The organism is Massilia aquatica (assembly GCF_011682045.1).
Lineage (GTDB): Bacteria > Pseudomonadota > Gammaproteobacteria > Burkholderiales > Burkholderiaceae_D > Telluria_A > Telluria_A aquatica.
This window is the reverse complement of the sequence record NZ_VVIW01000002.1, coordinates 56,457-112,635: the sequence shown is the minus strand read 5'-3', so window position 1 is coordinate 112,635 and position 56,179 is coordinate 56,457. Positions and strand designations below refer to the sequence as shown.

Below are 56,179 nucleotides of genomic sequence, written 5' to 3'. Positions count from 1 at the left end.
CCCACTGGCCGAACATGCCTTCCGAAACCTTGTCCACCAGCGACGGCGCCAGCTTGCCCAGCCAGGAACTGCCGGTCGGGCCGAACTCGATCCCGACCAGCAGCCCGCGTCCGCGTACCTCCTTGACCAGCGGGTGGCCGCGCAGGCGTGCGCGCAGGCCGTCCAGCAGGCGCGCGCCTTGCCGCGCACTACGGGCAACCAGGTCTTCTTCGTCGATCAGCTCCAGGGTCCTGAGGGCGGCGGCGCAAGCGAACGCGTTGCCCTGGTAGGTGGAGCTGTGCAGGTCGAAGCGCCCGGCGCCGCCGTACGCCTTGTCGAACAGGGCGCGCGAGGTCACCGCCACCGACATGGCGGCCAGTCCGCCGGACAATGCCTTGGCGAGGCACAGCACATCGGGCACGAAACCCTCTGCCTCATGCGCGAACAGCGTTCCGGTGCGGCCAAGGCCGGTCTGGATTTCGTCGAGCACCAGCAGCGTGCCGCGCGCACGGCACAGCTCCTGCGCCGCACGCAGGTAGCCGGGCGGCGGCAGGATGACACCACCTTCGGCTTGCAGCGGCTCGACCAGAAAGGCGGCCGGCTTGTGGGCCTTGAGAGCGCGGTCGAGCGCATCGAGGTCGCCGAAGGGAACGCGATGGCATCCGGCCAGCAGCGGCTCGAATGGCTGGCGCAGGCGTTCGGCGCCCATCACCGACAAAGTGCCCAAGGTGGTGCCGTGAAAGCCGCCGTCGCACGACACAAAGTCGCTGCGGCCGGTGGCGGCGCGCGCCAGCTTGAGGCCCGCCTCCACCGCTTCGGCCCCGCTGCTGGCGAACAGGCTCATTTCCAGCGGGGCGGCCAGCCGCTTGGCCAGCGCCTCGGCCAGCGCCGCCGCCCCGGCGGCCGGCCCGGTGTGGCAAAAGTGCAGCACCTGTTCGTCAAGCAGCTGGTGCAGGCGGGCGATCAGGGCCGGATGATTGTGGCCCAGGTTGACCGAACCGAAACCGGCCAGGCAATCGAGGTAGCGCCGTCCTTCGCTGTCCCACAGCCACACATCGCTGGCGCGCACGAACACGCGTCCGTAGCCGAGCACCCCAAGCAACTGGATGAACGAGGGATTGATGTACTTCGCGTAGGTTTGCGAGACCGGGTGTTCGCTTTGCTTCATGCGGCTCCCAGTCCGAGTTCGGCGCGCAGGCGCGCATCCGACGATGGCCGCCAGATTTTCTGGTCGAGCCAGAAGTGGTGGCAGAACAGGCCCCAGTACAGCGCCAGGAACACCTGGGCGGACGCAGATCCGGGCGCAGCGCCGACTGGCGCCCCGCCACGCGCTACGTTCAGGGCCACATACAGCAGCGACGCCGCCAGCATGAGGGCATACGCCAGCAGCGGCCCGGCCGCCCGCGCCGGTTTGACGCGGCGGCGTTCGGTGGCGATGACGATGCCGATGTACTGCAAGCCGTGCAGGGTGCCGCCGACAATGGTCGCCGCCATGAACACCTGCTCGGTGGTGAGCGGATTGACCAGCAGCGGTTCGCGCATGCCGACCGCGAACAGCGAGAACAGGGTCGTGCCCACCGCAACCACCAGGCCGAACACGCCGGGCCTGACCGGGCCGCCCCGGCGCCAGCGCCGCACCAGCAGTGCGGCCCACAGCAGCATCGCCGCTGCCAGCAGCGCGCCCACCGCAGCGATGGCATGCGCGCCCCATGCTGCGCGTCCCGCCAGGTCCAGGTTGGCGGGATGCGCCAGCGCGAGCAGCCCAAAGGCGACCCACAAGATGCTGTGCAGGAGGCGCGTATCGGCCTTGCGCGCGCCGGCATCGGCCTCGCCCAGGCGCTGGTAGACCGACAAAATGCCGTGATGCTGGCGCACCGCATGATGAAAGGACCACAGCGCCACAAAGCCGAGGAACAGCAGGAACGGTTCCGGACGGCCGCTGATCCACGTCGCACCCAAAAGGATAGGACCGGGCAGCAGCCAGGCAAGGCTGGTCCACAGCAGGCGGCCGCGCTCGCGCCTGAAACCGGCGTCGAGGTAGGTGCGCTGCCAGGTGGCGCACAGGTGCGGGCCTTCCACCAGCCAGATCCAGGCGAACCACAGGGGTAGTACGGTGCCTGGCGCGGCCAGCATCAGCAGGCCGGCCGCCAGCGCGACGACGCCGCTTCCGAAAAAGAAGCAGGCGTCGAACAGCGGGCCGCCGATCCAGCGTGTCATGGCGTCAGGCGACGTTGCTGGTGCGCTGCGCGAGTTTGCCGACGACCAGGTGCACGAAGGTCTGCACCGTGAACAGGCTGAGAATCTGGCCCGGATGCAGGCCCGGCTTGATCTGGTCGGCCACTTCGGGCATCAGCTCGCGCAGGCGCGCCAGGCCGGCGTCCGACATCACGCCGCCGGGGGCGAATTCGTCGTCGGACATGTCGCCGCGCGCGGCGCGTTCCAGCTCGCCGCGCGTTACCTGGATGCCGTAGGTGCGTTCGAGCTTGAACACGATATCGAGAAAGTCGAGCGACTCGGCGCCCAGTTCCCCGATCAGGCTGACCGTGGGCGGCACGTCGCCGGCGGGAATGGCCAGCGATTCGGCCACGATGGCGCGCACGGTGTCTTCGATTTCCTGGGGCGTGGTGGTAATCATTTATTGCGTATCCTCGTCGGTATGTTCATCTTCAAACCAGCGGGCCACGCGGCCCAGCGGTTTGCGCGGTTTTTGTTCGGGTGCGGGACCCGCCGGGTAGCCCAGCGCGATTGCGCCCACCATTTGCCACGGCGCGGCAATCCCGAGCAGCGCGCAGATGCGGTCGCGCGCGATCATCGGGCCCGCCATCCAGCATCCGCCAATGCCACTGGCGTGCGCCTGCAGCAGCAGGTTCATGACGGCGGCGCTGGTGGAACAGAGTTCGGCCTGCATGGCGCCGGCGGTGTGGTACGCCGCCGGATCGGCGCCACCCGAGGCGAGCAGGTTGGCGATCAGGTCGGGAAATTCGCGGTACTGCGGGATGATGATGACGGCGGCAGTCATCAAAGGCTCGTGGAAAAAATCGCCGTAGCTGCCGTAATCGTCGGCGTGGTGACCGCGCGCGATAATGGCCTTCATCTCGTCGGCGCGCTCGCGCACCGCGTCAACGATGGCCGCGCGCAGGCTGCGCGAGCGCACCACGGCGAACTGCCAGGGCTGGCGGTTGCTGGCCGAGGGCGCGCTGGTGGCGGCCAGCAGCAGTCGCTCGATCGTCTCTCGCGCGACCGGGCGGTCGGTAAATTGGCGCGTGCTGCGGCGCGAGAGGAACCAGTCCAGGGTGGTCTGTTCGTTCATTCTGCCTTGAATCCTCCATCCACATTCCATACCTGCGCGGTGACGTAGCTGGCCTCGTCGCTGCACAGGAAGGCGACGACGGCGGCGACTTCCTGCGCGCTGCCGACGCGCTTGAGCAGGATGCGCTTGTTCAGTTCTTCTTGAGCCAGCGCCCGGATATCGCGCGTCATGTCGGTCTCGATCACGCCCGGCGCCACCGCGTTGACGCGAATGCCGCGCGGGGCCAGTTCGACCGCAAGCGCTTTGGTGAACGCTTCGACGGCGCCTTTGGACGCGGCGTAATTGCTCTGGCCCCGACCCGGACGCGTGGCCGCCACCGACGACATGTTGACGATCACCCCGCACCGGCGCGACACCATGCGGCGCGAGGCCTGGCGGCAGCAATTGACCACGCCCGAGATGTTCACCGAGAAGACATCGTCGAAATCAGCCGGCTCGCTGGCGCCGAGCAGCGTGTCGCGCAGCACGCCGGCGTTGCAGACGAGGGCATCGAGCTGGCCGAAGCGGCTGTCGATATCGGCGAACAGCGCGTCGACCTGCGCCACGTCGGACACGTCGGCGCGTGCGAGATGACATTCGCCGCCGATAGCCGCCACCTGTTCGGCCACCCTGGCGGCGGCCGCTTCGTCGCTGCGGTAGTTGAGAATGACGGTAAAGCCCTTGCCCGCCAGTGCGAGCACAATGGCGGCGCCGATGCCGCGCGAGCCACCGGTAACGAGTGCGGTTTTCATGGCAGCTCCACGCGGACAATGCCGGCGAGGCCGGGCGCGCTGGCGGCCAGGCCAATGGCCGAACGGTGATTGGATGCTTCGGCCCGCAGAATCGGGCGCAAGGGGCCGGGCGCGGCGGCGCGCAAGAGCGCCACGGGTGGCAATTGCTGGCGTTGCAGCAGCTCTGCCAGCGCGATGGCTTGAACAACTGAGGTGGCGGCGCCGATTTGTCCCATGGCGCTCATGATACAACACAGGGGCGCGCCGGCGCCGGTGATCCGGGCCACCACCTCGCGCTCGGCCGCGTCGAAGCCGGGCAGCGCCAGGCCGCAGCCATCGACCGCGTCGCCGTGGCGCGCGAGCATGCGCACAAGGCGCGCCAGCAGCGCCGCTTGCGGCTCGCCCTTGTCGCCATCGGCGCCGTCAAGTGCTTCGATAAAGGCACGCGCAGGGCCGCTTCGCTGCAAAACGAGGGCGGCGGCGGCTTCGCCGGGCACGAAGCCCTGCGCGTCGATATCGTACGGCGCCGCCAGCCCAGTCGATACGCAGGAACCGCGCGCGGCCAGTTCGACCAGCGTTTCCGGCTCGACCAGGCTGTCGTAGCCCACCACCAGCGCCACGTCGACGGCGCCAGCTGCCAGCGCGCGGATCGCACCGGCCAGCGCCTGCGCGCCCGCATTGGCGCCGCCGTAAGTCGCGCCTTCGCCGCGCGCGCCCAGTTCCTGCGCGGCGATGGCGTGCGCATTGTTCGACAGGTGCTGCAAGATCCAGAACGGGTGCAGCAGCGAGAGGCCGCGTTCCCACGCTCCTTCACCATCGGCCTGTTGATGCTCGAATGCGGGCATCAGGTCGTCCCAGTGCGCGCGCAGGCCGCCGTAGCCGAAGAACAGCCCTACCCTGTCGCCGCCGGTCACGCCGGCATCAACCATCGCCTCGGCCGCCACTTCCACCGCGTACAGGCCCATACGGCGCAGAAAGCGCGCATGGCGCGACGGCGCCGGCGGCGTGGCGATGGTGGCGGCCAGCGTACAGGCGTAGCTGCGCGCATCGAAGCGCGCGTTGGGCTGCGCCGCGCATTCGCCGGCAAGCAGGCGCTCGATGACTTCGTCGATGCCCGAACCGAGCGGCGTGCGCCATGCGCGGCCTGTCAGTGCCGCCTTCATGCGGACCTGCCGAGAATCAGGGACACGTTCTGGCCGCCGAAGCCGAATGAATTACTCAGCACCGCGTCGACCTTGGCCGCACGCGGCGCCTTGATGACATCCACCTCGCATTGCGGGTCCGGGTCGCGGTGGTTGGCCGTTCCCGGCAGCAGATTACGCTCGAATGCGAGCAGGCACGCGGCCGCTTCGATCGCTCCCGATGCCGCCATCAGATGTCCGATGGCGCCCTTGACAGAGCTCACTGGCACCGCGCCGGCGCCGAAGACGGCGGCAATCGCGCGCGCTTCGGCCACGTCGTTGAGCGGCGTGCCGGTGCCGTGCGCGTTGAGGTAGCCGACGCCGGCGGGCGCCAGCCGCGCGCGCAGCAATGCCAGCTCCATTGCCCGCTTCGCGGCCGCGCCATCCGGACGCGGCGCCGTGACGCGGTAGGCGTCCTGGGTGCTGCCATATCCGAGCACGCGTGCCAGCACGCGGGCGCCACGGCGGGCGGCCCGCTGCTCGGATTCGATCACGAACATGGCGGCGCCCTCGCCGATCACCAGCCCGTCGCGCCGCAGGTCGAACGGGCGGCAGGCGTCGGGCTCGTTGCGCGGCGACGGTGCGCCGAGGCGCGACATGCCGCCAAGGCCGAACGGATTGACCATGGAATCGGCGCCGCCGCACAACACGATGGACGCGGCGCCGCGCTCGATCAGCGATGCCGCATGGGCAATCGCCAGGCCACCGGCGGCGCAGGCCGAGGCGTTGACGATCATTTGGCCGTGCAGGCCGAACACGTCGCCGACCAGGCGCGCACCCAGGTCGACGTCGGAGCGCAAGCGAATGCCCTCGTGCCCGCCGGCCGCCCAGTCGATCGCCTGGCCGCTGAACATGGGGCCGAAGTCGTCGAGGAACGCCTGTTCGAGTCCAAGCGCCATTACCAGCGCCGCCTCGTCGTCGCCCTGCCCGCAACCCGCCATGCGCCACGCTTCGACGGCGGCCAGCAGGGCGAACATGCATTTGCGGTCGCGCCATGCGCCGGCGCGCTCATACTCGTCCAGCACCGCTTCGGCGTGCCCAGGGCTGCCGAGATGGGCGCGCAGCCAGTCACGCCCGATGCCGGCGCCGGCCACTTCGCAGGCCACGCGGGTATCGAAGGCCGACGCATCGAAGGAACGGACCGGGGCGATGCGAGAGCGTCCGCCGGCCAGGCCATCGAACAAGGCAGGCACACCGACGCCGAATGCGCTGACCGCGCCAACACCTGTGATCACGGCGCGCTTCATAGCAGGCTCCCGACATGGACGACACCGAGGCCGCCGTCGATACCGGCGCTCAAGACGATCACGCGCCGGCAGCGGCCCTGGCGTATCAGGTCAAGCGCCATGCACCAGGCCAGCGCGGGCGCGGCCGCCAGCGCATCGCCGAGGCGCAGGCTGGCGTCGAGCGCATCCGGGTTGCCAAGGCGATTGCGCACCCCGGCGCCCCACGGCGCAAGCACGACCAGGGTGTCATCGCGCGTTTCATTGATGGTCAGGTCCGGATTGCGCTGCCAGGCGCGCGCGCTGTGGAAGCTGACCGCGTCCAGCGTCGCCAGCGCGCCATCGGCCGATGCGGACAAGGCGAGCAGGCCAGCGCCTTCCGCCGGAACGAAGCCGCGCGCGGGGTAGCCGGCAGCGTCGAGTTGCGTCCATGTGACCGGATGGAGGGCCGAGTCGGCGCCGCCGGCCAGCGCCGACGCGCATTCGCCCGAGGCGACCAGCCAGTGCGCCTCGCTTAACGCCGCCACCGTGCCCGTGCCGCGCGAGTAAAACGCGCCGTTGGGGCCACCGGTGCCATTGAGGATCGCGCCGTGGCAGAGCGTGAAGTTGTTCATCAGCTGGAAGGCGAACAAGGGATTGCAGGCCGCCAGACCGGCGCCGCCGAAGCTCTCCAGCGAAAATGCATGATCGACGATGCTGGCGGCCAGCATGCGCGTCAGTTCATCCATGGCGCAGCCGGAAGCGCCCACGCCGAGGTACAGGGCCGCCTGCTCGCGCTGCTGCGCCGTCCAGCGCGCGTCTTCCAGCGCCAGGCGCAGGGCCACTGCGGCCAACCGCGCCGGATGCGCCATCAGCTTGCGGGCACGCGCATCGACATCGATAGCAGCAGGGATCAACGGCACTTCGGCCGCCGGCACGCTGCCATGGGTCGCAAGAAGCTGGCGGCTGGGGGCAAACCCCTCGAAGCAGGCCAGTGTGCGCCAGTCGAAACCGAATGCCCCGACGGCCGCCGCACCGGATATATATACCTGCCTCACGCGCAGCGCCCCGCCACCAGGCTGCAATTGGCGCCGCCGAAGGCGAACGCGTTGACCAGGGCCGCATTGACGTTTGCGCGGACTGCTTCGCCGATCACATGCGGGAGCGCGCAGGCCGGATCGGGTTGAACAAGGTTCGCGGTCGGCAGCACAATGCCCTGCACCAGCGCCGCGTGCGCGCACAGAAAACCCAGCGCGCCCGCCCCGGCGATCCAGTGACCAAGCGCCCCTTTGACCGAGCTGACATGGGCAGCGTCCAGGCTTGCACCGAGCACGCGCCGCAGCGCCATTGATTCAACGGCGTCGTTGAGCGGCGTCGAGGTGCCGTGCGCCTGGATGTAATCGACCGCATCGAGTCCAGCGGCGGCAAGCGCGGTGCGCATGGCACGGATGGCGCCATCCCCCTGCGGGTCCGGTGCTGTGAGGTGGTGCGCATCCAGGCTGCGGCCTTCGCCGGCCAGTTCTACCGTCGCACTCCCGCGCTCAAGCGACAGCACCACCATGGCGGCGCCCTCGCCCACCACAAAACCGTCGCGCCGCACATCGAACGGACACGACACGCCGCGCGCGCTCAATGCGCCGACGCGGCCGAAACCGGCCAGCATCATCGGATCGACATCGGCGCCCACGCCACCGCACAGGGCGACATCGCACACGCCGAGCCGGATCGCCCGCGCCGCTTCCGCAATCGCGCTCGCGCCCGAGGCGCAGGCCAGCGAAATCGTCACCGCCGGGCCATGCGCGCCGTATTCGAGCGCGAGCGCCGAGGTGACGGCGGCCGGCGAGATGATGGACGCGTCGAATTCGGCCACCAGCGCCGCCGCCTCGACGCCGAACCGCGCATGGTCGAAGCGCGCCCCGCCGCCGGCGCCGCGGGTGAGCCCATGCAAGGTGGAAAATGGCGCGCGGCCCGATTCCGCGCCGAGGAAGATACCGAGGCGTTCAGGCGCGACATCGATGCCGGCGCCCTGCCACGCCTCGCGCGCAGCGACCCGTGACAGAGCAAGGCGACGGTCGCCGGTGTGGGTAAAGCCGTCGATTTCAGCGCCCGCCGTGGATGGAAAACCGGTCACGTCGAAGCCGCGTACAGAGCCGATGGCGCTGCGCCCGGCGGCCAGCGCCGCCAGCGAGGCGGGCCAGTTGGCGCCCAAGGCCGTGATGGCGCCGACGCCACGTACGAACACCCTTGGCTGCGTCATGGCTCCTCGGCCGAGCCGGTGAGCCAGATATTGAGCACCTCGCGGCGCCGCGCCAGCAACTTGGGATTGGTCACGCGGGCAAAGGCGAAAGCCAGTTCGGCCTCGGCGACCAGTTTGCCGTCCACGCGCGCCATGGCGCGTACCTGGCCGCCATCTTCGTGCACCACGATGCCGTGGCATTCGAGTTCCATCTTGTCGCCGGCGCGCACCTGGTGGCGGAATTTGGCGCGGTCCACCGTGACCAGCAACGCGTGCAGGTCGTGCCGGCCCTGTTCGCGCATGCTCGCTTCGACCAGCACGCCGCCGAGCTGCGCCATCGATTCGATGATCATCGCGCCGGGCATGATGGGATGACCCGGAAAATGGTCGGCAAAAATATCGTCCGACAGCGACACGCACTTGACTCCCGACGCCAGTTGCGGCGGCTGGAGCGCCGTAATTTTATCGAGAAGTATGTATCGCATCCGCGCTGCCCTTTGTGCATATCGATTGCCGCCCGTAGCTCTCAACGGCCACTCAACACATGCAATTCAGGTTAGCATATCCTAAAGCTAACACCCAACACCAGTAGATCATCGTTGAAAGGTTCACATGGAATGTACCAGCTGCGACACGAGCACCGTGCGCAAGGATCGCGAGCACACTTTCTTCATGCACGAAATGGCCATTTGCGGCGGCTGCACCGCGCCGATCGAAGCGCGCGTGGTGCTGCGCGACGATGGCGTGGTGCGCCTGATCCACTGCAACCAGTGCGGACCTTCCGAACAGGTGGTGTCCGATGACGCCAAGGGCTGGATGGCGGGATTCCTGGCGCGCGGCCAGGTGGACCCGGCAAAAGAAGGCGACCACTATTTCAAGCACACGACATCGACCTGTCCGGGGTGTCTGGCGCTGCTGCCGGCCGACGTGGTAATCCGTGACGGAAAAGTCTATTTCGTGAAGAACTGCGAAAAATGCGGCCCCTCCGAGGCGCTGGTGTCGGAAGACGCGGCCTACTACGTGGACGCCTACTCGTACGCGCGCGCCGGCACCGAGCCGCTGGTGTTCGCCACCGAGGTGGACAAAGGCTGCCCGACCGACTGCGGCACCTGCGGCGACCACGAACAGCATACCTGCCTGCCGATCATCGAGATCACCGACTACTGCAACCTCGAATGCCCAGTCTGCATCGTCAACAATACCAACGCCTACCACCTCTCGAACGAGGCGTTCACGCGCATGATCGACACGCTGGTGCGCAACGAGGGCCAGGTGGAGTCGATTGCGCTGTCCGGCGGCGAGCCGACCAGCCACCCGCGCCTGATGGAACTGATCGCCATCGCCACGCGCGAGGAAATCGGCCGCATCGTCATCATCACCAACGGCTTGCGGCTTGGCCGCGACCGCGCCTTTGCCGAGAAAATCAAGGCCAGCGGCGCCTACATCGCCCTGCAGTTCGACGGTTTTACGGCCGACACACACGAAAAAATTCGCGGGCGCGACCTGTGCGACGAGAAAAGCGCCGCCCTCAAGATGCTCAAGGACCTCAACATCCCGACGCAGCTCATTTTCGTGGCCGCGCGCGGCGTCAACGAGCACCAGATCGGCCAGGTGGTGGAGATGTTTCTGTCCGAAGACCACTTCCTGTCGCTGAACTTCCAGCCGGTCGCCTTTACCGGCGCCGGTGGCGGGCAGTTCGCGCACGACCCGATGGACCGGCTGACGATTCCGGGCGTGATCAAGGCCATCGAGGAGCAAACCAACGGCAAGCTCAAAGTGAGCGATTTCGCGCCCCTGCCCTGCTCCCACCCGCAGTGCGTCTCGCTCAGCTACCTGCTGCGCATGAACGACGGCAGCCACATTCCGTTCGGGCGCTTTGTCGATTTCCGCACCCACGGCACCTTGCTGCGTTCGTCGGCCACCCTGGGCGCCTCGCCCGAGATTCACGATGCGATGAGCGACGTGGTGCACGATGTATTCGCGCGCCAGGATGAAATCGAGCGCTCGGCCGACATCCTGGCCGCCCTGCGCCGCACCATCGACGTGATGTTCCCGAACCGGCCGGTCAGCGCCAAGGAAGCGATCCACCTCGGCGAGCAGCAGGCCAAGTCAATCTTTTTGCACCACTACATGGACCGCCACGACTTCGACCTGGAACGGCTGCGCAAGTGCTGCCACCATTATCCGCAGGTGGACGGGCGCATCATGCCGGCCTGCGGCTTCAATATGTTCCACCGGGGCGCGGCCAAAGGGCCGGAAACCGAACTGGCGGCATGGGGCAAGAAGCCATGGACCACGGATGCACCGGTGCAGATCGTGCAATTCCACCGCACCGACACGCGCCAGGCGCTGACCGGGATCGGGGTCGACGAGACGCCGGCGCGCGCGCCGCATTCGATCGGCCTTGGCGGCGGCAAACCAGTGGTGCTCAAATAATGGGGATGCTCGACGGACGGACCGCATTGGTCACCGGCGGCTCGCGCGGCCTCGGGCGCGCCCTGTGCATGGCGCTGGCGCGCGAAGGCGCCAACGTGGCGTTCAACTACACGCGTTCGGTGTCGGAGGCCGAGGCGGTCCTGGCGGCGCTCAAGGAACTGGGCGTGAAGGCGTGGGCGTTCCAGGTGTCGGTGCTGGACAAGGCGGGCTTGCAGGGCATGGTGCGCGCCATCGAGCAGGATGCTGGGGCGATCGACATTTTGATCAATAACGCCGGCATCGGCCAGGTGGTGCCGCTCGCGCTGATGGAGGAAGAAGACTGGGACCGCATGATGAACACCAACGTCAAGGGCGCCTTTTTGACCACCCAGGCGGTGCTGCGCGGGATGATCCACCAGAAGCGCGGGCGGATTCTGAATATCAGCTCGCTGGCGGGCGTGAAGATGATGCAGGCGCCGGTGCACTACAGCGCGGCCAAGGCGGCGCTCAAGGGCATGACCGAGGCGCTGGCGAAGGAAGTGGGCCGCTATGGCATTACCGTCAACTGCCTGGCGCCGGGCGTGCTCGATGAAGGCGTGAGCGGCAATGTGCCGGCGGCGAAGATGACGGAATACGTGCGCCATTGCGCCCTCGGCCGACTGGGGACCGTGGACGAAGTGGCGCAAGCGGCGGCGTTTTTCGTCTCGGACAAGAACAGTTATATGAGCGGAGCGACGGTGGTTATCGACGGTGCGGTTTGAGGGCGCTGGCTTTGCTCGTGCCTGCATTGACGGCCGGCGTGGCGCATGGCCAGCCTGCGGTGGTGGAAGTGAACGCCAGCCGCGAAAGCTACGACGCGCGGCGCGACGACACGGCGGGCAAGATCGTGGTCAGCCGCGACGACATGGTGCGCTATGGCGACGCCAGCGTGCTCGATACGCTCAAGCGCGTTCCCGGCGTGACCGTCAGCGGCGGCAATGCGCAGATGCGCGGCCTGGGCGCCGGCTACACGCAGATCCTGCTCAATGGCGAACGCGCGCCGTCCGGGTTTTCGCTCGATTCGGTCTCGCCGGAATCGGTGGAGCGCATCGAGGTGGTGCGCGCGGCCACCGCCGACAACAGCACGCGCGCCATTGCCGGCACCATCAACGTGATCCTCAAGCGCGCCGTCTCGAAGGCGCAGCGCGACTGGAAGGCAGGCGCCGGTGCGTCGAGCGGCATGGCCGAGGGCAAGGCGAGCCTGAACCTCTCGGACCGCGCCGGTGCGTTTTCGTACTCGCTCGCGGCCAGCGCGTCGCGCAACACCTTCCGGCGGCCGGTAACGACAGTCGAAACGGGTGGCGATGCCCAAGGCCGCCCGCTGTACGAGCACGTGCTGCGCGGCGACGATGTGGGCAATTTCAATACGTTCAACCTGGCCCCGCGCCTGAACTGGGCGCTGGGGAACGGCGATACCGTGAGCTGGCAGTCGTTCGTGTACGCGAACCGCCTGCATGTCGATACGCGCCACCTCACCACCTATGTTGTTGGCGCGCCGCGTGTCGATCCGGCGAGCGGCAGCGTCACCGCGTCCACCCGGCGCACGCTGCGCAGCGATGTGGTGTGGACCCGCAAGCTGGGCGAGAGCGCGAAACTGGAATCGAAGCTGGGCATCGACGCGGGCAACTATGCGACCGAACTGGCGCAGCAATCGCAGGCGGCGTCCGGCTGGCTGACGCTGGACCGCGTTGCAGACGGCCTGGCGCGCGACCGCGCCCTGCGTGGCAGCGGCAAGTACAGCGGCCGCTCCGGCGGCGCGCACACCATCGGCGCGGGCTGGGAAGGCAGCGTGGCGCGCAATACGAGCGACCGGCAACAGTCCGACTTCGGCAGCGCCGCCGCGCCGGAACGGTATCGGGCCACCCTGCGTTCGCTGGCGCTGTACACGCAGGATGAATGGAGCGTGACGCCGCAATGGTCGGTGTACCTGGGCGCGCGCTGGGAAGGCATCGGCACGCGCAGCGGCGGCAGTGGATTGACCGAGGCGCGCAACGACAGCAGCGTGTTGAGCCCCATTTTGCACACGCTGTACAAGCTGCCCGGCGCCGGCGGCGACCAGGTGCGCATGGCGCTCACCCGCACCTACAAGGCGCCAGATGCGGCCCGCCTGATCGCGCGCCCGATCCTGACCATCAATAACAGCGCGTCGAACCCCGACAGCACGGGCAATCCGAACCTGCGTCCGGAGCTGGCGCTCGGCATCGACGCAGCCTACGAGCACCACTGGGCCAAGGGCGCGCTGTTTTCGGTGGCCGCGGCGGCGCGCCGCATCGACGACTGCACCGTGCAGGCGCTCAACCTGGCCGGCGGGCGCTGGCTGCTGCGGCCGGAAAACGGCGGGCAGTGCGATGTGCGCACGCTGGACGTGGAAACGCGCTTTCCGCTGCAATCGCTGGCACCTTCCGCTCCCGCGCTGGACCTGCGCCTGTCGGTCAGCCGCAACTGGTCGAGCGTGGACCTGGTGCCGGGGCCGGACAACCGACTGGCCGAGCAAGTGCCCTTGTCGGCCACCGCCGGCGTCGATTACAAGGTGGGCGCGCTGACCACGGGCGCCTCGTTCGTGTACAGCAGCGGCGGCCACGTGCGGCTGTCGCAGGATGAATTTACGTACGCGTCGGCCCGGCGCGATCTGGAAATGTATGGATTGTGGAAACTGGACAGCAAGCTCCAGCTGCGCGTGAGCGTTACCAATGCGCTGCGGCATGACTGGATCAGCAACCGCAGCTACGCGGGCGCGGCGGGCAGCTACGGCACGCGTTCCACGCAGCCGGGCAAGACCTGGGTGCGGGCGATGCTGGAGGCGCGCTTCTGACGGTGCGTGCCCTGGCGCAAGGTGGCTTGGCTTTACGCTGAATCAAGCGGGCGTCCCGTCCGGACGGGTTTGCCGGCGCGGGGATGTGCTTATCATTTCTTGACACAGAACGCGGCCGCCAACCTGCCGGCTGCGCAGCTGTGCTTCAAGAAAGAGGCATATCATGACCCGTCCCCTAACTCTGCTGTCGCCGGTCCTTCCCGGCACAAGTGCCGCCACGGTCGTTGCCAGGCTTGCCGTCCTGCTGCCGAAAATCAATGTGGCGCTGGAATCGATCGGCACTGTCCACTTTGCCCGTCTGATCCTGCTGGACCGGTCAAAAGCCAATCTGCGGCCAGACCTGCTGTCGATTCTGCCGTCAAACAACCTGGTAATTGGAATCATCACGTCGTTCGATGGTGACTTCAAGACCTATATCCATGACTTTGTCGCCCAGCTGAGCGACGAGTTCGACGCGCTGCTGTCGCTGACCGTCGGCGGGGCAGCGTTGACGCCGGTGGTCGATCATGTGGCCGAGTTCGAAGCGTTTATCGGGCGCAACAATGTCTCGGAACATGTTCCGAACACCTACTTTTATGCCGCCTATGAGCACAGCGTGCAGGAAATCCTGGCCGCGATCTGATCTGCCGCGCGCACCAGGAGGGGTTCATCCCGGTGCGCTTTTCAACCGCGTGTGCGACGGGAGAAGCCAATGAGCGATTCTGCGATCGACCTGGACGACGTACAGGGCATCATCGTGCGCGGCTACCGCGTCAGGCTGGCGCGGCATTTCGTGCTCACGATCACGGATGCGGCGGCGACCGGCAAGCTGATCGAGGCGCTGGTGCGGGGCCGCGCTGGTGTTCCCATGATCACGAGCGCCAGGCTGATCGAACCGAAGCCTGCGTCGTTCGTCAATATCGGTTTCAGTGCCGCTGGCCTGGCTGCGCTCGGCGTTACCGGCGCGCAACTGGCCAGCTTCGATCCGGCATTCCAGCGCGGCGCGACCGATCCTGTGACGGCCGCCACGGTGGGCGACGCGGGCGCGAGTGCGCCGGAGCGCTGGATTGGCGGCCTGGACAATGCCGCCCAGGTGCATATCGTGTTGAGCTTGTGGGTCGTCAGTTCGGCCGAGGTGATGGCGACCGTGTCGGCGCAGCTGCGCGCCGCTTTTGTGGGCGGCGTAAGCGAGCTGACTGTGCAGGATGGCGGCGAATTTCCGGACAACACCGTGCATTTCGGCTATCGCCATGGCATCGCGCAACCGACCATCATCGGCATGCCGCCGCGCAAGCGGGATGCGCCCGATGCCCAGCCGCCCGTGCCCGCAGGTGAATTCTTGCTCGGCCACCTGAATGCGGCGGGCGGCACCTACCGCGTCTTGCCGGAACAATTGTCGAGCAACAGCAGCTATGGGGTGTTTCGTATCCTGGAACAGGATGTGGCCGGGTTCGAGGCGATGCTGGCGCGCTATGCGGCAGAGACCGGTATCGATACGGGGATGCTGGCGGCGAAGCTCATGGGGCGCTGGCGCAATGGCAATCCGCTGGCATTGGCGCCAACGGCGCAAGGCGCGCCCCTGCCGGACGGGGAGATGAATAATTTCGACTTCGTCAGCACCGATGCCGCCACGGACGATACGCTGGGCCTGACATGCCCGATCGGCGCGCATATCCGGCGCAACAATCCGCGCGATGCCGCCGTGATCGGCACCGACAGCACGCATCACCGCCTTCTACGGCGCTCGATGCCGTACGGCCCGCAGTATGATCCCGCCGTGCCCGACACGCAGGCACGCGGGCTGATCGGCTTTTTTATCAATGCGAGCATCCGCAACCAGTTCGAATTCCTGAGCAGCGAATGGAACCGGAGGGATGATTTCGTGAAATCGGCCACCGGCCCCGAGGGCGCGGCCGCCGGCAATACCGTCTACAACATCAGCGGCGAGGATTTTCTTGCAGGTGTGAACGATCCGGCGACCAGTTCGTTCACCTTGCCCGGCAAAGGTCCGAAAGGCAGCGCCAACCGGACCCTGGACGGCTTTGCGCGGCTGGTGACCACGCGCGGCGCGGTGTACTGCTTTTTTCCGAGCATCAAGGGCTTGCTGTATCTGGCCGCCTTGCCGGCAGCCGCGTAACTCAGGGCGTGTGCTTTTCGAAGCGGACGTCGCCGCCGTCCAACGCGGCTACGGGAAGCCAGCCGAGCTTGCGATAGAATCCACTGGCGCGGCTATTGCCATCGGTGACCAGCCAGATGGTGCGATGGGTGGCGAACAGATACGCCTCGGCCTTGGCCATGAGCATGCGGCCCAGTCCACGCCCTTCCAGGCCGGGGCGAACGAAGGCGGCGAAGACACAAGCGTCGTCGGCGTCGGCCATCGCAAAAGCGGCAGGCTGGCCGTCCACTTCGGCAATCCAGAGGCACGGCGCTGCGGCAATGGCCTGGCTGATCGCCGCAGGCGTCACGCCCAGGTCCGCCAATTGCTCAAGCGAGAGGTGATTTTCACGGACGCTGGTGCGGATATCGAAAATCGCGCCAATGTCGGCTTCGGTAGCTGGTCTGACGCAGATATTCATTGACGGTCTCGCTTCGATTGCAGGGTTGTAAGGCGGCGCGGATGCTTGCGGCGTGACGATCTTAGCAGAGCATCGCGCCGCACGCCTCCGCGCTTACCAGCGATAGCTGGCCGTGACGATCACCTTGCGCGGCTCGCCATAGAAACAGCCATAGGTGCAACTGCCGATATACGTCTTGTCGGCCAGGTTGGTGACGTTGAGCGCGAGTTTCCACGGCCCGGTGCTGTAGCTGGCCATGGCGTCGATCAGCGCGACGGACGGCACGATCACCGGCGTGCCGTGCGCGGCGCCACGCGTACTGCCCACGTAGCGCGCACCCGCGCCGAAGCGCAAACCGGGCAAGCCGGCGGCACCGAAGCCTTCGTCGCCCCAGATCGAGAACTGGTTGTACGGCACGCTGTCGACGCGCTGGCCTTCGCGTTCGGGATACAGGGGGCTCGCCTTGGTGGTGCGGGCATCGGTGTAGGCGTAGGCGGCGATCAGGTTGGCGCTTTTGCCGATGCGGGTGCGCGCTTCGAGCTCCAGGCCGCGCGAACGCACTTCGCCTGCCTGCATGGCAAAGTTGGCGTTCTGCGGGTCTTCCACCTGCACGTTCTGCCGGGTCAGTTGATATACCGCAGCCGACAGCAGCACGTCGGCGCCCTTGGGCTGGTAGCGCAGCCCGGCTTCGAACTGCTTGCCTTCGGACGGCTTGAAGCGCGCGCCGGTGCGGTCGACGCCGGTGGTCGGCTCGAACGATGTGCTGTAGCTGGCAAACGGCGCCAGGCCGTTATCGGCCAGGTACACCAGCCCCGCCCTGCCGGTGAAGGCATGGCTTTTCTCATTGTTGGCCCGCACACCGCCGAAAAAGCCGGTTTCGTTGTAGCGCAGCATGTCGTAGCGGCCGCCCAGCGAGGCTACCCATTTCTCACCCACCTTGATCTGGTCCTGAGCGTAGACGCCGATGCGCTTGCCGTCGGCCTTGTAGGCGAAGGTATTCGGCGCCCGCCCGGCACCCACGGCGCTGCCGTAGACCGGCGCGAACAGGTCGAGATTGGCCAGCGAGCGCGTGTAGCGTTCGGTTTCTTCGCGCCCGCGCGAGTAATCCAGGCCCGCCAACATAGTCTGCCTGACGGCGCCCTCGCCCAGCTGATATTGCAGCGAGGTGTCGGACACCAGCGACGACGAACGGTCGGCGCGATCGGTGGCCCAGCGCATGGCGGTAACGCGCTCAGTAGCATCGACGCCGCCCCAGACCTCCACGTAATCGAAGGCATTGCTCGCGTGCGCATAACGCAGGCTGTTCTTGAGCTTGAGCCGATCGCTGAAGGCATGCTCGAACAGGTATCCGGCGGAATATCGTTCCAGCGCGAACTGATCGAAGCCCGGCTCACCCACGAAGCGCTGGCGCGCAATCCGGCCATTGGCGTTGGGCAGCACCGTCCCTTCGGCGGGCAGGCCGTAGACATTGACTGTGCGGTCTTTTTGATAGTCTCCCAATAAAGTCAGTGAGGTGGCCGCGTTCGGCTTCCAGGTGAGCGCGGGCGCGACGAAACGGCGGTTGTCGGGTACGTGGTCAATAAACGTGTCGCTGTCGCGCCAGAGCGCGCTGAGGCGGTACGACCAGACGCCATCGTCCGTCAGCGGGCCACCCAGATCGGCCGATATTTGCTTGCGCTTGAATGAACCTCCTTCCACATTGACTTCGTGCACCGGGTCTGCGGTGGGACGCTTGCTGACCGTGTTGATGATGCCGCCGGGGCCGCCCGCGCCGAACAGCACCGAGGCGGCACCCTTGATGACTTCGACCCGTTCCAGTCCATAAAGTTCCTGGCGTCCGTCGTAGCGGGTGACGCCGTAGCGGGTGCCGTCGCGATAGTGGTTGCCGAGGTCCGAGGTGGCCTGGAAGCCGCGCAGAAAGAACTGGTCGGTGGTGCGGTCGGCCGCTTCGTTGCGGGCCACGCCGGCCACGTAGGCAAGCACGTCTTGCAGGCTTTGCGACTTGAGCGTGTCGATTTCTTCCGCTCCGACCACGCTCAGGGACTGGGGCGTCTCCAGGATGGGCGTGTCGGTTTTGGTGGCCGTGGCGCTGCGCCGGGCCACGTAACCGCGGATGGGACCGCTTGCGGTGTCGGGCTCGGCATTGTCAAGCACGGTGATCATCGGCAGCACGGCGGCGGCGGGACCGGCTGCCGGACGGGCGTCCCCACGGGCGGCCGGGCGTTCGGCCAGCCGGGCCAGGGTGTAGCTGCCGTTGGCCTGGCGCAGCGCTTGCAGGCCGTGGCCGCGCAGGACTTCGTCAAAGCCGGCCTGCACGGTGGTGGTGGCGTTCAGGCCGGCGCTGGTCTTGCCGTTCAGTAGCGTTGCATCGGCGGACAGTTCGATGCCGGCGGCGCTGGCGAAGCTGGTCAGGGTGCGGTCCAGCGGGCCCGGGGCGATCTGGTAGCTGCGCGTCGGCGCGCCCTGTGCCCGGGCCGGCGTTGCCACACCCAGCGCCAGCGAGGCCAGCAGGACGGCGCGCACGGCGGCCGCACCGCAGTTGAGCGCAAAAGCCGGTTGACGCGCCGACGGCGTGAGGGAGGAATGTGGGTGCTGATGCGTCATGGTCTGGTCCTGGAGTCCGGAAGATTGCGGGAGTGCTTACCTGTATCCCGAACGAGAACCGGAAACCCTCAAGCGCATTCCATGATTTCCGTAAAAAACTTTACATCGCCTTGTCAGCGGGCACGCACGGTGACCCAGTAGCGGGTGCGATAGGCCACGGCGACCGGCAGGGCCAGCGCCAGGTTGCGCAGCGCGCGGTCAGTGTCGCGCAGCGAAAACACGCCGGTGACACGCATCCCGGCAATGCCCGGGTCGCAGCGCAGCAGGCCCGGCCGGTAACGCGCCAGTTCGGCGACAAAGTCGGCGACGCGCATGTCTTCGGCCACCAGCAAGCCGTCGGCCCAGGCGGCGGCGCTGGCCTGGACCGGCCCGTACGGCGCGATGCGTTCCCGGGAGAGCGCCGCGCCCTGCCCGGCGCCGATGCGGAGCGCATCGTGCGGATGGGTGCGCGCACGCAGCTCGACAGCGCCTTGCAGCACGCCGACGCGCGTCTCATCGTCATGCTGGCGCACCAGAAAGCGGGTACCGATGGCCTGTACCGTGCCGTCGCGCGTGCGCACCAGGAACGGGCGCTGCGCGGCCAGCGGGTCGGGCGCGGTGGCGACCAGGATTTCGCCGGCGCGCACGATGACAAGGCGCTCGCGGCTGGTAAAGCGCAGGTCGATCGCCGAGGCGCTTGCCAGCACCACGTGGGTACCGTCCGGCAAGGTGACTGCCCGCGTGGCGCCGGTGCCGGTGCTGTGATCGGACGCGACGGCCTCCCAGGCCTGGGTGCCGCGCATCGACCAGACCGTCCCTGCCGTCACGCCCAGGCCCAGCACTTGCAGGGCGCGCCGGCGCGTGACCCAGGCACTAGCGGCCGGCTCGCGCAGGGCGTGCTGGGCGATTGCGGGGGGAACGCTCATCAGCTTGTCTTCGACGGCTTGCAGGCGGCGCCAGGCGCGTTCGTGGTCCGGGTGGGCCGCGCGCCACGCGCCGCAGGCTGCGTGGTCGGCCGCGCTGGCGTCGCCCGACCACAGGCGGGCCATCCAGGCGGCGGCCTGGCTGACGGTGGCGGGGTCGAGCGGGACCGGAAGCGGGGTGCGCGTCGACATGCCGGGCCGTACCTTACGGCGCCGGCGCGTGCAGTGCGCCGGCGCACGCCTGCAAGGCCGTGGCGATGTATTTTTCCACCGACGAGACCGACACTTGCAGGCGCTCGGCGATGTCGCGATAACTCATGCCTTCGAGCTTGCACAGCAGCAGCGCCGTGCGGGCCTTGGCCGGGACGCAGTGCAGCAGCGCATCGATCTCGACCAGCGCTTCGAGGGTGATGGCGCGCGCTTCTTCGGACGGAACGTGGGCCGGCGGCAGCAGCGCGATGGCCTCCAGATAGGCCAGTTCGATCTGGCGGCGCCGGTACAGGTCTACCACGAGGCCGTTGGCGATCTGGGTCAGGTGGCGGCGCGACTGTTCGGGGGGCGGCACGCGGCCGCTGGTGATGATGCGCAGATAGGTGTCGTGCGCCAGGTCGGCCGCATCGCACGCGTTGCCCAGCCGTTTGCGCAGCCAGCCGCGCAACCAGCCGTGATGGTCGGTGTACAGCGTTTCAAGCGCGAGTGGAGGTGGGGAACTGGACATGCAAGCGGTCGCTTAAGAATGAGAATTATTCTCAATTGTAATGCTTGCTGGGTGAGCGGGCAATTTAATTGCGCCAACAACTTTAGTCTTCCACGTAAACCTTGTCGCGGATGAACTTCAGATGGGCTTTGAAGGCGGCGTTTTCTTTCAGCAGAAGCGCGGGGTCGAAGGCCATGTCGCCGCCGTAGTGCGCCTCCATCCTGCTGTTGCGCAAGGTGGTGCCGCGCAGCGCCAGCTTTTGCGCACCCTGGCGCAGGATCACTTTCAAGGTGTTGGCATCAATACCGCCGCCGCACGACATGTTGTAGGGTACGGTAACTTCGGCGATGCCGTTCTTGTCCAGGTCGGTCACGGTGATGTACTTGGAAAAGAACTCGGCGCCCGAATCGAGGCCCGGGCAGTCCACCTTGTCCTGGATGATCCATGCCTGCGGCCAGGCATTGTCCTTGCGCGTGTAGAGCGCAGCAAACAGATCGATGCGCTCGGTGGCGCCGGGCGTCGCCCTGGGAGCGCTTGAGGGGCCGGCCAGCCGCGAGACCACCAGCAAGTGCTCGCCGGCCCGGTCGACGATGCGCCGCGCCATGACCAGCGCGCCTTTGACGCCGATCTGTTCGGATGCCAGCAAAGCGGCATCGACCGGGATGGTTTTCGGCATATCGTCTGCCGCGTCGGCGGCGCCGCCCAGCGCCAGCATCGCGCACATGGCGGCGTTTGCCGCACGTCGTTTGAATTTCATCTGCTTTGCCCGCCTTTAATCGGGGCGCGAAAAGCGCGCCACCCAGCTGGTCGCGCCGCTGCCGTCGAGCACGCTGTCGATCTGCTGCGTCACCTGCAGCACCGAACCGTCGCGGTGGCGCTGCCATACCTCGCCGCGCCAGCTGCCATGCAGGGCGAGCGCGCGCGACATGTCGTCGTCCAGCCCGGGCGAGCGGCTGTCGCAGCGCAGCAGGCGCTGATGCTGGCCGACCAACTCGGCCGGTGCATAGCCGCTGACCGCGCTCAAGGCCTCGTTCACGTCTGAGATAACGCCGCTCTGGTCGCTGATGAACATTGCCTGCGGCGCCAGGGTGAACACCTGCGCCAGCCGCCGTGCCTGGTGCTCCGCGGCGCAGCGTTCGCTCACGTCGATCACCACGGCGCGGCAGGTCTCGCCATTGTTCGACAGCGTGGTGCGCACTTCCACCGTACGCCGGGTGCCATCGCGGGCCACCAGCACCACCTCGCAATGCGCATCGGACTGGGTCGAAAACAGCGACTTGAGGCAGGCCGCGAGGCGCGACCGGTCGGGCTCCGCCACAAACACGGCGAAGCGCTTGTCGATCACGCGGGCGCGCTCGGTACCGAGCAGGCGCGCGCCGGCCAGGTTGAGCTCGGTAATCGTCCCGCTGCGGTTGAGCGTGAAGTAAGGCACCGGCGCGAAATCGAACAATTCGGTATAGCTGGCCAGGGCCGCCTCGATCCAGGCGCGCGCCGCTTCCAGTTGCTCGTTCTGCAATTCCAGTTCGACCTGATGCACCTGCAATTCGTGCAGCAAGCGCTGCGGGTTGTCGATGTGGCGCGTGCTGGCCGCCAGTGCCCGCCCCTGTTCATGCAGGCGTTCCTGGGCGCGCAGGCGCAGTTCGGCGTCGGCTGGCGCCGCCCCTGGCAATCTGTGTTGTTGGTTCATGTCAGCTTTCCTGATGAATGCGGCGCTCCAGCAAGGCCTGCGCCTCTTGCACGATCTGCTGCAAGGCCGCGCCGGAAGCGCTGCCTTGCTTCAATACCGCCAGCGTCTGGCGCAAGGTGTCGGCCAGTTGCCTGCGCTCGGTAACATCTTCCTTGACGGAGATGAAATAGCCCGGCTCGGGCGAATACAGTTCGCAGCTGATCCATTGCGCACCATCATTGCAGGCGACGTCCAGGCGCTCCGGCTTGCCGGTGGTCGCCACCCGCGCGCAGGCGGCGAACAGGTCCGCACTGAAGGGATGGATCGCGCTGTCCAGTTCCGACTGGCGCTTGCCGGCCGCATCTTGCAGCCCGGTCAGTTCCCTGAACTTTGGATTGACTTCGAGTACCAGGAAATCGCGCGCCACGCCGTCGTCCAGGATCAGCTGGTGGCAGGCAACCGCATTCAGCGAATGTTCCAGCAGTTGCCGGAAACGCGATTCGGAGCGTTTTTGCTCGGTGATTTCCCAGGCCATGCCGGAGACGCCGATAATTGCCCCCGCCTGGTCGCGCGCCGGCTCGGCAAAAAAGTCGTAGTAGCGGGTCGTGCCGTGCAAGTGCGCGGTCGTTTCGGTGTGCACGCTGACGCCTTGCTCGAGCGCCTGGCGTTTGAGCGCGGTCAGGCGCGCGGCGTCTTCCGGCGGCAACAGGTCGGCGTCGGTCTTGCCGATGGCGTCGCCGGCGCGCAGTTGCGGCTGCAGGTTATGGACCCAGGTGTAGCGCAGCTCGCGGTCCTGGCTGAACACGGTCAGCGGCGCATGTTCGATGGCGATGCGAAAGCGCTCGTCGCTCAGCCGCAAGGCGCGTTCCAGCGTTTTCGAGGCACTGATGTCGATGAAGGTGATGACTACGCCATCGATGCGGTTGTCTTGCGTACGGTAAGGCATGATGCGCACGGTGAACCAGCGCCCGTCGAGCGCGCTGACCTGGACTTCGCGGAATACCAGCGAACGCAGCACTTCGCGGGCATCCTCGGCCAGCGAGGGATAGTCGAGCGTGCTGACCAGGTCGGTGACCGGACGGCCGGCATCGCTGGGAATGAGCTTGATGATGCCGGTGATGCGATTGGTAAAGCGCCGGATGCGCATGTCTTCATCGAGAAACAAGGTGGCGATGTCGGTGCTGTTGAGCAGGTTTTTCATGTCGTCGCTGGCCTGCGACAATTCGTCGACCTTGGCCGACAGTTCATGATTAACCGTCTGCAACTCTTCATTCATCGACTGCATCTCTTCCTTGGAGGTGGTCAATTCCTCGTTGGTGCTTTGCAATTCCTCGTTGGTACTTTGCAGCTCTTCATTGGTCGACTTCAGCTCTTCCTGCGAGGTCTGCATTTCTTCGCGGGCGCGTTGCAGCTCCTCGCGCGACTGGGCGATTTCTTGCGTCATTGCATCCATGCGCTCGGCCTCGGCGCCGGCCAACTGACCCTTGCGCGGTGTTTTGACGCGCGCGGCCGGCTGGTCGGAGAACACGATCAAGACCATGCCGCGCAGCGGCGCCGGCTCTTGCAGGCTGTGCACTTCCACATTGACCAGCAGCGCGCCGTCGTTGCTCCCCACGCGTAAACCCCTGAGCACCTGGCTGCCCTGCTCGCGCACGACGCGGGCAAAGACTTCGTTCAAGGCGCCGGCCAGCCCTTCACGCGCCATGGCGAAAATGTTCAAGTTGGCCTTGCCGGCGGCCGGCTCCAGGTATTTGCCGGTCTTGCCGCTGATGTAGATCAGGTCGCCCTTGTCGGTGGTTAGCACCGCAGCCGGCGAAAACCGTTGTTGCAGAAGCGAGTCGATCAGCGTTTGCACGCTGGAGCCGCCCGGCTGGGCCAGGGTGGCGGGCGGCGGCGGATCGACCAGCCCTTTGCGGGCGCGGCCGTAAATCGAGGCCGGGAAATCGACCGGCTCGGTGCGCGGGCTGCTTTCGCGGCGCTGGTAAATGCGGGTCTTCCCCGGCCAGGCCGTAAACAGGTCGCTGGCCGCGCCCACCGTTTCGGCGCTGCCCAGCACCAGGATGCCGCCCGGGCGCAGGCTGTAGTGAAACAGGGGCAGCAGCTTTTTCTGCAGGTCCGCTTCCAGGTAGATCAGCAGGTTGCGGCAGGTCAGCAGGTCGAGCTTGGTGAACGGCGGGTCCATCACCAGGTTTTGCGGTGCGAAGGTGACCATTTCACGGATTTCCTTGCAGACGCGGTAGCCGCCGTCGCGCTCGACGAAGTAGCGGCGCAGGCGCGCCTGGCTGACGTCGGCGGCGATGCTGTCGGGGAACTCGCCGGCGCGCGCGCGGTCGATCGCATCGCTGTCGAGGTCGGGGGCGAAGATTTGCAGGGTGAAGCGCCCTTCCGGCTTGATACGCTCGAGCGTATCGCGAAACGCCATGGCCAGCGAATACGCTTCTTCGCCGGTGGAACAGGCCGGGGTCCAGGCGCGCAGGGTGGCGCCTTGCGGATGAGCGGCCAGCAGCGCGGGAATGGCCTCGTTTTCGATCTGCTCCCACACCGCCGCATCGCGGAAGAAACTGGTCACGCCGATCAGCAATTCCTTGAACAGCAGCTGGGCTTCGTGCGCGTTCTCGCGCACATAGCGCACATAGTCGGCGATGCTGCCCAGCTGATGCATGCTCATGCGGCGTTCGATGCGGCGGTAAATGGTGCTTTTCTTGTAGAACGAGAAATCATGGCCGCTCTGGGCGCGCAGCAGCACCACGATTTTTTCGAGCGCGCTGCCGTCGGCATCGGAAAAGCTCAGTTCGGGCGGGGCCACCTGCAAGGGCGCCTGGCGGCGGTAGTCGAGGATGCGGGCGGCCAGTTCTTCCGCGGGCGCCACCACGTCGGCCAGGCCGCCGTCGATGGCGCTGCGCGGCATGCCGTCGAACTTGGCCGAGTCCGGATCCTGGACGAACACCGCGCCCGCGTTTTCCTTGATCGCCCGCAAGCCCAGCGAGCCATCCGCACCCATGCCGGAAAGAATGACAGCGATCCCGTTGGCTTGTTGGTCGGCAGCAAGCGAGCGCAGGAAGAAGTCGATCGGCAAGCGCAGCCCGCGCGGCGCGGCCGGTTCGAGCAGGTGCAGCACGCCGTGCAGGATCGACAGGTCGCGGTCGGGCGCGATGATGTAGAGGTGATCCGGTTCGACCCGCAGGCGGTCCGTGACCTCCACCACGGGCATGGCGGTACTGCGCTGGAGCAGCTCGACCATGATGCTTTTGTGCACCGGATCGAGGTGCTGCACGACCACGAACGCCAGGCCGCTGCCGGCCGGCACGCCGGAGAGAAACAATTCGAGCGCTTCCAGGCCGCCGGCCGAGGCGCCGATGCCGACGATGGCACGCGGCATGCCGCTCGCATCGACGGCCTCGGCATCAGGCACGCCAGCGGGCAGCGTGGTGGACGGGAACGGCGGCGTGCTGGTTTTTCTCATGGCGGGCTGATGGTACATCGTAGGAGTTGAACCGCGTCGCTGGCGGCGGCAGGCACCGGACCGTACTATAACATTCAGGCCTGCGCGCCAGTGCCGTCGCTTGTGGCGGCATGGGCCCGGGCAGGCACATTTTTGTACCTACTTCACAGCATCCGGCATCGCCGATACGATGGGCCCACTTCGACACTCCTGCATCGGCATCCATGAAAAAGCTCATTATCGCGACCCATCCGGACCTTGCTGCGTCCACCGTCAACAAGCGCTGGCTGCAAGAAGCGCAGCAACGGGACAGCGAATTCACCGTGCACCAGCTGTATCAGCGCTATGGCGCGGGCAAAGCGCTCGACGTGGCGCTGGAACAGGCGCTATTGCTGGAACACGAGGCCGTGATCTTCCAGTTTCCCTTCTACTGGTTCAGCACACCTCCCCTGTTGAAACAATGGCTCGATGAGGTGCTGCTGCCCGGATTTGCCTACGGGCGCCAACCGGAACATCGCAAGCTGGAGGGCAAGCGCATCGGATTTGCGATTTCGGCCGGCATACGGCAAAAAGATTACCAGCGCGAGGGGCGTTATCGCCATACGGTGGAAGAATTGATCGCACCGCTGACGGCGACGTTTTCATATGTTCATGCGACAAGTGTGCCGCCATTCGTATTTTACGGAGCGGAATACGACCCGACCAATCCGGACATTCCCGATATCCGGCCGGCGCTTGAACACAGCGCGCAGGGTTATCTGGCGTATCTGCGCAGCGTCTGAGCGGGACGTGGCGGAAGGCGGATCGAGCCCACGCGGGGACTATGGCTGCGGTGGCGGCATCGGTGGATTGACGCCACGCGTTGCCAGGTAATCCTGGCCCCAATTGCACATCGCGTCAATAATCGGCGCAAGCGTGGCGCCAAGGGGCGTGACCGCATATTCCACCATGGGGACCTTGCCGGGGGTGGAGCGTTTCGCGATCAGGCCATCGGCTTCCAGGTCCCTGAGTTGCTCGGTCAGCACTTTCTGCGTGATGCCGAACATCATGCGGCGTAGCTCGCCCGAGCGCGTCGTGCCTTCCATCAGATGGCACAGGATGGCGCATTTCCATTTGCCGCCGATGAGCATGACAGTCGCATCAATCGGGAAGTTGATCGTTCGTTTTGCCAGTGTGTTTTTCATCGCCGCGTGACAGAAGCGCAAAGGCGCGTTGATCGATTATATCGGCCCAGCGGAACAATCGCATTTGCACTATCGGTATGCCATTGCACAGACGCATCTGCGAAGACCGTGCAACATGCACTTCTGCAAACCCACATGGAACTGACATGCAAACGACTCCCGGCCTGGCCATCACGCCACTGCGCTACGACCCAGCCTTTGAAATCGAGGAAGAAGGCGAGGCCGACACCACGAAAGGCATGCTGGACAGCCTCAAGCACATTTCTTCCACCACCTACGAGCACAGCGGACACGCGACGCGCAGCGTGCATGCCAAATCCCACGGTTTGCTGCTGGGTACACTGAGCGTGGCCGAAGGGTTGCCAGCCGTCTATGCCCAGGGACTGTTTGCCGCGCCCGGCACCTGGCAAGTGGCCATGCGGCTGTCGACCACCCCCGGCGACGTGCTGGATGACAAGGTATCGACGCCACGCGGCATCGGCATGAAAGTCGTCGGCGTGCCTGGCGCGCGGGTCGCGGGCAGCGAAGGCGACGCGACGCAGGACTTCGTGCTGGTCAATGGCCCGGTTTTCCTGGCCCCGAGCGCCAAGAAATTCGCCGGCAGCCTCAAGCCCCTGGCGGCCACGACCGACAAGGTGCCGAACCTGAAGCTTGCCTTCTCCGCCGTGCTGCGCGGCACCGAAAAACTCATCGAGGCGGTGGGCGGCGAGAGCGGGACCATCAAGTCGATGGGCGGCCACCCGGAAACCCATCCGCTCGGCGACACGTATTTCAGCCAGGCGCCGATCCTGTACGGCGACTACATGGCCAAGATCTCACTGGCGCCAGTGTCGCCCGAACTGACCGCCCTGACCGGCAAGGAGCTCGACTTGTCCGGCACGCCGGACGGCCTGCGCGACGCGGTGATGCAGCATTTCGCCACGCATGGCGGCGAATGGATCTTGCGGGTGCAACTGTGCACCAACCTGGAGACGATGCCGATCGAAGATTCGTCGGTTGAATGGCCGGAGGAACAAAGCCCCTGGGTCACGGTGGCGCACCTGCGCGCCCTGCCCCAGCCGGCCTGGAGCGAAGGGCTGGCGAAAGCGGTCGATGACGGGATGCAGTTCAACCCGTGGCACGCGCTGGCGGCCCATCGCCCCATCGGATCGATCATGCGGGTACGCAAGGCCGCGTATGCGATGTCGAAACAGTTTCGCGCGCAACGCAACGACATGCCGATTGCGGAGCCGCGCGACCTGGCCATGCTGGCGCCGCTCACAGCACTGTAGCAACGCCGGCGGGCGCGGTCTTCAGTCCAGCGTGCGCGATTGAACAGACCGGGGAGCGCGCCCCGGTCACACTCGACGCTCCATTGTAAGGGGCGGCCATGAGCGACAAAGTAGAAATCAAGCACGACAACGCGCCTGCGGGCGGCTGGGGATCGCTCAAGGAAGTGGCGCAGATCCTCAGGCAGGAAGAAGCGATTGGCGCAGTCGGCAAGGTCCTGTTGCACCAGAACAAAACGGATGGCTTCGCCTGCGTCAGCTGTGCCTGGGCCAAGCCGGCCAATCCGCATCCTTTCGAATTTTGCGAAAGCGGCGCCAAGGCGACCGCGTGGGAACTGACCGGCAAAACGGCGACCCCGGACTTTTTCGCCACGCACACCCTTAGCGAACTGGAAAGCTGGAGCGACCATGCGCTCGAGGAAACCGGGCGCCTGACCGAACCGCTGCGCTGGGACGCCGCCACCGACAAGTACCTGCCGGTCGGCTGGAGCGAAGCGTTTGCCGACATAGGCGGCCGGTTGCGCGGCATGGATGCCAAAAGCGTGGTCTTTTACAGCTCGGGCCGCGCCTCGCTGGAAGCGTCGTATATGTATCAGTTGCTGGCACGCCTGTACGGCTGCAACAACCTGCCCGACAGTTCCAATATGTGCCACGAAAGCACCTCGGTAGCCTTGCCGAAGACCATTGGCGTGCCGTGCGGCACCGTGGTACTGGACGATTTCGACAAGACCGACTGCATCTTTTTCTTCGGCCAGAATGTCGGCGTCAACAGCCCGCGCATGCTGCACCAGTTGCAGGAAGCCCGCAAACGCGGCGTGCCGATCATCACTTTCAATCCCCTGCGCGAGCGCGGGCTGGTCAGTTTCACGAACCCGCAGTCGCCGCTCGAAATGCTGACCGGCGCCGAAACCTGCATCAGCACCCAGTATTACCAGCTCAAGGCGGGCGGCGACACGGCGGCGATCATGGGCTTGTGCAAGGCCTTGCTGGCGGCCGACGACGCAGCGCGCGCCAGCGGCCTGACAAGCGTGCTCGACCACGATTTCCTGGCGCAGCACAGCGCCGGCTTCGACACCTTTGCCGAGGCCGTGCGCGCATGCGGGTGGCCCGACATCGAACGCGAGTCCGGATTGACGCGGGGCGATCTTGAGACTGCGGCGGCCGTGTATGCCGGGGCCAAGGCGGTGATCGGCGTGTATGGCATGGGCTTGACCCAGCACCGCAATGGCGTGCAGAACGTGCACATGGTCAGCAATCTGCTCCTCCTGCGCGGCAATATCGGCAAGCCGGGCGCGGGCATTTGTCCGGTGCGGGGCCATTCCAACGTGCAAGGCCAGCGCACCGTCGGCATCACCGAAAAACCGGAACTGGCGCCGCTCGACAAACTTGCCGCGCAATACGACTTTGCACCGCCGCGCCAGAAAGGCATGAATACGGTCGAGGCTTGCCAAGGGATGCTGGCCGGAACGGTCAGCGCCTTTATCGGACTTGGCGGCAATTTCCTGCGCGCAGTGCCGGAAACCGGCCTGATGGAACCGGCCTGGCGGCGGGTGCCGCTCAGCGTGCAGATCGCGACCAAGCTCAATCGCAGCCACCTGATCCATGGCAAAGTTGCGTACTTGCTGCCCTGCCTGGGGCGGATCGAAATCGACCGCCAGGGCGGCGTCGAGCAAGCCGTCTCGGTGGAAGACAGCACCGGCTGCATGCACGGTTCCCATGGGCGGGCCGAGCCGGCATCGAGCAGCCTGTTGTCGGAACCGGCCATCATCGCGGGCATTGCCAAGGCGCTGTTGCCAGCCTCGCCCAAGCTCGACTGGGACGCCTGGGTGGCCGACTATGCGCTCATCCGCGACGCGATTGAAGCGACCTACCCTGACATTTTTGGGCAATTCAACGCGCGCCTGTGGACGCCCGGGGGCTTTCGCAAACCGGTGCCCGCCTCCGAGCGCATCTGGAAAACGCCGAACGGCAAGGCGAATTTCATTGCGCCTGAAGGGCTGGATGCGAATCCGGACCTGACCTTGTCGGGCGAGAACACCTTGCGGCTGTTTACGGTGCGCTCGGACGGCCAGTTCAATACCACGATTTACAGCAACGACGACCGTTTTCGCGGCGTGTATGGCACCCGCATGGTGCTGTTCATGTGCCGCAGCGACATGGACCGGCTCGGCTTCGGCGAGGGCGACCTGGTGACCGCGCGCACGCCGTCCGACGATGGCGTGTTGCGTTCTGTCAGCGGATTGCGCATTACGGAGTACTCGGTGCCGGCAGGTTGCATCGCGGGGTACTTCCCGGAATGCAATCCGTTGATCCCGCTCTGGCACCACGCGAAGGAAAGCATGGTGCCCGCCGCCAAGGCGATCGACGTGTGCCTGGAGCGCGATGTTGCCGCAGCGACGGCGGCGGCATGAACGCCTGCACCAGGCTGGAACTGGGGCTGGCCGATTGCGCGCAAGAGACGTTGCCGGACACTGCACTGGCCTTGCCGGTCTATGACACCCGCAATGCCACCACCGCCGACCAGTGGGTGCTGGAAGAAACGCCGGTTGCGCTGGCCTACAACGGCATTACGCACGCGGTCATGCTGGCCACGCCGCAGGATCTGGAGGATTTTGCGCTGGGCTTCAGCCTCAGTGAAGATATTGTGCGTGACCGGCGCGACGTGTTCGAGATTGACATTGCGGCCCGCGCGCAGGGTGTGGAAGTGGCGCTGCGCATCGCCGGCAGCGCCCTGCATCGCCTCAAGCAGACTCGGCAGATGCGCACCGGGCGTACCGGCTGTGGCCTGTGCGGGGTGGAAAGCCTGGCGCAGTTTTCCACGCCCAGTCCGGTCGTTGCCGATCGCACGCGCGTACGCGCGGCGGCTTTGCATCGGGCCATGGCATCGCTGCCGGATCACCAGCGATTGCATCAGCTGACCGGGGCCGCGCATGCAGCCGGCTGGGCGGACGCGGACGGCAAACTGCTGCTGGTACGCGAAGACATCGGCCGCCACAACGCCCTGGACAAACTGATCGGCGCGATGGCGTGCAGCGGGTTGCCGCCAGCACAAGGGTTTTGCGTACTCACCAGCCGCGCCAGTTACGAGATGGTGCAGAAGGCGGCGCGGGCTGGCATCGGCCTGGTCGCCGCCGTGTCGGCGCCCAGCGCGCTGGCCGTGCGTGTGGCGCAGCAGGCTGGCTTGACCCTGGCCGGGTTTGTGCGCAACGGACAGCATGCTGTTTATAGCCACATTGATCGGGTGGAGTAAAGGAACTGATGCGGAGTAACGTGTTCCCGACAAAGATTAGGCCGTGTTACGCCATAGCCACAGCGTGAGCTGACAACACTCCTCTCACCGGCATCATTCCGTCGATCCTTGACGCCTCCTGGCGGCGTTTTTCACCAGGATCACTTGGGATGGAACAGCGCATCCATGTCGCGCGCGCCGTGCAGCACGCGGACAAGTTCTATTCCACGTTTAGTCGGCAGATAGAAAAGAACATAGCGCTCGAAAGGAAAACTCCTTACGCCAAGGCAGAGTTCATCCCGCACGCGGCCAAGATCGGGCTGCTGAGCCAGAAGACACATTTTTGCATTCAGCCTGCCAATAAAAGCGTCCGCCTGCATCAAGCTGTCCTGCGCGATGAAATCCCATATTTCGTCAATGTCAATACGGGCGCGCGGGAGGACAGTGACAGTCGACATTCAGGCACCACTTTCAACCTTGGCCCCGCGCCTTAGGTGTCCGGCCCGAATAATATCGTCTGCATCCCATTCAACTGCAGGTCCGCTGCTCAATCCGTCCTGTATATCCTTGCGAAGTCGAGCAAGCGTTGCCAGTTGTTTTTGGTCGTGCTCAAGCATGAGCCGAAGCGCATCGTGAACGACGTCGCTCGGCGATGCGTACAATCCCGAAGCCAACTTTTCGCGAACCATTTCTTCAAACTGCGGCGCTAACACGATTTTCATGTCCATTCTGACTCCCTCATCGCTGATAACGGGTAAAAAGCATGAGCTATGGTTGTTGGACATCTTCATAAAAAAAAGGTTCACTCTTCGGTTGAGCGTACGCCCACATCGTAACCCAAGCAGGACAATCGGGCACGGTAGGAACCCGTCAACTTGCGCCGACGAGCACCGTTCCGGTCAAGACCTCAGCGTTCGATGTAGACCTTGTCGCGGATGAATTGCAGATGCGCCTTGAAGACGGCATTTTCCTTCCTGGACAGCGATGGATCGAACACCAGTTCGCCCCCGAAACGCCTGTCTCCTGTGCCGACCAGCGTCTGTCCGCGCGCGGCGAATTTTTGCGCGCCCTGGCGCATGATCACCTTCAAGGTGCTGGAATCGACCCCTCCGTTGCAAAAATACTTGTAGGGAACGGTGACTTCGGCGATGCCATTTTGGTCGAGATCGGTGATGGTGATGTATTTCGGGAAAAAGTTGGCTGATGAATCGATGATCGGACAATCGTTCACCTCCTCGATCAGCCATTCACGCGCCCAGCGGTTGGCCTTACGCGCGTACAGCGAGGCGAACAATTCGTAGCGCTCCTCGTCGTCGCCGGGCGTGGCGTTGTCCGCAGTCGATGCACCAGTGCGCATGCTCACTACCAGGATATGCTCGCCGCCGGCGTCCAGGATGCGCGCCGCCTTGACCAGCTTGCCCGGCACGGCAATCCGTTCGGCTTTCAGGAATGCGGCCGTGACCGGCGCGTGCTCGACGGCGGCGCACGCCGGCAGCGGTGCCGCGGAGCATAGCAACAGGCAAAGGGGCAACAAGGAAACAGCAAATTTGATCGGCATGAAGGAAGCAGGTCTGGTCGAAAAACAAAGTATTTCAGGGTAAGGGAATGACCGTGCTGCGCCAGGCGTGGCCGTCGCATTCCCACAGCGTGCTCCACGAGGTGATGACCAGTTTGTCGCCGATCACCGCTGCGCGGCTGCTGGAAAAGTCCTGTACTTTGATGGCTGTGCTGCCCTCGATGCGAAACAAACCGAGTTGACTGGCACAGACGTACAACCCGCCATTGTAGCAAACCACGTTGCCAATACAGCAATCGGCGTGCTCGCCATGATCGGTGATGAGTTCGATCCGCTCCCATGTATCGCGCCCGTCCCATCGATACAACACGCCACGCCAGCCGCCAATATAAATTTCCCGATCCGACGTGCAGAAGACCTGGGTCAATTCGGTATTGACCGGAACCGACTCCACCTCGGCCCACCCGGCGCCATCGAACAGCAAGACGATCCCCTTGGCGCCGACCGCAACACCGAAGTCGGCACGCAGGACATGCAGCGTATGCAGCCATCCGGACGAAAACGTCCTGGAGATGTTCCGGCCATCCCAGTGGGACACGCCGCCGTTGTAGGCCAGCCAGCAATCGGTGTCGCTCACGCCGTCGATACAGTGGATGCTCCCAACGCCCGCATCCATTGCGTCACGCGTGCTGCCGGTGACGCGAATGACTTCGCCGTCCACCGATCCGATCAAATACGACTCCGGACTCAGGCGCGACATCTGCATGCCCCACGTTTCGATACTGTAAAGAACCTGCCACGCCAGTCCCTCGGGCCGGGATGTGACCGCGACGATGCAACAGATTGTTTCGTCGTCACCGGCCCTGTCGCTCCAGTTACCCAGAACAAAGTACTCGTCTGGTTTGTTTCCGGGAATGACATCGAGAATCGAGCTGTCGATGTCTGTTTCCGATAATGTTGTCATGTTGATCGCCTTCAGCGTGGGACGCGGCGCCGTGCTCGTCGTTGTGTGATGAGAACCGCCGCTGTCCAGGAAACAACGGCTGCAAGTTCTGGCATGATATTAAACTATACATGACCGATCAAACACCTCGCATTAGCAGGACATGGCCGGAATTTTTTACCTCGTCCAGGGACATCAGGAGCGCATCAATGACATTGGAAGATAGTATCAAGTTGTATGGGCTGCGCCCGCCCGCTCGGGAGCAGCTCGATCAAATCAGGAATAGATTGGCCGAGGAGACTGAACAGGAACGGCGCGTGCAAGGCAAAGGCGATACTGAGCTGGCCAAATTGTGCTGCGTCCAGCTATTCAGTCATGGCATGCTGGAAGATATCCTGAGGATCTGGCATGCCAAAACCGCCAGCATGGATGCGTACTGCGGCATCGATATTCAACTCCTATGCGGCGCGGGGCTGAACGCGACCAAAGAATATTTGCAAAAAACCGATTCTGATTCCGCTCAACAAGCCCTGCTTCGCATTGCCGAATGTGAAAGTGCCGGGGATTTCGACGGTTTTACGATTGACGGGCAAATGGGGTTTTACGAAGACTATTATTCGTGATCAAATCACGCAATGAGAATAGCGGCCTCCAAGCCACGGATTTTTCGCCTGCTTTACATGATCGGAGATTCTATAGTGGGGCATTTTTCATTAATCCGGGGATGGCTGGAATGCGACTTCGACGATGTTGAAAAAATACGAACCAGCGTGGAGCAGCATTGGGAATCGTTTGGCGATTACGCGCTGACCGAGCAACAGGCGGAGCTGTATAAAACAGGATGGGTTTTTCCCACAGCACCGATGAACCATGTCGCTCTGATATTTTACGGAGGCGATGTGAGGAATTACTTCACTGGTTTCTTCAAAGAGAAAGAAGATGGTCCGCCTGGAGGGAATCGAACCCCCATGATCGCTTTAGAAGAGCGAGGTCCTATCCGTTGAACGACAGGCGGTGTTGATGATGTCACTATTTTACCCGAGCTGAGGGCAATTTTCCGCAAAGAGAACCGTCGCGGAAATGAAAACGGGCTGTCAAATGAATGACAGCCCGTTCTTTAACTTGGTCGGAGTACAAGGATTCGAACCTTGGACCCCCTGGTCCCAAACCAGGTGCGCTACCGGACTGCGCCACACTCCGAAGACGTTATTATACGTCGGGGGAATCGCAAACGTCAACGGCACATCGTGAAGTTTTCTGTGAAATGTTGAAAACAGGAAAACTATGCCGAAGCACCACGAAACCGCCTACCGGCACGCCCATGCAAGCGGCGCGCCCTCCCCCGCCGCTACGGTCTGTTTATGCCGGCACCTTGCTGGCGATCCGGCGCGCGGTCGATTCGGCGACCTGCGCATTCTTCGCTTCCACCATCACGCGGATCAGCGGCTCGGTGCCCGATGCGCGGATCAGCACGCGGCCCGTATCGCCCAGCTCGGCTTCCACGGCGTCCTTCTCGGCCACCATCTCGGCAGACTTGGTCCAGTCGAAGCCGGACGGCACTTTGACGTTGATCAAGGTCTGCGGATACAAGACCAGTTCCTTGCAGCACTTGTCCAGGCCCTTGCCGCTACGCTTGAGCGCAGACAGCACCTGCAGCGCCGACACGATACCGTCGCCGGTGGTGTGCTTGTCGAGCGCCAGCAAGTGGCCTGAGCCTTCGCCGCCGAACAGCCAGCCGTTCTCTTTCATCACTTCCAGCACGTAGCGGTCGCCCACCTTGGCGCGCGCGAAGCCGACGCCAAGTTCCTTGAACGCCACTTCCAGCGCCATATTGGTCATCAGGGTGCCGACGGCGCCGGCCACCGGGCCGGTCGTCATGCGGTCGCGCACCATGACGTACAGCAGTTCGTCGCCGTTGTAGATGCGGCCGGCGCTGTCGCACATGACCAGGCGGTCGGCGTCGCCGTCGAGCGCAATGCCCAGGTCGGCGCGGTGTTCGAGCACGGCCTGCGCCATGGCTTTCGGTGCGGTCGCGCCAAAGCCGTCGTTGATGTTAAAGCCGTTCGGCTTGTTGCCGATGGCAATGACTTCCGCGCCCAGCTCGTGGAACACGTGCGGCGCGATGTGGTACGCGGCGCCGTGCGCGCAGTCGAGCACGATGCGCAGACCGCGCAGGTCGAGTTCGTTCGGGAAGGTGCTCTTGCAAAATTCGATGTAGCGGCCCTTGGCATCTTCCAGGCGCTTGGCGCGGCCCAGCTTTTCGGCGGGAACGCATTGCATCGGCTGGTCGATCATGGCTTCGATTTCTTGTTCGACCGCGTCCGGCAGCTTGGTGCCGTGCTCGGAGAAGAACTTGATGCCGTTATCCTGGAACGGGTTGTGCGACGCGGAAATCACGACACCGGCGGACAGGCGCAGCGCGCGCGTCAGATAGGCCACGGCCGGGGTCGGCATCGGGCCGGCCAGCATCACGTCCACGCCGGCGGCGTTGAAGCCCGCTTCCAGCGCGGATTCGAGCATGTAACCCGAGATGCGGGTGTCCTTGCCAATCAACACCGTCGGACGGCCCGAGGCGGCGTTGGTCTTGGCCAGGACGTTACCAGCGGCGTAGCCGAGGCGCATCACGAAATCAGGGGTGATCGGCGCCACGCCCACCAGCCCACGCACACCGTCCGTACCGAAATATTTACGTGCCATGTTTTCTCTTTTGCTCAGTGAATGAATGAATGAATAAATGAATGTGTCGTGCCAGCTTGCCACACGGTGAGTGCATCGACCGTTTCAACAACATCATGCACGCGTACGATGCGCGCGCCCTGCGCCACCGCAGCCAGGGCGCCGGCCAGGCTGCCGGCCAGGCGCTGCTCGACCGGCTTGCCGGTCACGGCCCCGATCATCGACTTGCGCGACACGCCCGCCAGCACCGGCAGCCCGAGTTCCTGCTGTAGCTTGCCGATGTTGCGCAGCAAGGCGTAGTTGTGCTCCACCGTCTTGCCAAAACCAAATCCGGGATCGATGCAGATGCGCTGGCGCTCGATGCCGATGGCCAGCATGGCCTCGATGCGCTCGCGCAAAAAATCCGTCACCTCGCGCACCACGTCATCGTAGCTTGGGGCCTGCTGCATGGTCTGCGGCGAGCTCTGCATGTGCATCACGCACAGCGCGCAGTCGCTGCCCGCCACCGCCGCCAAAGCGCCGGGCGCCCGGAAGGCGTTGATGTCGTTGATCATGTCGACCCCGGCCAGGATCGCTTCGCGCATGACCTCGGGCTTGTAAGTGTCGATCGACAAGGGTTTACCGAGATCGCGCAGCGCGTACAGCACCGGCATCACGCGCCGCAGTTCCTCGTCCAGCGCCAGGGCCGGCGCCCCCGGACGGCTCGATTCGCCGCCGATGTCGATCAGGTCGACGCCCTCGATCACCATGTCCTCGGCACGCGAGAGTGCGAATTCGAGCGAACCGAAGCGCCCGCCGTCCGAAAACGAGTCGGGCGTGACGTTGAGGATGCCCATGACCAGGGGTTTGGCCACCAGATCGAAGCCGAAACGGCCGCATTGAAAATATTGTCGCATTGCGTCTACATCATGATGTTAATCGTTCGACCATAAAAAATGCCGCTCAGTCTTGTCTGAACGGCATTATATACAAGCTTGCAAGAACCGGAGAGATTTACGCCGGTGCTGTCGCGTTCGGTGAAACACCGCCCGGGCCGCTGTCGCCCGGAGGCGGCGTACGCTTGGTCAGCACACCCGACTTCGGCTCGCGTGGCTCGTTGCCGGCCATGATGTCATTGATCTGGTCGGCGTCGATGGTTTCCCAGTCGAGCAGCGCCTGGGTCATTTTTTCGACCTTGTCGCGATTCTCTTCGAGCAAGCGGCGCGAGAGCGCGTACTGCGTGTCGAGGATCGAACGGATCTCGGCATCGACCTTTTGCTGGGTTGCCTCGGAAATCGTCTTGGTAGCGCCGCCGAAGAAACCTTCGTTTTCGCTGTCTTCGTAGACCATCACGCCCATGCTGTCGCTCATGCCGAAACGCGTCACCATCGAGCGCGCCAGTTTGGTGGCACGCGAGAAGTCGTTTGACGCGCCGGTCGACATTTGACCGACGAACAGTTCTTCGGCGATACGGCCACCGAACAGGATCGAGATTTCTTCCAGCATCTTGTCCTTGTAGCCGGACAGCACATCGTGTTCAGGCAGCTGCCAGGTCAGTCCCAGCGCATAACCGCGCGGCATGATGGTGACCTTGTGAACCGGGTCAGCCTTTGGCAAGAGCTTGGCGATGACGGCGTGGCCCGACTCGTGGTACGCGGTGTTGCGGCGCTCTTCTTCACGCATGACCATCGATTTACGCTCGGGACCCATGTAGATCTTGTCTTTCGCGTCTTCGAAGTCGCTCATTTCCACCAGGCGCTTGCTGCGGCGCGCGGCGAACAGGGCTGCTTCGTTGACCAGGTTGGCCAGGTCGGCGCCCGAGAAGCCAGGCGTACCGCGTGCCAGGATGTCGGCCTTGACGTCGGCGCCGATAGGCACCTTGCGCATGTGCACATTGAGAATCTGTTCGCGGCCGCGGATGTCCGGCAGGCCGACCATGACCTGGCGGTCGAAACGGCCCGGACGCAGCAGCGCTTTGTCGAGCACGTCGGCGCGGTTGGTGGCGGCAACGACGATCACGCCGGAGCTGGCTTCAAAACCGTCCATCTCGACCAGCAATTGATTCAGGGTCTGTTCGCGCTCGTCGTTACCGCCGCCCATGCCGGCGCCACGGTGACGGCCGACCGCGTCGATCTCGTCGATGAAGATGATGCAAGGCGAGTGCTTTTTAGCGTTCTCGAACATGTCGCGCACGCGGCTTGCGCCGACGCCGACGAACATTTCGACGAAGTCCGAACCGGAAATCGAGAAGAACGGCACCTTGGCTTCGCCGGCGATGGCGCGCGCCAGCAGGGTTTTACCCGTGCCCGGAGGGCCGACCATGAGTACGCCGCGCGGAATACGGCCGCCCAGCTTCTGGAATTTGGTTGGATCTTTCAGGAAGTCGACGATTTCGTTGACTTCTTCTTTTGCTTCGTCGCAACCGGCGACATCGGCGAAGGTAACGGTGTTGTTGGTTTCATCCATCATGCGGGCCTTCGACTTGCCGAAGGAGAACGCACCACCCTTGCCGCCGCCCTGCATCTGGCGCATGAAGAAAATCCAGACGCCGATCAGGAGCAGGAACGGGAACCAGGAAATGATCACGGTTTGCAGGAACGAGGTTTCTTCAGGCGGTTTGATGTCGAAGCGAATGCCTGCATCGCGCAGGTCGCCCACCAGGCCGCGGTCGAGCAAGGTGGCGGTGGCGCGCACTTTGGTATCGTCGGTACGGGTGGCGGTAATGTTCGGTCCCTCGATCAGCACTTCCTTGATGCGCCGTGCCTTCACGTCATCGAGCAGTTCGGAATAAGCGATGGGCTTGCTGCCGCCGGCAACGTTGTGGTTGTCGAACTGCCGGAACAGCATGAACAACAACAGGGCAACGACTACCCAGATAGCGGATTTTGAAAACATATTATTCACGAAAACTCCTTCGATGCAGGCGCATCTTTTACCGATTTTAGAACGCCGATTTTACTCGCAATAAGCAGGCGGTGCCACGCACGCCCCGCTGCCAGGCCGAAAAACTACTGAAAAGCCATGAAAATCAGGCAACTCTTACCCAATTTCCATGCCTTTTGCGGCTTTCCTTGGCTGATGTGCGGCTAAACCCATCAAATATCAAGGGGAGATTCTTCTTCCAGCGCGGTATTCTTGTCGGTAGGATTCTTCAGGCCCTTGCCGACGAGGAAGATTTCGGACGATTTGTCGCGGCTGGCCTTCGGCTTGATCTGCTTGACGACCTTGAACTCGGCCCGGAACTTCTCCACGATCTGGCTGAAACCCATGTCCTTGAAACATTTGACCACCAGGGCACCGCTTGGTTTCATGTGGAATTGCGAAAACTCAATCGCCAGGTCGATGAGGTGCTCCATGCGGGCCGAATCGGCCGTGGGGATGCCCGACAGGTTGGGCGCCATGTCCGACAGCACCAGGTCGCACTTGCGGCCGGCCAGGATGGTGTCGAGCTGGCGCAGGATGCGCGCCTCGCGGAAGTCGCCCAGGATAAAATGCATGTCGGCGATCGGCTCCATCGGCAGCATGTCGAGGCCGATGATGGTGCCGTTGATGCCGCCGCCATCCTTGCCGGCCAGTTTACGGCGCACGTACTGGCCCCAGCTGCCCGGGGTGCAGCCGAGGTCGACGATGACCTGGCCGGATTTGATCAGCTTTTCGCTCTCGTCGATTTCCTTGAGCTTGTAGGCGGCGCGTGCACGGTAACCCTCTTTCTGCGCTAACTTCACGTAGGGGTCGTTTATGTGGTCGTGCAACCAGTTTTTGTTTAATTTGTTCTTTGCCATTCGCGTAGAATACTGCTTTTAAAGGATTATCTAAAAATATTATGCAAAAACTTACCCCCGTCGAGCGCAGCGCACTGCGCGCTGAAGCGCATGCGCTCAAGCCAGTCGTCATCATCGGCGAAGCGGGTCTGACGCCAGCCGTGATCAAAGAGATCTCGGCCAGCCTCGACTCGCACGGCCTGATCAAGGTCCGCGTGTTCGGCGACGACCGCGCCATGCGCGCTGAAATCTACGAGAACATTTGTACCGAGCTCGATGCGGCTCCGGTGCAACACATCGGCAAACTGCTGGTCATTTACCGTCCCAAAGTGGAAGTGGTGAAAGAACGCAGCGGCAAGTCGGGTAAAGGAATGCGCGAAGTTACCATTGTTAAAGCGAGCGCAAGCGGTACCAAGCGCCCGTCCGTGACCAAGGTCATGATCAAGGGTAATGAGCGTGTGACGGAAGGCGGCACCATCAAGCGCGCCAAGCCGCGCCAGACCAGCCCTAAGAAAGGCGCGCTGGGGAAATAATCCCCGCGTTGCCGACACTGCCGTTCCTGCCTCTACAGCGTCGTTCCCGCGCAGGCGGGAACCCATAGCACGCCTCAAATCACACGTGCTATGGATTCCCGCCGAGGGCCGCCTTGGCGCGGGAACGACGAGGTTAGTGGCAGGAACAAATTAGTCTTGATGCAAACAGTGGAACCGGACCTTATGGCCTTGGGTTCTTAAACACCAGCACCGCCGCAAGCACGCTCTGCGTCAAATACAACACCATCGACACCCCGTGCAGCATGCCGAACTGCTTGCGCGTAGCCGCTTCCATCACGCCGCCGGGCGCCGCCTCTTTGAGCGCCGCCATCATCGGCCCCAGCCCCAGGCTGCTGACCGCCTGTAGCGCCAGCATGCCCGCCACCACCAGCACCAGCAAACGACGCCGTTTAGCGTCGATACCTTTGTCCAGCGCCAGCACGGCCAGCAAACCCACGCCGCACACCAGCGACACGATCGCTTCGGTCCTGAACATGCTGCCCGCAATGGTCCCGGCCAGCACACTGTCGGACAGGGTGCGGAACAGGGTCGGGGCCACCAGGTAGCCCATCGTCCATAAACTGCCCGCCCATGCCGTTACCAGCAGCAGGCGGGCGGGTCCAAGCGCCCGCGCAAGCAACATTAGATGTACTTGACTTCGAGGATTTCGTATTCGCGCGGGCCGGACGGCGCCTGCACCTCGACCACGTCGCCGGCGTACTTGCCGATCAGGGCGCGCGCGATCGGCGAAGTGACCGAGACTTTATTGAGTTTCAGGTCCGCTTCGTCCAGGCCGACGATCTGGTAGGTCACCCTGGCGCCATTGTCCAGGTCTTCCAGGTCGACGGTGGAGGCGAACACCACGCGCCCTTCGGCGTCCAGGGTGGTCGGATCGATGATCTGCGCGGCGCCCAATTTGCCTTCCAGCTCCGCGATGCGGCCTTCGACGAATGCCTGGCGCTCCTTGGCGGCGTCGTATTCGGCGTTCTCGGACAAATCGCCATGCGAGCGCGCCTCGGCGATCGCGTCGATCACACTGCGGCGTTCCTTGGTCTTGAGCTGATGCAGCTCTTCCTTGAGCAGTTCGGCGCCGTATTTGGTAAGTGGAACAGATGTGTTCATGTCGTATTCGCGTTTCTACTGAAAAGTGAAAACCACAGGGCGCGCGATGGAGGATGTCCTTCGCGCGCCCTGTGGTCAGGGGTACTGCGTGCCGCTTAGTTTAAGGTTTTATGCAGGCCTTGTAAATCGTAGACCCGCAACTCGTCGAGATGACGCATGCCTTCGACCGCAGCCTCCGCACCCGCTATTGTAGTGTATGTCGTCACGCGCGCGGCCAAAGCTGAAATCCGGATCTGGCGCGAGTCGACAATCGCACTGCGTTTTTCTTCGACCGTGTTGATCACCAGCGCGATCTCGTGGTTCTTGATCATGTCGACAATGTGCGGACGGCCTTCGATCATCTTGTTGACGGCCTGGCACGGAATGCCCGCCGCGGTGATCACCGCCGCCGTGCCCTTGGTGGCCACGACCTGGAAGCCCATCGACTGCAAGTCGCGCGCCACTTTCACCGCGCGCGGCTTGTCCGAGCCCTTCACCGACAGGAACACCTTGCCCGATTCGGGCAGCTTGACGCCGGCGCCCATCTGCGACTTGACGAACGCTTCGCCGAAGGTCATGCCCACGCCCATGACTTCACCGGTGGACTTCATCTCGGGTCCGAGAATCGTATCCACGCCAGGGAATTTCACGAACGGGAACACGGCTTCCTTCACGCTGTAGAACGGCGGTACGACTTCGGTCGTGATGCCCTGCGATGCGAGGGTCTGGCCGACCATGCAGCGCGCCGCAATCTTGGCCAGCTGCAGGCCGGTCGCCTTCGACACAAACGGCACCGTGCGCGAGGCACGCGGGTTCACTTCCAGCACAAAGACCGTGTCGGTCATCACGCCATCGACGTCGGTCTTCTGGATCGCGAACTGCACGTTCATCAGGCCGATCACGTTCAGTCCCTTGGCCATCAGCGAGGTCTGGCGCTTGAGTTCATCGATGGTCTCTTGCGAGAGCGAATACGGCGGCAGCGAACAGGCCGAGTCGCCCGAGTGCACGCCCGCCTGCTCGATGTGCTCCATCACGCCGCCGATGAAGGTGGTTTCGCCGTCGGAGATGCAGTCGACGTCCACTTCAATCGCGTCGTTCAGGAAGCGGTCCAGCAGCACAGGCGAATCGTGCGATACCTTGACCGCTTCGCGCATGTAGCGTTCCAGGTCGCGCTGCTCGTGCACGATTTCCATCGCCCGCCCGCCCAGCACATACGATGGACGCACCACCAGCGGATAGCCGATTTCCTGCGCCAGCGCCAGTGCTTCAGGCTCGGTGCGCGCGGTGCGGTTAGGCGGCTGGCGCAGGCCCATTTTTTGCAGCATCTGCTGGAAGCGTTCGCGGTCTTCGGCCGCGTCGATCATGTCGGGCGAGGTGCCGATGATCGGCACGCCGTTCGCCTCCAGGTCGAGCGCGAGCTTCAACGGCGTCTGGCCGCCGTACTGCACGATTACGCCAACCGGTTTTTCGATGGCGACGATCTCCAGCACGTCTTCCAGGGTCAGCGACTCGAAGTACAGGCGGTCCGAGGTATCGTAGTCGGTCGACACGGTTTCCGGGTTGCAGTTGACCATGATGGTCTCGTAGCCGTCTTCGCGCATTGCCAGCGCCGCGTGCACGCAGCAGTAATCGAATTCGATACCCTGGCCGATGCGGTTCGGGCCACCGCCCAGCACCATGATTTTTTTCTTGTCGCTCGGGTTGGACTCGCACTCTTCGTCATAGGTCGAGTACATGTACGCGGTGTCGGTCGAAAATTCGGCCGCGCAGGTGTCAACCCGCTTGTACACCGGACGGATGCCCATCGCATGGCGCGTCTCGCGCACGACTTTGTCGGTCGTGTGCAACAGGAATGCCAGACGGCGGTCCGAGAAGCCTTTTTGCTTCAATTTGTACAGGGTCGGCTTGTCGATGGCTTCGAGCTTTTGGTTGTCGAGCCACAGTTCGATGTCGACGATTTCCTTGATCTGCACCAGGAACCACGGATCGATGTGGGTCAGCTGATGCACTTCTTCCAGCGTGAAGCCCTGGGCAAACGCATCGCCCACGTACCAGATGCGGTCGGGACCCGGCTCGCCCAGTTCTTCTTCGATCTTTTCGCGGTCGCGCGTTTTTTCATTCAGGCCATCGACGCCGACTTCCAAACCGCGCAGGGCCTTCTGGAACGATTCCTGGAAGGTGCGGCCGATCGCCATGACTTCACCGACGGACTTCATCTGGGTGGTCAGGTGATGGTCGGCAGCGGGGAATTTTTCGAACGTGAAGCGCGGGATCTTGACCACGACGTAGTCGATCGACGGTTCGAACGAGGCCGGGGTGGCGCCGCCGGTGATCTCGTTGCGCAGTTCGTCGAGCGTGAAGCCCACCGCCAGCTTGGCCGCGATTTTGGCGATCGGGAAACCGGTCGCTTTCGAGGCCAGCGCGGACGAACGCGAGACGCGCGGATTCATTTCGATGACGATCATGCGGCCGTCAGCGGGGTTGATCGCGAACTGCACGTTCGAACCACCCGTGTCGACGCCGATCTCGCGCAGCACCGCCAAGGAGGCGTTACGCATGATCTGGTATTCCTTGTCGGTCAGGGTCTGGGCCGGCGCCACGGTGATCGAGTCGCCGGTATGCACGCCCATGGCGTCCAGGTTTTCGATCGAGCAGATGATGATGCAGTTGTCCGCCTTGTCGCGCACCACTTCCATCTCGTACTCTTTCCAGCCGATCAGGGACTCTTCAATCAGCAGTTCCTTGGTCGGCGACGCTTCCAGGCCGCGCTTGCAGATGGTCTCGAATTCTTCTTCGTTGTAGGCGATGCCCCCGCCCGTGCCACCCATGGTGAACGATGGACGGATGATGGTCGGGAAACCCATCTCGCGCTGCACGACCCACGATTCTTCCATCGAGTGGGCCACGCCGGAACGCGCCGAACCGAGACCGATCTTGGTCATCGCTTCCTTGAACTTGGAGCGGTCTTCGGCCTTGTCGATGGCTTCCGGCGAGGCGCCGATCAGTTCCACGTTGTACTGTTTGAGCACGCCGTTGTTGTGCAGGTCGAGCGCGCAGTTGAGCGCGGTCTGGCCGCCCATGGTCGGCAGGATCGCGTCGGGACGCTCCTTGGCGATGATGCGCTCGACGACCTTCCACGTGATCGGCTCGATGTAGGTCACGTCCGCCATTTCCGGGTCGGTCATGATGGTCGCCGGGTTGCTGTTGACGAGGATGACTTTATAGCCCTCCTCGCGCAGCGCCTTGCACGCCTGGGCGCCGGAATAATCGAACTCGCAAGCCTGGCCGATGATGATCGGGCCTGCGCCAATAATCAGAATACTTTTAATGTCACTACGCTTTGGCATATTAATTTTTCTCCGCGGCTTGCATCAGGCTGATGAAGCGGTCAAACAGGTAAGCTACATCGTTCGGGCCCGGCGACGCTTCAGGGTGGCCCTGGAAGCAGAAGGCCGGCTTATCAAGGCGGGCGAAGCCCTGCAGCGAGCCGTCGAACAGCGATACGTGGGTCACGCGGCAGTTGGCAGGCAGGGTTTGCGCGTCGACCGCGAAACCGTGGTTCTGCGAGGTGATCATCACCTTGCGCGAATCGAGATCCTGCACCGGGTGATTGGCGCCGTGGTGGCCGAACTTCATCTTGAGCGTGCGCGCGCCGGAAGCGAGCGCCATGATCTGGTGACCGAGGCAGATGCCGAAGGTCGGGATGCCGCGCTCGATCAGCTCGCGGCTGGCCGCGATCGCGTAGTCGCACGGTTCCGGGTCGCCCGGGCCGTTGGCGAGAAAAATCCCGTCCGGGTTCAACGCCAGCGCATCGGCGGCGCTGGACTGGGCCGGCAGCACTGTCACTTTGCAGCCACGTTCGGTCAGCATGCGCAGGATGTTGCGCTTGACGCCGTAGTCGAAGGCGACGACATGAAATGTAGGGTCGGTCAGCTTGCCGTAGCCCTGGCCGAGTTTCCATTCGGTCTCGGTGAATTCGTAGGCGGCGCTGGTCGAGACCACCTTGGCCAGGTCCATGCCGGCCAGGCCCGGGAACGAACGCGCCAGTTCCAGCGCCTGCACCTGCGAAGGCTCGTTGCCCTGCGTGCCGACCAAAATGGCGCCGCCCTGCGCGCCCTTTTCGCGCAACAGGCGGGTGAGCTTGCGGGTGTCGATGCCGGAGATGGCGACGATGTTTTCGGCTTTAAGGTAATCGGACAGCGACTGGGTCGAACGGAAGTTCGATGCCAGCAGCGGCAGGTCACGGATGATCAGCCCTGCGGCGTGGACCTTGCTTGCCTCGACATCTTCCGGATTGACGCCCGTATTGCCAATATGCGGATAGGTCAGCGTGACCAGTTGGCGCGAATAGCTTGGATCGGTCAGGATTTCCTGATAACCGGTCATGGCCGTGTTGAACACGACTTCCCCGGTAGTATGGCCGGCGGCGCCAATGGAAATACCTTTAAATATCGTTCCATCGGCGAGAGCCAGGATGGCTGGAACGGCGGGGCCAGAAAAAAATGGCGGCAAGGGCAACTCCTGATAAAGTTACCGTAGCTGCGCCACGTCAGACCGACGACCATGGTTCCCGGTGCGCTTGGCGCTCAGGGGGATGGTGTCATTTTGAATGAGGGAGTGTGGGTAGTCGCTACGGTAGGTGTATGAATGGCTAAACCTCCAAATTATAGCGCAACGCGGGCTTTCCGGCAATCGCCGGCGGGCGCATTTGCATCGCTTTTCGCGCTTTTACTGGACATCGCCAACCGTCCTCTATACATTTGAGAGAGCATCCTCCGGCAAACCATTTACCAGGAAATGTGATTATGTCTACGTTTGGAAGAGATACGCCGATGGAGCGCCCCAACCCGGGCGGGCGGGCAGCCGTATTCGTGCCCAAGATTAACGCGGAAGACGCAGTCAAGGAGATGCTGAAAAACGGCTCGGGCATGGTCGGCTTCGGCAACAGCGACGGCTCGGTCACCGTCTACTTCGAAAACAACCGCTTTAACGATTCAAGCCTGCACAAATGGGAAAGCAAGGTGTGGAAGGCGTACGGCAGAATGGTCGAACTCTCGCCCACTGTTAACAAGCTGGTGTGCGACGCCAGCAACCTGGCGCAGGTAGGCTTCGTGCAGGGACCCGAAATCGAGGTGCGCGACATGGACCTGCTGATGGCGTGGCTGGAACGCACCAATGCGGTCGATTCCGCGCCTGCGGGGCCGCTGATTCACGCCTGAGCGCAGGCTCAGACCGGAGTGGAATGCCGCTTTGGCGGCAGAGTGCCGGCGATCACTTCGCTCGGCCCGAGCTCATGTAAAACACCGCGTCGCGCACCGCGTCGCCCGACAGCGCCGGCGCGCCCCCTTTGGGCGGATGCGCCCGGAAGCCGTCGGTCGCGTGCCGTACCAGCACCTCGAAACCTTGTTTGTTGCGCGCCTCCCAAGCAGGCCGGTCGGTCGGGCGTGGCGCATTGGCAATCGCGGTCGCATGACAGACCATGCATGATTCGTCGTACACCTTGCGTCCGCGCACCAGCGCGCCGGCCTCGTCAGCGGCCCCGGGCCTGCTCGCGCCGGCCGCGGCCCGCCGGTCGAGGCCGGCGTTGCCGGTCGCCATGGCGCTGCTACTGCCGAGCATGCAAACCATGGCAAACGACGCCAGCGACACCTTGCACATCGCACTCATTGCAGTCCTTTGAATAGTCAGGCGCCGGTGCCGGGCCCGCTTCTGTCGCGAGCAGAGCGGCCGCGCAAACCCGATAGGATCGGCTGACGCCCGATTTATTGCGCCAGTGCGGCGATACCGGCCTTGGCGATCTGCGCATCCTGGTCCGATTTCACGCCCGACACGCCGACGGCGCCGATCACGTGACCGTCCACGATCACCGGCACGCCGCCCTCCAACATGCCTTCGACGAAGGGCACCGTCAGGAAGGCGGTGCGGCCGTTGTTGATGATGTCTTCATAGACCTTGCTCTCGCGCCGGCCCAACGCCGCCGTCTTGGCTTTCGATGGCGCGATGTGCGATGACAATGGCGCGGCGCCATCGAGGCGCTGCAGCGACAGCAGGTGGCCGCCATCGTCGCAGATGGCGATGGTCACCGCCCAGTTGTTGGCCACGGCTTCGGCGTGCGCGGCGGTGGCGATTTTCTGGACGTCGGCAAAGTTCAGGTACGGTTTCGATGGCATGTTGATATCCCAGTTGATTAATGCGGGCAATTTTACGGCAAGCACGCCGCCTGCCGATATTGGAATGGCTATAGCCTTTATGACTGCTGGCGCGCCTTGAGCTTGGCCTTGATCTGCGGCATGACCGCTGCGGCCGCCTGCTCGCCGGCCAGGATGGCGCGGTTGCGGCTGGCAAAATCATTGCTGCCCATCTTGGGCAGGGAGGGCGAGATGACGATGTCGGCATCCTTGAGCTCGTAGTGATTGAGGCGCTGGCCCATGATGGCGAAGGTCTGCATCAGCACTTCCAGCGAGCTGACGGCCGCCTGCGCGTCGGTCTGGCTCGAAATATTAACGGCGATAATGAAATCGGCGCCCATTTCACGCGCAAAGCGCACCGGCACCGGCGCCACCAGGCCGCCATCGACGTACGAGCGGTCGCCGATGCGCACCGGCTGGAACACGCTCGGCACGGACGAGGACGCGCGCACCGCCTGCCCCGTGTTGCCGCGCCTGAACAGGATCGGCTGGCCGTTGTTGAGGTCGGTCGCGACGGCGCCGAACGGAATCTTGAGCTTTTCGATCGGCAGGTTCTTGACGGCCTTGTTCACGTAATTCTGCAAGGCGTCGCCCTTGAGCACGCCCGACGACTTGCCGAACAGCGGCATGGCCCAGTCCGAGATTTCGGCCTCGTCCATTTCCATGGCAGTCTTTTGCAGGGCAAAGCCATCGTTGCCGGCGGCATACATGGCGCCGACCACGCTGCCGGCGCTGGTGCCGACCACGACATCGGCATAAATGCCCTGCGCTTCGAGCGCCTTGATCACGCCGATATGGGCGAAGCCACGCGCGGCGCCGCCACCCAGGGCCAGGCCGATGCGGATTTTCTTGGGAATAGCGGCGGCGGCCGGTTGCAGCACGGCGGCCGGCTTGGGGGCGGGAGGAGTGGTGGTGCCGCAGCCGGCGAGCAACACGGCGAGGGCGATCAGGGAACGGCGTTTGGTGAACATAATGGTCGTCAAAGAAGCGAAGACCACGATTGTACCTGCTCCCGGGAACCTGGAGCCGCCGTGAGGCAAGCTTGTTTCAACGCATTTCTTACGTCCCCGGCAGCGATGCAATGAAACTGCTGCCCTTGCCCGCTTCCGACTTGATGGTCAGGCTGCCGCCATGGCGCAGCAGCACGTGCTTGACGATCGCCAGGCCCAGCCCGGTGCCCTGGGTTTCGCGCGAGCGGCTCTTGTCGACCCGATAAAAACGTTCGGTCAGGCGCGCAATGTGCTTCTGGTCGATGCCAATGCCGGTATCGGTGGCCACGAACTGCGGTCCGTCCGGCCCCATCTGCCAGGCCAGGTGCACGGTGCCGCCCGGCGGCGTGTAGCGCACCGCGTTCGAGGCCAGGTTGCCGAAGGCGCTGCGCAACTCTTCCGCATTGCCCATGATGTTCGGCCCGTTCACGCTCGACGTGATCTGGTGCTTGCCGCCAGACAGCGCCCTCGCCTCCTGCACCACCTGTTCCATCAGCGCGGCAATATCGACCGATTCGCTGCGCAGCGGGTAATCCATCGATTCCAGGCGCGACAACGTCAGCATGTCTTCGATCAGGCGCTGCATGCGGTGGCCCTGCTCGGTCATCAGCTTCAGGTGCGACATGCGGGTGTCGGGGTCGAGGTTCATTTCGCTCGACGCGATTTCGAGAAAGCCCACGATCACCGTCAGCGGCGTGCGCAGCTCGTGCGAGGCGTTGGCGATGAAGTCGCGCCGCATTTCCTCGATACGCTGGGTTTCGGTGGCGTCGTGCGTGACCAGGATCTGGCGCCGGTTTTCGAACGGGATGATCTGGCAGATCAGCTTGCGGTCGCGGAAACTCAGGGTCAGCGGGTTTTCGTAGCGGCCGAGAATGATGTAGTCGATGAAATCCGGATGGCGGATCAGGTTGGTGACGCGCATGCCCTTGTCGCGCTCCAGGGTCAGGCCCAGGTGGCGTTCGGCGGCCGGGTTGCACCATTCGAGGAACAGCACGTCGTCCATGATGGCCACGCCGTCGGGCAGCAGGTGCATGGCCTGGCGGAAGCGGGCCAGCCATTCGGTCAATTCGGCCTGGTTGCGCTCGTCGTCGCGGCGCAGGCGGTACAGGCGCGAAAAGATATTGGTCCAGGAACCCCAGCCGTCGGGCAGTTTGCCGGAATGCGGGTCGTCCAGCCAGTTGCCCAGCTGGTGCAGGTAGGAAAGCTGGATGAACAGCAGGACGAAGACGGACAAAAAGGCGACGGCCAGGCCGTAGACTAGCCCGAACAGCCACCAGAACACGCCCGCGCCAAGCAGGATGAAACTCATGCGCAGCAGTGCGGGGATCCAGAACAGCAGTTTGGGGTTCATGTTGCGGGGGGTGTCCTTGTAAATCCAGGGTACAGCCCGTCGTTCCCGCGCAGGCGGGAATCCATAGCACCTACGCTCATCGATGGTGCTATGGATTCCCGCCTGCGCGGGAAAGACGGTTTTAAGGTTAGCAGTCGCGATTCCGATACGGTCACGCCACTGCCAAAATCAACAACATCACTTCTCGGACAGCATATACCCTACGCTGCGCACGGTCTTGATCAGCTTTTCCGATTCCTTAAGCGCCTTGCGCAGCCGGAGAACATGCACGTCGACCGTGCGTTCCTCGATCACCACATGGTCGCCCCACACTTTGTCGAGCAACTGGCTGCGCGAAAACACGCGCTCCGGATGCGCCAGCAAGAACTTCAGCAGCTTGAACTCGGCATGCCCCATGTCGATCTTCTGGCTGTCGATCGACACCGTGCAGCTGACCGGGTCCAGGGTCACCGGACCGGCGCTCATGACCTGCTGGTCATGCTCCGGACTCTTGCGGCGCAGCAGCGCCTTGGCGCGCGCCAGCAGTTCGCGCGGGGAAAATGGCTTGGTCACGTAATCGTCGGCGCCATTGTTGAGCCCCGCGATCTTGTCTTCCTCCATGCTCTTGGCCGTCAGCATGATCACCGGAATGTCCTGGAAGTTGCGGTCCGAACGCATGCGCGACAGCAGGCGCAGGCCCGTCTGGTCGGGCAACATCCAGTCCAGCAACATCAGATGCGGCGTACGCTGCTGCATGAATTCCCAGGCGTCGGCCACATTCTGCACCGAACACACATTCCAGCCCGCTTCGCGGAGGGAAAAAGTCACCAGTTCAACAATGGCCGGTTCGTCTTCTACGATTAATACAGTGGTTTTATCGGCTGCCATTGCTCTTACGGTACCGGTTGATCGGGAATCAAAAGGGCCGGCTTGCTATGCCGGATATCCTTGCCTTCGACGACGTAGATGACATATTCAGCGATGTTCTTGGCATGGTCGCCAATGCGCTCGATTGCCTTGGCCACCCACAGCGTGTCCAGCGCCGACGAAATCGTGCGCGGGTCTTCCATCATGAAGGTAATCAGGTTACGCATGATCGAGCGGAATTCATGGTCGATCACGGCATCCTGGGCGATCAGCTGCAAGGCTTGCTTGCCGTCCAGGCGCGCGAAGGCGTCCAGCGCATCGTGCAGCATGTCGGAAGTGGCGGTGGCGATGGTACGCACCATTTCGTAATGGTTCACGCCGACCGCGCCGCGTCCGTGCAGATTCTTGGAGGTGCGCGCAATCTTGGCCGCTTCGTCGCCGATACGCTCGAGGTCGGTAATCACCTTGATCGTCGCCATGACCGTGCGCAGGTCGTTGGCGGTCGGCTGGCGCCGCACGATCAGGTGGCTGCAGGCGTCGTCGAGCGCCACTTCCAGCTGGTTGACTTCGTCGTCTTCCGCGATCACGCGGTCGGCGCGTTCGAGGTTACCGATGCGAAAACAGGTCATGGCGTCGAGGAATTGGGTTTCGACAATGCCGCCCATCAACAACACCTTGGAGCGGATGGTTTCCAGTTCGTGATCGTACTGCTTGGATGAATGCTCGCCTATCATTGCTGCTCTCCGTAATTAATATTGTCGTGGCTCAGCCAAAGCGTCCGGTGATGTAATCCTGCGTCTCTTTGCGCGCGGGATTCATGAAGATCTGGTCGGTTTCGCCGAACTCGACCAGCTCGCCCAGGTACATATAGGCGGTGTAGTCCGAGCAACGCGCGGCTTGCTGCATATTGTGGGTCACGATGGTGATCGTGTAGTCTTGTTTCAGTTCGCTGATCAGTTCTTCCACTTTCGCGGTCGAGATCGGGTCCAGCGCCGAGGTTGGCTCATCGAGCAGCAACACGTCGGGCTTCACCGCCACGCCGCGCGCGATGCACAGGCGCTGCTGCTGGCCGCCCGAGAGCGACAGGCCGCTCTTGCTCAGCTTGTCCTTGACCTCGCCCCACAGCGCCGCTTTTTTGAGCGCCCATTCGACGCGCTCGTCCATCTCGCCCTTGGACAGGTCTTCGTACAGGCGCACGCCGAAGGCGATGTTGTCGTAGATCGACATCGGAAACGGCGTCGGCTTCTGGAACACCATGCCGACCTTGGCGCGCAGCATGTTCACGTCCTGGTCCGGATCGAGGATGTTCTTGCCGCGGTAGATCACCTGCCCTTCGGCGCGCTGGCCCGGATACAGGTCGTACATGCGGTTCAGGGTGCGCAGCAGGGTCGACTTGCCGCAGCCGGACGGGCCGATGAAGGCCGTGACCTGCTTTTCGTAAATGTTGAGGTTGACGTTGGTCAAACTCTGCGTCTTGCCATAAAAGAAGTTCAGGCCGGAAATCTCGATCGTCTTGTTCTTCGGCGTTACAGTAGGCATCGGTGTAGGCATAGGGCTCATGAGAGAAGTCGGTCGTTTATTTCGTGGTTTTCTGGCTGAACATGGTACGCGACAGGATGTTCAATAACAACACGCTGAAGGTCAGCAGCAAGGACGCGGCCCAGGCCAGGTTGACCCAGTTGTCCGCCGTGCTTTGCGCAAAGGTATTAATGACGACTGGCAAGTTGGCAATCGGTGCATTCATGTTGGAGCTGAAGAACTGGTTGTTCAGCGCCGTGTACAGCAGCGGCGCGGTTTCGCCGGTGATGCGCGCCACCGCCAGCAGCACGCCGGTGACCACGCCCGATTTGACGGCACGCAGGCGCACGGTGGTGGCCACTTTCCAGCGCGGGGCGCCGAGGGCGAACGCCGCTTCCAGCAGGTTTTGCGGCACCAGGCGCAGCATGTTGTCGGTGGTGCGCACCACGACCGGAATGGCGATGAGCGACAGCGCAATCGAGCCGGCATAGCCGGAATAGTGCCCGGCCACGTTCACATACAGCGTCCACACAAAAATGCCGAGCACGATCGACGGTGCCGACAGCATGATGTCGGTGACAAAGCGGGTGATCTGGGCGAAGCGGTTTTCTTCGCCGTATTCGGCCAGGTAGATGCCCGCCAGGATGCCCACCGGGGTGCTGATGAAGGTCGCCAGGCCCACGATCATGAGACTGCCGAGGATGGCGTTGCGCAAACCGCCGCCTTCGCTGTCGGGACCGGGCGTGTCGTTGATGAACAGGTCGAGCGAGATGCCGGCGAAGCCCTTGATCAGCAGGGTCGACAGGATCCACATCAGGAAGATCAGGCCGACCGACATGGCCAGCACCGACAGCGCAATGCCGATCCGGTGCTTCCAGAGGCGCTTGCGGTAAACCGGGTTTACAATCGTCTGGCTCATTTAACGCCTTCCTTGCGCGACATTCCGGCCAGCATCAGCTTGGCTGCGGACAATACGATAAAAGTAATGATGAACAGGATCAGCGCCAGCGCCAGCAGGGACGAGGTGTGCAGCGGCTGCTCGGCTTCGGCGAACTGGTTGGCCAGGATCGAGGCGATACTGTTACCGGCCGAGAAGATCGACCAGGACAGGTTGTTGGCGTTACCGATCACAAAAGTCACCGCCATGGTCTCGCCGAGCGCGCGGCCCAGGCCCAGCATGACGCCGCCGACCACGCCGGTCTTGGTGTAAGGCAGAACGATCTTGCGCACGACTTCCCACTTGGTGCAGCCGAGGCCGTACGCCGATTCTTTCAGCACGGCCGGGACGATTTCGAACACGTCGCGGATGACCGAGGCGATGAACGGGATGATCATGATGGCCAGCACCAGGCCGGCGGCCAGGATCGAAAAGCCCATCATCGGGCCGCTGAACAGCTGGCCGATGATCGGCAGCTGGCCGAGCGTGGCTTTCAGGAAAGGCTGGACATACTCTGAAAACAGCGGCACCAGCACGAAGGCGCCCCACATGCCGTAAATGATCGAAGGAATGCCCGCCAGCAGTTCGACGGCGGTGCCCAGTGGGCGGCGCAGCCAGACCGGGCAGATTTCAGTAAGGAACAGTGCAATGCCAAAGCTGACCGGAAACGCGATCAGCAAGGCGATAATCGAGGTGGCCAGGGTGCCCACGATGGGGATCAGTGCCCCGAATTTCTGGTTGCCCGGATCCCATTCGGCGCTGGCGATGAAGCCGAGCCCGAATTCCCTGAATGCCGGCGCCGCGCCGATGATCAGCGAGACGATGATGCCGACCAGGACCAGCAGGACCGATGCCGCGAACAGCAAGGTCACTTTGTGAAAGAAAAAATCCTGCATGCGCTGCTTGCGCATGGTGGAAAGCAGTGCGGCGTGCTCGAGGTCAAGCGTTGCGCTCTTGCGTCCGGCCATTGCGATAGTTGGGTTTGCGCTCATTGATTGACTTCGCTGTCCACATGATGTTCATAGCTGCTAAATAGGCAGGCGGGCCGCACACGCGTCCCTGCCCGCCCGTGGGTATGACCGGAGAGTTACCAGATGGCCTTGCCGGCAGCATCTTTCAGATTGGCTTTCCAGGAGTCACCGACCAGCTTGGTGACGCTGTCCGGCAGCGGCACGTAGTCCAGTTCGACGGCGGCGGCGTCGCCATTCTTGAACGACCAGTCGAAGAACTTGATGACTTCCTTGCCTTTGGCGGCATCAGCCTGGCTCTTGTGCATCAGGATGTACGACACGCCGGTGATCGGCCAGCTGTTCTTGCCTGGCTGGTCGGTCAGCACCACGCCGAAACCTGGCGCCTTGACCCAGTCGGCCGACGCGGCGGCTGCCTTGAAGTTTTCGTCGTCAGGCTGCAGGAACACGCCATCCTTGTTCTTGAGCTGGGTGTGTGCGATCTTGTTTTTCTTGGCGAACGCCCACTCGACGTAGCCAACCGCACCTTTAACCCGCTGTACGGTCGAAGCAACACCGTCGTTGCCCTTGCCGCCCACGCCAACCGCCCATTTCACCGATGCATCGGCACCGACTTTGGTCTTGAATTCCGGCGATACTTTCGACAGGTAGTCGGTGAACAGGAAGGTGGTGCCCGAGCCGTCTGCGCGGTGCACGACGGTGATGTCGTCGGCCGGCAGCTTGACGCCTGGGTTCAGGGCGGCGATTTCAGGGGCATTCCACTTGGTGATCTTGCCCAGGTAGATGTCGGCGATGACCGGACCGGTCAGCTTCATCGCGCCAGGAGCGATACCTTCCAGGTTGACGATGGTGACCACGCCGCCCATGATGGCCGGGAACTGCATCAGGCCTGCCGCGTCGAGTTCTTCAACGCCGAGCGGTTTGTCGGACGCGCCGAAGTCGACGGTTTTTGCTTTGATCTGTTTGATGCCGGCACCGGAGCCGACCGATTGATAGTTCATGCCATTGCCGGTTGCCTTCTTGTACGACTCCGCCCATTTAGCATACACAGGGTAAGGAAAGGTCGCACCCGCGCCGGTCATGTCCGCAGCCATGGAGTTTGCTGCCGCCAGGGCGCCAACGCCAACAATGATGGAAGCCAACAACTGTTTCATTCGCATATCAAGTCCTTGTGGGTTATACAACGTGGAATGCTGCGCAGTCTACCGCCCAAATATGACACGTTTATGACATGACGGAAATCCTTGTAAGAATCCGTTTTCTCCCTGCATGATACGCTTGTCGTTCGCCTGTGTGCTTACAGTCGATGTCACACAATCCGGGCGTGTGTCACCGACTTGTCATATATATTTATTACACTGGCGGCGTTTACTATTATCTATCTGACTAGTTAAAGCCCTAATGAAAACTGCATCGAGCACGGATCCGACGCGCGCCAACATCTTCCTGGACCGGGAGCTGTC

Annotated in this window: 53 protein-coding genes and 2 tRNA genes (2 of these 55 only partly in view); 13 read left to right on the top strand and 42 right to left on the bottom strand. The window is 63.7% G+C overall.

Going from position 1 to position 56,179, the window contains the following annotated elements:
- The 10 genes in view from F1609_RS03550 to fabZ are tightly spaced (at most 8 nt apart) and all read right to left on the bottom strand, a layout consistent with a single transcriptional unit that may run on beyond the window.
- Positions 1 to 1,147 carry the 5' portion of an aspartate aminotransferase family protein gene (locus tag F1609_RS03550; protein ID WP_167074773.1) on the bottom strand. Its footprint begins 221 nt before the window's first position, so 1,147 of the gene's 1,368 nt are visible here — the first part of the coding sequence; its start codon is at positions 1,145 to 1,147; its stop codon lies beyond the left edge, outside the window.
- Complete coding sequence (locus F1609_RS03545; RefSeq protein ID WP_167074772.1) at positions 1,144 to 2,196, bottom strand: hypothetical protein; 1,053 nt, start codon at positions 2,194 to 2,196, stop codon at positions 1,144 to 1,146. The genes F1609_RS03550 and F1609_RS03545 overlap by 4 nt, the downstream gene beginning before the upstream one ends.
- Before the next feature lie 4 nt (positions 2,197 to 2,200).
- The gene (locus tag F1609_RS03540) at positions 2,201 to 2,614 is read right to left on the bottom strand and encodes an acyl carrier protein (protein ID WP_167074771.1); all 414 of its coding nucleotides are present in this window, start codon (positions 2,612 to 2,614) and stop codon (positions 2,201 to 2,203) included.
- Positions 2,615 to 3,289 carry a nitroreductase family protein gene (locus F1609_RS03535; protein ID WP_167074770.1) on the bottom strand — a complete coding sequence of 225 codons (675 nt, stop codon included), beginning with the start codon at positions 3,287 to 3,289 and terminating at the stop codon, positions 2,615 to 2,617.
- Positions 3,286 to 4,020, bottom strand: coding sequence for an SDR family NAD(P)-dependent oxidoreductase (locus F1609_RS03530; RefSeq protein ID WP_167074769.1), 735 nt, complete (start codon positions 4,018 to 4,020; stop codon positions 3,286 to 3,288). Before F1609_RS03530 ends, F1609_RS03535 begins: the two co-directional genes overlap by 4 nt.
- Positions 4,017 to 5,162 carry a beta-ketoacyl synthase N-terminal-like domain-containing protein gene (locus F1609_RS03525; protein ID WP_167074768.1) on the bottom strand — a complete coding sequence of 382 codons (1,146 nt, stop codon included), beginning with the start codon at positions 5,160 to 5,162 and terminating at the stop codon, positions 4,017 to 4,019. Before F1609_RS03525 ends, F1609_RS03530 begins: the two co-directional genes overlap by 4 nt.
- Positions 5,159 to 6,415 carry a beta-ketoacyl-[acyl-carrier-protein] synthase family protein gene (locus F1609_RS03520; protein WP_167074767.1) on the bottom strand — a complete coding sequence of 419 codons (1,257 nt, stop codon included), beginning with the start codon at positions 6,413 to 6,415 and terminating at the stop codon, positions 5,159 to 5,161. Before F1609_RS03520 ends, F1609_RS03525 begins: the two co-directional genes overlap by 4 nt.
- A gap of 8 nt (positions 6,416 to 6,423) precedes the next feature.
- Entirely contained in the window at positions 6,424 to 7,440 is a 1,017-nt protein-coding gene (locus tag F1609_RS03515; protein WP_167074766.1) for a beta-ketoacyl synthase N-terminal-like domain-containing protein, read from the bottom strand.
- Positions 7,437 to 8,639: a beta-ketoacyl-[acyl-carrier-protein] synthase family protein gene (locus tag F1609_RS03510; RefSeq protein WP_167074765.1), complete on the bottom strand. Its 1,203-nt coding sequence runs from the start codon at positions 8,637 to 8,639 to the stop codon at positions 7,437 to 7,439. The genes F1609_RS03515 and F1609_RS03510 overlap by 4 nt, the downstream gene beginning before the upstream one ends.
- Positions 8,636 to 9,103, bottom strand: a complete 468-nt coding sequence (gene fabZ, locus F1609_RS03505) for a 3-hydroxyacyl-ACP dehydratase FabZ (protein WP_167074764.1) — start codon at positions 9,101 to 9,103, stop codon at positions 8,636 to 8,638. Before fabZ ends, F1609_RS03510 begins: the two co-directional genes overlap by 4 nt.
- A 127-nt stretch (positions 9,104 to 9,230) precedes the next feature.
- Between fabZ and F1609_RS03500 the strand changes: the two genes are divergently transcribed.
- From F1609_RS03500 to F1609_RS03480, 5 genes are all read left to right on the top strand, one after another.
- Positions 9,231 to 11,054 carry a radical SAM protein gene (locus tag F1609_RS03500; protein WP_167074763.1) on the top strand — a complete coding sequence of 608 codons (1,824 nt, stop codon included), beginning with the start codon at positions 9,231 to 9,233 and terminating at the stop codon, positions 11,052 to 11,054.
- A gap of 5 nt (positions 11,055 to 11,059) precedes the next feature.
- Positions 11,060 to 11,794 (top strand): SDR family NAD(P)-dependent oxidoreductase, encoded by a 735-nt coding sequence (locus F1609_RS03495; protein WP_167074762.1) that lies wholly within the window; start codon positions 11,060 to 11,062, stop codon positions 11,792 to 11,794.
- 17 nt (positions 11,795 to 11,811) lie between these two features.
- Positions 11,812 to 13,884, top strand: a complete 2,073-nt coding sequence (locus F1609_RS03490; protein WP_167074761.1) for a TonB-dependent receptor plug domain-containing protein — start codon at positions 11,812 to 11,814, stop codon at positions 13,882 to 13,884.
- A 163-nt stretch (positions 13,885 to 14,047) separates the two neighbouring features.
- Positions 14,048 to 14,506, top strand: a complete 459-nt coding sequence (locus tag F1609_RS03485; protein ID WP_167074760.1) for a hypothetical protein — start codon at positions 14,048 to 14,050, stop codon at positions 14,504 to 14,506.
- Positions 14,507 to 14,575: 69 nt separating this feature from the next.
- Positions 14,576 to 16,000, top strand: a complete 1,425-nt coding sequence (locus F1609_RS03480) for a Dyp-type peroxidase (protein WP_167074759.1) — start codon at positions 14,576 to 14,578, stop codon at positions 15,998 to 16,000.
- 1 nt (position 16,001) lies between these two features.
- Here the strand turns inward: F1609_RS03480 and F1609_RS03475 are convergent, their stop codons facing one another.
- From F1609_RS03475 to F1609_RS03445, 7 genes are all read right to left on the bottom strand, one after another.
- Entirely contained in the window at positions 16,002 to 16,439 is a 438-nt protein-coding gene (locus F1609_RS03475) for a GNAT family N-acetyltransferase (protein ID WP_167074757.1), read from the bottom strand.
- A gap of 93 nt (positions 16,440 to 16,532) precedes the next feature.
- Positions 16,533 to 19,022: a TonB-dependent siderophore receptor gene (locus F1609_RS03470; protein ID WP_167074755.1), complete on the bottom strand. Its 2,490-nt coding sequence runs from the start codon at positions 19,020 to 19,022 to the stop codon at positions 16,533 to 16,535.
- A 113-nt stretch (positions 19,023 to 19,135) separates the two neighbouring features.
- Complete coding sequence (locus F1609_RS03465) at positions 19,136 to 20,116, bottom strand: FecR domain-containing protein (protein WP_167074753.1); 981 nt, start codon at positions 20,114 to 20,116, stop codon at positions 19,136 to 19,138.
- A gap of 13 nt (positions 20,117 to 20,129) precedes the next feature.
- A complete protein-coding gene (locus F1609_RS03460; RefSeq protein WP_167074751.1) occupies positions 20,130 to 20,642 on the bottom strand; it encodes a sigma-70 family RNA polymerase sigma factor in 513 nt (170 codons plus the stop codon).
- A gap of 82 nt (positions 20,643 to 20,724) precedes the next feature.
- The gene (locus F1609_RS03455) at positions 20,725 to 21,378 is read right to left on the bottom strand and encodes a M949_RS01915 family surface polysaccharide biosynthesis protein (protein ID WP_167074749.1); all 654 of its coding nucleotides are present in this window, start codon (positions 21,376 to 21,378) and stop codon (positions 20,725 to 20,727) included.
- A gap of 15 nt (positions 21,379 to 21,393) precedes the next feature.
- Positions 21,394 to 22,308 carry a PAS domain-containing protein gene (locus F1609_RS03450; RefSeq protein WP_167074747.1) on the bottom strand — a complete coding sequence of 305 codons (915 nt, stop codon included), beginning with the start codon at positions 22,306 to 22,308 and terminating at the stop codon, positions 21,394 to 21,396.
- 1 nt (position 22,309) lies between these two features.
- Positions 22,310 to 25,750, bottom strand: a complete 3,441-nt coding sequence (locus tag F1609_RS03445) for a chemotaxis protein CheB (protein ID WP_229421627.1) — start codon at positions 25,748 to 25,750, stop codon at positions 22,310 to 22,312.
- 110 nt (positions 25,751 to 25,860) lie between these two features.
- On the opposite strand from F1609_RS03445, the gene F1609_RS03440 reads away from it, so the two are divergent.
- Entirely contained in the window at positions 25,861 to 26,511 is a 651-nt protein-coding gene (locus F1609_RS03440) for an NAD(P)H-dependent oxidoreductase (RefSeq protein WP_229421625.1), read from the top strand.
- 39 nt (positions 26,512 to 26,550) lie between these two features.
- On the opposite strand, the gene F1609_RS03435 is transcribed toward F1609_RS03440, so the two are convergent.
- Complete coding sequence (locus F1609_RS03435) at positions 26,551 to 26,913, bottom strand: winged helix-turn-helix transcriptional regulator (protein ID WP_167074743.1); 363 nt, start codon at positions 26,911 to 26,913, stop codon at positions 26,551 to 26,553.
- A 146-nt stretch (positions 26,914 to 27,059) separates the two neighbouring features.
- On the opposite strand from F1609_RS03435, the gene F1609_RS03430 reads away from it, so the two are divergent.
- From F1609_RS03430 to fdhD, 3 genes are all read left to right on the top strand, one after another.
- Positions 27,060 to 28,184, top strand: a complete 1,125-nt coding sequence (locus F1609_RS03430) for a catalase family protein (RefSeq protein ID WP_167074741.1) — start codon at positions 27,060 to 27,062, stop codon at positions 28,182 to 28,184.
- A gap of 98 nt (positions 28,185 to 28,282) precedes the next feature.
- The gene (locus tag F1609_RS03425; RefSeq protein ID WP_167074738.1) at positions 28,283 to 30,592 is read left to right on the top strand and encodes an FdhF/YdeP family oxidoreductase; all 2,310 of its coding nucleotides are present in this window, start codon (positions 28,283 to 28,285) and stop codon (positions 30,590 to 30,592) included.
- Complete coding sequence (fdhD, locus tag F1609_RS03420) at positions 30,589 to 31,431, top strand: formate dehydrogenase accessory sulfurtransferase FdhD (RefSeq protein WP_167074736.1); 843 nt, start codon at positions 30,589 to 30,591, stop codon at positions 31,429 to 31,431. Before F1609_RS03425 ends, fdhD begins: the two co-directional genes overlap by 4 nt.
- Before the next feature lie 140 nt (positions 31,432 to 31,571).
- Here the strand turns inward: fdhD and F1609_RS03415 are convergent, their stop codons facing one another.
- From F1609_RS03415 to F1609_RS03400, 4 genes are all read right to left on the bottom strand, one after another.
- Positions 31,572 to 31,868 (bottom strand): type II toxin-antitoxin system RelE/ParE family toxin, encoded by a 297-nt coding sequence (locus tag F1609_RS03415; RefSeq protein ID WP_167074734.1) that lies wholly within the window; start codon positions 31,866 to 31,868, stop codon positions 31,572 to 31,574.
- The gene (locus tag F1609_RS03410) at positions 31,869 to 32,138 is read right to left on the bottom strand and encodes a type II toxin-antitoxin system ParD family antitoxin (RefSeq protein WP_167074732.1); all 270 of its coding nucleotides are present in this window, start codon (positions 32,136 to 32,138) and stop codon (positions 31,869 to 31,871) included.
- Positions 32,139 to 32,317: 179 nt separating this feature from the next.
- Entirely contained in the window at positions 32,318 to 32,968 is a 651-nt protein-coding gene (locus F1609_RS03405) for a M949_RS01915 family surface polysaccharide biosynthesis protein (protein ID WP_167074730.1), read from the bottom strand.
- Between the two features lie 34 nt (positions 32,969 to 33,002).
- A complete protein-coding gene (locus tag F1609_RS03400; RefSeq protein WP_167074728.1) occupies positions 33,003 to 33,890 on the bottom strand; it encodes a hypothetical protein in 888 nt (295 codons plus the stop codon).
- A 188-nt stretch (positions 33,891 to 34,078) separates the two neighbouring features.
- Here F1609_RS03400 and F1609_RS03395 point away from each other — a divergent pair, with 188 nt between their 5' ends.
- Positions 34,079 to 34,492 (top strand): hypothetical protein, encoded by a 414-nt coding sequence (locus tag F1609_RS03395; protein WP_167074726.1) that lies wholly within the window; start codon positions 34,079 to 34,081, stop codon positions 34,490 to 34,492.
- 317 nt (positions 34,493 to 34,809) lie between these two features.
- Here the strand turns inward: F1609_RS03395 and F1609_RS03390 are convergent.
- The 6 genes from F1609_RS03390 to F1609_RS03365 all read right to left on the bottom strand — a co-directional run bounded on the left by F1609_RS03390 (position 34,810) and on the right by F1609_RS03365 (position 40,306).
- Positions 34,810 to 34,884, bottom strand: a tRNA-Arg gene (locus tag F1609_RS03390).
- Between the two features lie 108 nt (positions 34,885 to 34,992).
- Positions 34,993 to 35,069 (bottom strand) — tRNA-Pro (locus F1609_RS03385).
- A gap of 159 nt (positions 35,070 to 35,228) precedes the next feature.
- On the bottom strand, positions 35,229 to 36,566 hold the full coding sequence (glmM, locus tag F1609_RS03380; RefSeq protein WP_167074724.1) for a phosphoglucosamine mutase: 1,338 nt from the start codon (positions 36,564 to 36,566) through the stop codon (positions 35,229 to 35,231).
- A gap of 14 nt (positions 36,567 to 36,580) precedes the next feature.
- Positions 36,581 to 37,441, bottom strand: a complete 861-nt coding sequence (gene folP / locus F1609_RS03375) for a dihydropteroate synthase (protein ID WP_167074722.1) — start codon at positions 37,439 to 37,441, stop codon at positions 36,581 to 36,583.
- Between the two features lie 97 nt (positions 37,442 to 37,538).
- Positions 37,539 to 39,428: an ATP-dependent zinc metalloprotease FtsH gene (ftsH, locus tag F1609_RS03370; RefSeq protein WP_167074720.1), complete on the bottom strand. Its 1,890-nt coding sequence runs from the start codon at positions 39,426 to 39,428 to the stop codon at positions 37,539 to 37,541.
- 191 nt (positions 39,429 to 39,619) lie between these two features.
- Positions 39,620 to 40,306: an RlmE family RNA methyltransferase gene (locus F1609_RS03365; protein WP_099880503.1), complete on the bottom strand. Its 687-nt coding sequence runs from the start codon at positions 40,304 to 40,306 to the stop codon at positions 39,620 to 39,622.
- 41 nt (positions 40,307 to 40,347) lie between these two features.
- On the opposite strand from F1609_RS03365, the gene F1609_RS03360 reads away from it, so the two are divergent.
- Entirely contained in the window at positions 40,348 to 40,818 is a 471-nt protein-coding gene (locus F1609_RS03360; protein WP_166870080.1) for a YhbY family RNA-binding protein, read from the top strand.
- Between the two features lie 181 nt (positions 40,819 to 40,999).
- Here F1609_RS03360 and F1609_RS03355 read toward each other — a convergent pair whose 3' ends face one another.
- From F1609_RS03355 to carA, 4 genes are all read right to left on the bottom strand, one after another.
- A complete protein-coding gene (locus tag F1609_RS03355) occupies positions 41,000 to 41,461 on the bottom strand; it encodes a DUF4149 domain-containing protein (RefSeq protein WP_167074718.1) in 462 nt (153 codons plus the stop codon).
- The gene (gene greA / locus F1609_RS03350) at positions 41,461 to 41,940 is read right to left on the bottom strand and encodes a transcription elongation factor GreA (protein ID WP_167074716.1); all 480 of its coding nucleotides are present in this window, start codon (positions 41,938 to 41,940) and stop codon (positions 41,461 to 41,463) included. The genes F1609_RS03355 and greA overlap by 1 nt, the downstream gene beginning before the upstream one ends.
- Positions 41,941 to 42,035: 95 nt before the next feature.
- The gene (gene carB, locus F1609_RS03345) at positions 42,036 to 45,266 is read right to left on the bottom strand and encodes a carbamoyl-phosphate synthase large subunit (protein ID WP_167074714.1); all 3,231 of its coding nucleotides are present in this window, start codon (positions 45,264 to 45,266) and stop codon (positions 42,036 to 42,038) included.
- A 1-nt stretch (position 45,267) separates the two neighbouring features.
- On the bottom strand, positions 45,268 to 46,431 hold the full coding sequence (gene carA / locus F1609_RS03340) for a glutamine-hydrolyzing carbamoyl-phosphate synthase small subunit (protein ID WP_167074712.1): 1,164 nt from the start codon (positions 46,429 to 46,431) through the stop codon (positions 45,268 to 45,270).
- A gap of 293 nt (positions 46,432 to 46,724) precedes the next feature.
- On the opposite strand from carA, the gene F1609_RS03335 reads away from it, so the two are divergent.
- On the top strand, positions 46,725 to 47,138 hold the full coding sequence (locus tag F1609_RS03335) for a hypothetical protein (protein ID WP_167074705.1): 414 nt from the start codon (positions 46,725 to 46,727) through the stop codon (positions 47,136 to 47,138).
- 52 nt (positions 47,139 to 47,190) lie between these two features.
- Here the strand turns inward: F1609_RS03335 and F1609_RS03330 are convergent, their stop codons facing one another.
- From F1609_RS03330 to pstS, 10 genes are all read right to left on the bottom strand, one after another.
- Positions 47,191 to 47,586 (bottom strand): c-type cytochrome, encoded by a 396-nt coding sequence (locus tag F1609_RS03330; protein WP_167074703.1) that lies wholly within the window; start codon positions 47,584 to 47,586, stop codon positions 47,191 to 47,193.
- Positions 47,587 to 47,681: 95 nt separating this feature from the next.
- Positions 47,682 to 48,089: a GlcG/HbpS family heme-binding protein gene (locus tag F1609_RS03325; RefSeq protein ID WP_167074701.1), complete on the bottom strand. Its 408-nt coding sequence runs from the start codon at positions 48,087 to 48,089 to the stop codon at positions 47,682 to 47,684.
- A gap of 77 nt (positions 48,090 to 48,166) precedes the next feature.
- Positions 48,167 to 49,078: a patatin-like phospholipase family protein gene (locus F1609_RS03320; RefSeq protein WP_167074700.1), complete on the bottom strand. Its 912-nt coding sequence runs from the start codon at positions 49,076 to 49,078 to the stop codon at positions 48,167 to 48,169.
- An 88-nt stretch (positions 49,079 to 49,166) separates the two neighbouring features.
- The gene (gene phoR, locus F1609_RS03315) at positions 49,167 to 50,447 is read right to left on the bottom strand and encodes a phosphate regulon sensor histidine kinase PhoR (RefSeq protein WP_167074698.1); all 1,281 of its coding nucleotides are present in this window, start codon (positions 50,445 to 50,447) and stop codon (positions 49,167 to 49,169) included.
- 177 nt (positions 50,448 to 50,624) lie between these two features.
- Complete coding sequence (locus tag F1609_RS03310; RefSeq protein ID WP_167074695.1) at positions 50,625 to 51,314, bottom strand: response regulator; 690 nt, start codon at positions 51,312 to 51,314, stop codon at positions 50,625 to 50,627.
- A 5-nt stretch (positions 51,315 to 51,319) separates the two neighbouring features.
- Positions 51,320 to 52,027 carry a phosphate signaling complex protein PhoU gene (phoU, locus tag F1609_RS03305; RefSeq protein WP_166870092.1) on the bottom strand — a complete coding sequence of 236 codons (708 nt, stop codon included), beginning with the start codon at positions 52,025 to 52,027 and terminating at the stop codon, positions 51,320 to 51,322.
- A gap of 31 nt (positions 52,028 to 52,058) precedes the next feature.
- Entirely contained in the window at positions 52,059 to 52,844 is a 786-nt protein-coding gene (pstB, locus tag F1609_RS03300) for a phosphate ABC transporter ATP-binding protein PstB (protein WP_187362915.1), read from the bottom strand.
- Between the two features lie 25 nt (positions 52,845 to 52,869).
- A complete protein-coding gene (gene pstA, locus F1609_RS03295) occupies positions 52,870 to 53,730 on the bottom strand; it encodes a phosphate ABC transporter permease PstA (protein ID WP_167074692.1) in 861 nt (286 codons plus the stop codon).
- Complete coding sequence (gene pstC, locus F1609_RS03290) at positions 53,727 to 54,716, bottom strand: phosphate ABC transporter permease subunit PstC (RefSeq protein ID WP_229421667.1); 990 nt, start codon at positions 54,714 to 54,716, stop codon at positions 53,727 to 53,729. The genes pstA and pstC overlap by 4 nt, the downstream gene beginning before the upstream one ends.
- Before the next feature lie 119 nt (positions 54,717 to 54,835).
- Positions 54,836 to 55,876 carry a phosphate ABC transporter substrate-binding protein PstS gene (pstS, locus tag F1609_RS03285; protein ID WP_167074689.1) on the bottom strand — a complete coding sequence of 347 codons (1,041 nt, stop codon included), beginning with the start codon at positions 55,874 to 55,876 and terminating at the stop codon, positions 54,836 to 54,838.
- A gap of 241 nt (positions 55,877 to 56,117) precedes the next feature.
- On the opposite strand from pstS, the gene ppk1 reads away from it, so the two are divergent.
- Positions 56,118 to 56,179 carry the beginning of a polyphosphate kinase 1 gene (gene ppk1 / locus F1609_RS03280; RefSeq protein WP_167074687.1) on the top strand. Its footprint extends 2,044 nt past the window's final position, so only the first 62 of its 2,106 coding nucleotides appear in the window; it begins with the start codon at positions 56,118 to 56,120; its stop codon lies off the right edge, out of view.

What these genes read in the sequence shown, in the direction of transcription:
- F1609_RS03545 (WP_167074772.1), bottom strand. Translation starts at nt 2,196, where the DNA reads ATGACACGCTGGATCGGCGGCCCGCTGTTCGACGCCTGCTTCTTTTTC.
- F1609_RS03540 (WP_167074771.1), bottom strand. Translation starts at nt 2,614, where the DNA reads ATGATTACCACCACGCCCCAGGAAATCGAAGACACCGTGCGCGCCATC.
- F1609_RS03535 (WP_167074770.1), bottom strand. Translation starts at nt 3,289, where the DNA reads ATGAACGAACAGACCACCCTGGACTGGTTCCTCTCGCGCCGCAGCACG.
- F1609_RS03530 (WP_167074769.1), bottom strand. Translation starts at nt 4,020, where the DNA reads ATGAAAACCGCACTCGTTACCGGTGGCTCGCGCGGCATCGGCGCCGCC.
- F1609_RS03525 (WP_167074768.1), bottom strand. Translation starts at nt 5,162, where the DNA reads ATGAAGGCGGCACTGACAGGCCGCGCATGGCGCACGCCGCTCGGTTCG.
- F1609_RS03510 (WP_167074765.1), bottom strand. Translation starts at nt 8,639, where the DNA reads ATGACGCAGCCAAGGGTGTTCGTACGTGGCGTCGGCGCCATCACGGCC.
- fabZ (WP_167074764.1), bottom strand. Translation starts at nt 9,103, where the DNA reads ATGCGATACATACTTCTCGATAAAATTACGGCGCTCCAGCCGCCGCAA.
- F1609_RS03500 (WP_167074763.1), top strand. Translation starts at nt 9,231, where the DNA reads ATGGAATGTACCAGCTGCGACACGAGCACCGTGCGCAAGGATCGCGAG.
- F1609_RS03495 (WP_167074762.1), top strand. Translation starts at nt 11,060, where the DNA reads ATGCTCGACGGACGGACCGCATTGGTCACCGGCGGCTCGCGCGGCCTC.
- F1609_RS03485 (WP_167074760.1), top strand. Translation starts at nt 14,048, where the DNA reads ATGACCCGTCCCCTAACTCTGCTGTCGCCGGTCCTTCCCGGCACAAGT.
- F1609_RS03480 (WP_167074759.1), top strand. Translation starts at nt 14,576, where the DNA reads ATGAGCGATTCTGCGATCGACCTGGACGACGTACAGGGCATCATCGTG.
- F1609_RS03475 (WP_167074757.1), bottom strand. Translation starts at nt 16,439, where the DNA reads ATGAATATCTGCGTCAGACCAGCTACCGAAGCCGACATTGGCGCGATT.
- F1609_RS03470 (WP_167074755.1), bottom strand. Translation starts at nt 19,022, where the DNA reads ATGACGCATCAGCACCCACATTCCTCCCTCACGCCGTCGGCGCGTCAA.
- F1609_RS03465 (WP_167074753.1), bottom strand. Translation starts at nt 20,116, where the DNA reads ATGTCGACGCGCACCCCGCTTCCGGTCCCGCTCGACCCCGCCACCGTC.
- F1609_RS03460 (WP_167074751.1), bottom strand. Translation starts at nt 20,642, where the DNA reads ATGTCCAGTTCCCCACCTCCACTCGCGCTTGAAACGCTGTACACCGAC.
- F1609_RS03455 (WP_167074749.1), bottom strand. Translation starts at nt 21,378, where the DNA reads ATGAAATTCAAACGACGTGCGGCAAACGCCGCCATGTGCGCGATGCTG.
- F1609_RS03450 (WP_167074747.1), bottom strand. Translation starts at nt 22,308, where the DNA reads ATGAACCAACAACACAGATTGCCAGGGGCGGCGCCAGCCGACGCCGAA.
- F1609_RS03445 (WP_229421627.1), bottom strand. Translation starts at nt 25,750, where the DNA reads ATGAGAAAAACCAGCACGCCGCCGTTCCCGTCCACCACGCTGCCCGCT.
- F1609_RS03440 (WP_229421625.1), top strand. Translation starts at nt 25,861, where the DNA reads ATGGGCCCGGGCAGGCACATTTTTGTACCTACTTCACAGCATCCGGCA.
- F1609_RS03435 (WP_167074743.1), bottom strand. Translation starts at nt 26,913, where the DNA reads ATGAAAAACACACTGGCAAAACGAACGATCAACTTCCCGATTGATGCG.
- F1609_RS03430 (WP_167074741.1), top strand. Translation starts at nt 27,060, where the DNA reads ATGCAAACGACTCCCGGCCTGGCCATCACGCCACTGCGCTACGACCCA.
- F1609_RS03425 (WP_167074738.1), top strand. Translation starts at nt 28,283, where the DNA reads ATGAGCGACAAAGTAGAAATCAAGCACGACAACGCGCCTGCGGGCGGC.
- fdhD (WP_167074736.1), top strand. Translation starts at nt 30,589, where the DNA reads ATGAACGCCTGCACCAGGCTGGAACTGGGGCTGGCCGATTGCGCGCAA.
- F1609_RS03415 (WP_167074734.1), bottom strand. Translation starts at nt 31,868, where the DNA reads ATGTCGACTGTCACTGTCCTCCCGCGCGCCCGTATTGACATTGACGAA.
- F1609_RS03410 (WP_167074732.1), bottom strand. Translation starts at nt 32,138, where the DNA reads ATGGACATGAAAATCGTGTTAGCGCCGCAGTTTGAAGAAATGGTTCGC.
- F1609_RS03405 (WP_167074730.1), bottom strand. Translation starts at nt 32,968, where the DNA reads ATGCCGATCAAATTTGCTGTTTCCTTGTTGCCCCTTTGCCTGTTGCTA.
- F1609_RS03400 (WP_167074728.1), bottom strand. Translation starts at nt 33,890, where the DNA reads ATGACAACATTATCGGAAACAGACATCGACAGCTCGATTCTCGATGTC.
- F1609_RS03395 (WP_167074726.1), top strand. Translation starts at nt 34,079, where the DNA reads ATGACATTGGAAGATAGTATCAAGTTGTATGGGCTGCGCCCGCCCGCT.
- glmM (WP_167074724.1), bottom strand. Translation starts at nt 36,566, where the DNA reads ATGGCACGTAAATATTTCGGTACGGACGGTGTGCGTGGGCTGGTGGGC.
- folP (WP_167074722.1), bottom strand. Translation starts at nt 37,441, where the DNA reads ATGCGACAATATTTTCAATGCGGCCGTTTCGGCTTCGATCTGGTGGCC.
- F1609_RS03365 (WP_099880503.1), bottom strand. Translation starts at nt 40,306, where the DNA reads ATGGCAAAGAACAAATTAAACAAAAACTGGTTGCACGACCACATAAAC.
- F1609_RS03360 (WP_166870080.1), top strand. Translation starts at nt 40,348, where the DNA reads ATGCAAAAACTTACCCCCGTCGAGCGCAGCGCACTGCGCGCTGAAGCG.
- F1609_RS03355 (WP_167074718.1), bottom strand. Translation starts at nt 41,461, where the DNA reads ATGTTGCTTGCGCGGGCGCTTGGACCCGCCCGCCTGCTGCTGGTAACG.
- greA (WP_167074716.1), bottom strand. Translation starts at nt 41,940, where the DNA reads ATGAACACATCTGTTCCACTTACCAAATACGGCGCCGAACTGCTCAAG.
- carB (WP_167074714.1), bottom strand. Translation starts at nt 45,266, where the DNA reads ATGCCAAAGCGTAGTGACATTAAAAGTATTCTGATTATTGGCGCAGGC.
- F1609_RS03335 (WP_167074705.1), top strand. Translation starts at nt 46,725, where the DNA reads ATGTCTACGTTTGGAAGAGATACGCCGATGGAGCGCCCCAACCCGGGC.
- F1609_RS03330 (WP_167074703.1), bottom strand. Translation starts at nt 47,586, where the DNA reads ATGAGTGCGATGTGCAAGGTGTCGCTGGCGTCGTTTGCCATGGTTTGC.
- F1609_RS03325 (WP_167074701.1), bottom strand. Translation starts at nt 48,089, where the DNA reads ATGCCATCGAAACCGTACCTGAACTTTGCCGACGTCCAGAAAATCGCC.
- F1609_RS03320 (WP_167074700.1), bottom strand. Translation starts at nt 49,078, where the DNA reads ATGTTCACCAAACGCCGTTCCCTGATCGCCCTCGCCGTGTTGCTCGCC.
- phoR (WP_167074698.1), bottom strand. Translation starts at nt 50,447, where the DNA reads ATGAACCCCAAACTGCTGTTCTGGATCCCCGCACTGCTGCGCATGAGT.
- F1609_RS03310 (WP_167074695.1), bottom strand. Translation starts at nt 51,314, where the DNA reads ATGGCAGCCGATAAAACCACTGTATTAATCGTAGAAGACGAACCGGCC.
- phoU (WP_166870092.1), bottom strand. Translation starts at nt 52,027, where the DNA reads ATGATAGGCGAGCATTCATCCAAGCAGTACGATCACGAACTGGAAACC.
- pstB (WP_187362915.1), bottom strand. Translation starts at nt 52,844, where the DNA reads ATGCCTACACCGATGCCTACTGTAACGCCGAAGAACAAGACGATCGAG.
- pstA (WP_167074692.1), bottom strand. Translation starts at nt 53,730, where the DNA reads ATGAGCCAGACGATTGTAAACCCGGTTTACCGCAAGCGCCTCTGGAAG.
- pstC (WP_229421667.1), bottom strand. Translation starts at nt 54,716, where the DNA reads ATGGCCGGACGCAAGAGCGCAACGCTTGACCTCGAGCACGCCGCACTG.
- pstS (WP_167074689.1), bottom strand. Translation starts at nt 55,876, where the DNA reads ATGCGAATGAAACAGTTGTTGGCTTCCATCATTGTTGGCGTTGGCGCC.